The sequence below is a fragment of the Streptomyces sp. NPDC046985 genome, assembly GCF_040644415.1.
GTDB lineage: Bacteria > Actinomycetota > Actinomycetes > Streptomycetales > Streptomycetaceae > Streptomyces.
In genome coordinates, this window is the sequence record NZ_JBEYWK010000002.1 from 114,753 (window position 1) to 172,423 (window position 57,671).

The 57,671-nt window shown below is 75.1% G+C and carries 47 protein-coding genes, 1 pseudogene and 1 riboswitch (2 of these 49 cut by a window edge); of the genes and pseudogenes, 29 read left to right on the plus strand and 19 right to left on the minus strand.

Annotated features, from left to right (window positions below; all coding sequences use genetic code 11):
- Window positions 1-371, plus strand: the 3' end of a protein-coding gene (locus ABZ861_RS03120; protein ID WP_361622753.1) for an NlpC/P60 family protein. 676 nt of this gene lie to the left of the window's left edge; 371 of the gene's 1,047 nt are visible here — the last part of the coding sequence; its start codon lies off the left edge, out of view; the stop codon is at window positions 369-371.
- 32 nt (window positions 372-403) lie between these two features.
- Window positions 404-1,594 (plus strand): hypothetical protein, encoded by a 1,191-nt coding sequence (locus ABZ861_RS03125; protein ID WP_361622756.1) that lies wholly within the window; start codon window positions 404-406, stop codon window positions 1,592-1,594.
- Window positions 1,595-1,602: 8 nt separating this feature from the next.
- On the opposite strand, the gene ABZ861_RS03130 is transcribed toward ABZ861_RS03125, so the two are convergent.
- Window positions 1,603-2,847 (minus strand): glycosyltransferase 87 family protein, encoded by a 1,245-nt coding sequence (locus tag ABZ861_RS03130; RefSeq protein WP_361623589.1) that lies wholly within the window; start codon window positions 2,845-2,847, stop codon window positions 1,603-1,605.
- A gap of 162 nt (window positions 2,848-3,009) precedes the next feature.
- On the opposite strand from ABZ861_RS03130, the gene ABZ861_RS03135 reads away from it, so the two are divergent.
- On the plus strand, window positions 3,010-4,152 hold the full coding sequence (locus ABZ861_RS03135) for a glycosyltransferase family 4 protein (protein ID WP_361622759.1): 1,143 nt from the start codon (window positions 3,010-3,012) through the stop codon (window positions 4,150-4,152).
- Between the two features lie 52 nt (window positions 4,153-4,204).
- Here the strand turns inward: ABZ861_RS03135 and ABZ861_RS03140 are convergent, their stop codons facing one another.
- The gene (locus tag ABZ861_RS03140) at window positions 4,205-6,001 is read right to left on the minus strand and encodes an AMP-dependent synthetase/ligase (RefSeq protein ID WP_361622762.1); all 1,797 of its coding nucleotides are present in this window, start codon (window positions 5,999-6,001) and stop codon (window positions 4,205-4,207) included.
- A 316-nt stretch (window positions 6,002-6,317) separates the two neighbouring features.
- Between ABZ861_RS03140 and ABZ861_RS03145 the strand changes: the two genes are divergently transcribed.
- The 6 genes from ABZ861_RS03145 (at window position 6,318) to ABZ861_RS03170 (ending at window position 12,103) form a co-directional block, all read left to right on the plus strand.
- Window positions 6,318-7,115, plus strand: coding sequence for a metallophosphoesterase (locus ABZ861_RS03145; protein WP_361622765.1), 798 nt, complete (start codon window positions 6,318-6,320; stop codon window positions 7,113-7,115).
- Window positions 7,116-7,248: 133 nt separating this feature from the next.
- On the plus strand, window positions 7,249-7,689 hold the full coding sequence (locus ABZ861_RS03150; RefSeq protein ID WP_361622768.1) for an SRPBCC family protein: 441 nt from the start codon (window positions 7,249-7,251) through the stop codon (window positions 7,687-7,689).
- 521 nt (window positions 7,690-8,210) lie between these two features.
- Entirely contained in the window at window positions 8,211-9,380 is a 1,170-nt protein-coding gene (locus tag ABZ861_RS03155; RefSeq protein WP_361622771.1) for an ArsA-related P-loop ATPase, read from the plus strand.
- 57 nt (window positions 9,381-9,437) lie between these two features.
- The gene (locus ABZ861_RS03160; protein WP_361622774.1) at window positions 9,438-10,001 is read left to right on the plus strand and encodes a DUF5304 family protein; all 564 of its coding nucleotides are present in this window, start codon (window positions 9,438-9,440) and stop codon (window positions 9,999-10,001) included.
- 55 nt (window positions 10,002-10,056) lie between these two features.
- Window positions 10,057-11,010, plus strand: coding sequence for an ROK family glucokinase (locus ABZ861_RS03165; protein WP_361622777.1), 954 nt, complete (start codon window positions 10,057-10,059; stop codon window positions 11,008-11,010).
- Window positions 11,011-11,344: 334 nt separating this feature from the next.
- Window positions 11,345-12,103, plus strand: a complete 759-nt coding sequence (locus ABZ861_RS03170) for an endonuclease/exonuclease/phosphatase family protein (RefSeq protein WP_361623592.1) — start codon at window positions 11,345-11,347, stop codon at window positions 12,101-12,103.
- 458 nt (window positions 12,104-12,561) lie between these two features.
- Here ABZ861_RS03170 and ABZ861_RS03175 read toward each other — a convergent pair whose 3' ends face one another.
- Window positions 12,562-13,161 (minus strand): hypothetical protein, encoded by a 600-nt coding sequence (locus ABZ861_RS03175; protein WP_361623595.1) that lies wholly within the window; start codon window positions 13,159-13,161, stop codon window positions 12,562-12,564.
- A gap of 256 nt (window positions 13,162-13,417) precedes the next feature.
- The gene (locus ABZ861_RS03180; RefSeq protein WP_361622780.1) at window positions 13,418-14,197 is read right to left on the minus strand and encodes an alpha/beta fold hydrolase; all 780 of its coding nucleotides are present in this window, start codon (window positions 14,195-14,197) and stop codon (window positions 13,418-13,420) included.
- A gap of 353 nt (window positions 14,198-14,550) precedes the next feature.
- Here ABZ861_RS03180 and ABZ861_RS03185 point away from each other — a divergent pair, with 353 nt between their 5' ends.
- From ABZ861_RS03185 to ABZ861_RS03200, 4 genes are all read left to right on the plus strand, one after another.
- Complete coding sequence (locus ABZ861_RS03185) at window positions 14,551-15,342, plus strand: lysophospholipid acyltransferase family protein (protein WP_361623598.1); 792 nt, start codon at window positions 14,551-14,553, stop codon at window positions 15,340-15,342.
- A gap of 114 nt (window positions 15,343-15,456) precedes the next feature.
- Window positions 15,457-16,827, plus strand: a complete 1,371-nt coding sequence (locus tag ABZ861_RS03190; RefSeq protein ID WP_361622783.1) for a DUF5931 domain-containing protein — start codon at window positions 15,457-15,459, stop codon at window positions 16,825-16,827.
- 98 nt (window positions 16,828-16,925) lie between these two features.
- Window positions 16,926-17,579, plus strand: a complete 654-nt coding sequence (locus ABZ861_RS03195) for a response regulator transcription factor (protein WP_361623601.1) — start codon at window positions 16,926-16,928, stop codon at window positions 17,577-17,579.
- 180 nt (window positions 17,580-17,759) lie between these two features.
- Window positions 17,760-18,788: a 6-phosphofructokinase gene (locus ABZ861_RS03200; protein ID WP_361622786.1), complete on the plus strand. Its 1,029-nt coding sequence runs from the start codon at window positions 17,760-17,762 to the stop codon at window positions 18,786-18,788.
- Window positions 18,789-19,132: 344 nt separating this feature from the next.
- Here ABZ861_RS03200 and ABZ861_RS03205 read toward each other — a convergent pair whose 3' ends face one another.
- Window positions 19,133-21,013 (minus strand): anthranilate synthase family protein, encoded by a 1,881-nt coding sequence (locus ABZ861_RS03205; RefSeq protein WP_361623604.1) that lies wholly within the window; start codon window positions 21,011-21,013, stop codon window positions 19,133-19,135.
- Window positions 21,014-21,323: 310 nt separating this feature from the next.
- On the opposite strand from ABZ861_RS03205, the gene ABZ861_RS03210 reads away from it, so the two are divergent.
- Together ABZ861_RS03210 and ABZ861_RS03215 are read left to right on the plus strand one after the other, a co-directional pair.
- The gene (locus ABZ861_RS03210; RefSeq protein ID WP_361623607.1) at window positions 21,324-22,679 is read left to right on the plus strand and encodes a class II 3-deoxy-7-phosphoheptulonate synthase; all 1,356 of its coding nucleotides are present in this window, start codon (window positions 21,324-21,326) and stop codon (window positions 22,677-22,679) included.
- Between the two features lie 157 nt (window positions 22,680-22,836).
- Entirely contained in the window at window positions 22,837-23,097 is a 261-nt protein-coding gene (locus tag ABZ861_RS03215; RefSeq protein ID WP_361622789.1) for a (2Fe-2S)-binding protein, read from the plus strand.
- Window positions 23,098-23,232: 135 nt separating this feature from the next.
- Here ABZ861_RS03215 and bfr read toward each other — a convergent pair whose 3' ends face one another.
- Window positions 23,233-23,751 carry a bacterioferritin gene (bfr, locus tag ABZ861_RS03220; protein ID WP_361622792.1) on the minus strand — a complete coding sequence of 173 codons (519 nt, stop codon included), beginning with the start codon at window positions 23,749-23,751 and terminating at the stop codon, window positions 23,233-23,235.
- Between the two features lie 153 nt (window positions 23,752-23,904).
- Here bfr and ABZ861_RS03225 point away from each other — a divergent pair, with 153 nt between their 5' ends.
- Window positions 23,905-24,555, plus strand: coding sequence for a sulfite oxidase-like oxidoreductase (locus ABZ861_RS03225; RefSeq protein ID WP_361622795.1), 651 nt, complete (start codon window positions 23,905-23,907; stop codon window positions 24,553-24,555).
- Window positions 24,556-24,657: 102 nt separating this feature from the next.
- Here the strand turns inward: ABZ861_RS03225 and ABZ861_RS03230 are convergent, their stop codons facing one another.
- The 5 genes and pseudogenes from ABZ861_RS03230 to thiO form a co-directional block, all read right to left on the minus strand.
- Complete coding sequence (locus ABZ861_RS03230) at window positions 24,658-25,500, minus strand: deoxyribonuclease IV (protein ID WP_361623610.1); 843 nt, start codon at window positions 25,498-25,500, stop codon at window positions 24,658-24,660.
- 250 nt (window positions 25,501-25,750) lie between these two features.
- Entirely contained in the window at window positions 25,751-27,679 is a 1,929-nt protein-coding gene (gene pknB / locus ABZ861_RS03235; RefSeq protein WP_361622798.1) for a Stk1 family PASTA domain-containing Ser/Thr kinase, read from the minus strand.
- Window positions 27,680-28,071: 392 nt separating this feature from the next.
- Window positions 28,072-28,863: pseudogene (locus ABZ861_RS03240) on the minus strand (thiazole synthase); the annotation flags it as partial.
- A 3-nt stretch (window positions 28,864-28,866) separates the two neighbouring features.
- Window positions 28,867-29,067: a sulfur carrier protein ThiS gene (thiS, locus tag ABZ861_RS03245; protein ID WP_361622801.1), complete on the minus strand. Its 201-nt coding sequence runs from the start codon at window positions 29,065-29,067 to the stop codon at window positions 28,867-28,869.
- Entirely contained in the window at window positions 29,064-30,227 is a 1,164-nt protein-coding gene (thiO, locus tag ABZ861_RS03250; RefSeq protein WP_361622804.1) for a glycine oxidase ThiO, read from the minus strand. The genes thiS and thiO overlap by 4 nt, the downstream gene beginning before the upstream one ends.
- Window positions 30,225-30,336, minus strand: a riboswitch (TPP riboswitch). (Overlaps the previous gene by 3 nt.)
- A gap of 556 nt (window positions 30,337-30,892) precedes the next feature.
- Here thiO and ABZ861_RS03255 point away from each other — a divergent pair.
- The 5 genes from ABZ861_RS03255 (at window position 30,893) to ABZ861_RS03275 (ending at window position 36,130) form a co-directional block, all read left to right on the plus strand.
- The gene (locus tag ABZ861_RS03255) at window positions 30,893-32,122 is read left to right on the plus strand and encodes an FAD-dependent oxidoreductase (protein WP_361622807.1); all 1,230 of its coding nucleotides are present in this window, start codon (window positions 30,893-30,895) and stop codon (window positions 32,120-32,122) included.
- A gap of 207 nt (window positions 32,123-32,329) precedes the next feature.
- A complete protein-coding gene (locus tag ABZ861_RS03260) occupies window positions 32,330-32,695 on the plus strand; it encodes an Rv2175c family DNA-binding protein (protein WP_361622810.1) in 366 nt (121 codons plus the stop codon).
- A 415-nt stretch (window positions 32,696-33,110) separates the two neighbouring features.
- The gene (thiE, locus tag ABZ861_RS03265) at window positions 33,111-33,809 is read left to right on the plus strand and encodes a thiamine phosphate synthase (protein WP_361622813.1); all 699 of its coding nucleotides are present in this window, start codon (window positions 33,111-33,113) and stop codon (window positions 33,807-33,809) included.
- 348 nt (window positions 33,810-34,157) lie between these two features.
- On the plus strand, window positions 34,158-35,081 hold the full coding sequence (gene metF, locus ABZ861_RS03270; RefSeq protein WP_361622816.1) for a methylenetetrahydrofolate reductase [NAD(P)H]: 924 nt from the start codon (window positions 34,158-34,160) through the stop codon (window positions 35,079-35,081).
- A gap of 56 nt (window positions 35,082-35,137) precedes the next feature.
- Window positions 35,138-36,130, plus strand: a complete 993-nt coding sequence (locus tag ABZ861_RS03275) for a hypothetical protein (protein WP_361622819.1) — start codon at window positions 35,138-35,140, stop codon at window positions 36,128-36,130.
- Between the two features lie 100 nt (window positions 36,131-36,230).
- Here the strand turns inward: ABZ861_RS03275 and ABZ861_RS03280 are convergent, their stop codons facing one another.
- From ABZ861_RS03280 to ABZ861_RS03295, 4 genes are all read right to left on the minus strand, one after another.
- Window positions 36,231-37,739: an NAD(P)/FAD-dependent oxidoreductase gene (locus ABZ861_RS03280; protein WP_361622822.1), complete on the minus strand. Its 1,509-nt coding sequence runs from the start codon at window positions 37,737-37,739 to the stop codon at window positions 36,231-36,233.
- Between the two features lie 307 nt (window positions 37,740-38,046).
- Window positions 38,047-38,676 carry a TetR/AcrR family transcriptional regulator gene (locus ABZ861_RS03285; RefSeq protein ID WP_361622825.1) on the minus strand — a complete coding sequence of 210 codons (630 nt, stop codon included), beginning with the start codon at window positions 38,674-38,676 and terminating at the stop codon, window positions 38,047-38,049.
- 71 nt (window positions 38,677-38,747) lie between these two features.
- Window positions 38,748-40,835 (minus strand): YhgE/Pip domain-containing protein, encoded by a 2,088-nt coding sequence (locus ABZ861_RS03290; protein WP_361622828.1) that lies wholly within the window; start codon window positions 40,833-40,835, stop codon window positions 38,748-38,750.
- The gene (locus ABZ861_RS03295) at window positions 40,807-41,934 is read right to left on the minus strand and encodes an ATP-binding cassette domain-containing protein (protein WP_361622831.1); all 1,128 of its coding nucleotides are present in this window, start codon (window positions 41,932-41,934) and stop codon (window positions 40,807-40,809) included. Before ABZ861_RS03295 ends, ABZ861_RS03290 begins: the two co-directional genes overlap by 29 nt.
- Before the next feature lie 174 nt (window positions 41,935-42,108).
- On the opposite strand from ABZ861_RS03295, the gene ABZ861_RS03300 reads away from it, so the two are divergent.
- The 3 genes from ABZ861_RS03300 (at window position 42,109) to ABZ861_RS03310 (ending at window position 44,377) form a co-directional block, all read left to right on the plus strand.
- A complete protein-coding gene (locus ABZ861_RS03300; protein WP_361622834.1) occupies window positions 42,109-42,684 on the plus strand; it encodes an SAV_6107 family HEPN domain-containing protein in 576 nt (191 codons plus the stop codon).
- 179 nt (window positions 42,685-42,863) lie between these two features.
- Window positions 42,864-43,691, plus strand: a complete 828-nt coding sequence (locus tag ABZ861_RS03305; protein ID WP_361622837.1) for a methyltransferase — start codon at window positions 42,864-42,866, stop codon at window positions 43,689-43,691.
- Between the two features lie 296 nt (window positions 43,692-43,987).
- A complete protein-coding gene (locus ABZ861_RS03310; protein ID WP_361622840.1) occupies window positions 43,988-44,377 on the plus strand; it encodes a DUF3040 domain-containing protein in 390 nt (129 codons plus the stop codon).
- 668 nt (window positions 44,378-45,045) lie between these two features.
- Here ABZ861_RS03310 and ABZ861_RS03315 read toward each other — a convergent pair.
- From ABZ861_RS03315 to ABZ861_RS03330, 4 genes are all read right to left on the minus strand, one after another.
- Window positions 45,046-47,430 (minus strand): DUF3488 and transglutaminase-like domain-containing protein, encoded by a 2,385-nt coding sequence (locus ABZ861_RS03315; RefSeq protein WP_361622843.1) that lies wholly within the window; start codon window positions 47,428-47,430, stop codon window positions 45,046-45,048.
- A 14-nt stretch (window positions 47,431-47,444) separates the two neighbouring features.
- The gene (locus ABZ861_RS03320) at window positions 47,445-49,019 is read right to left on the minus strand and encodes a DUF58 domain-containing protein (RefSeq protein ID WP_361623613.1); all 1,575 of its coding nucleotides are present in this window, start codon (window positions 49,017-49,019) and stop codon (window positions 47,445-47,447) included.
- A 143-nt stretch (window positions 49,020-49,162) separates the two neighbouring features.
- The gene (locus tag ABZ861_RS03325; protein WP_361622846.1) at window positions 49,163-50,197 is read right to left on the minus strand and encodes a MoxR family ATPase; all 1,035 of its coding nucleotides are present in this window, start codon (window positions 50,195-50,197) and stop codon (window positions 49,163-49,165) included.
- A 305-nt stretch (window positions 50,198-50,502) separates the two neighbouring features.
- On the minus strand, window positions 50,503-51,135 hold the full coding sequence (locus ABZ861_RS03330) for a carbonic anhydrase (protein ID WP_361622849.1): 633 nt from the start codon (window positions 51,133-51,135) through the stop codon (window positions 50,503-50,505).
- Window positions 51,136-51,559: 424 nt separating this feature from the next.
- On the opposite strand from ABZ861_RS03330, the gene rsmH reads away from it, so the two are divergent.
- From rsmH to murF, 5 genes are all read left to right on the plus strand, one after another.
- Entirely contained in the window at window positions 51,560-52,516 is a 957-nt protein-coding gene (rsmH, locus tag ABZ861_RS03335) for a 16S rRNA (cytosine(1402)-N(4))-methyltransferase RsmH (RefSeq protein WP_361622852.1), read from the plus strand.
- A 13-nt stretch (window positions 52,517-52,529) separates the two neighbouring features.
- Entirely contained in the window at window positions 52,530-53,213 is a 684-nt protein-coding gene (locus ABZ861_RS03340) for a septum formation initiator family protein (protein WP_361622855.1), read from the plus strand.
- A 5-nt stretch (window positions 53,214-53,218) separates the two neighbouring features.
- The gene (locus tag ABZ861_RS03345; protein WP_361622858.1) at window positions 53,219-55,180 is read left to right on the plus strand and encodes a penicillin-binding transpeptidase domain-containing protein; all 1,962 of its coding nucleotides are present in this window, start codon (window positions 53,219-53,221) and stop codon (window positions 55,178-55,180) included.
- A 72-nt stretch (window positions 55,181-55,252) separates the two neighbouring features.
- Window positions 55,253-56,920 (plus strand): UDP-N-acetylmuramoyl-L-alanyl-D-glutamate--2,6-diaminopimelate ligase, encoded by a 1,668-nt coding sequence (locus tag ABZ861_RS03350; RefSeq protein ID WP_361622861.1) that lies wholly within the window; start codon window positions 55,253-55,255, stop codon window positions 56,918-56,920.
- Between the two features lie 28 nt (window positions 56,921-56,948).
- Window positions 56,949-57,671 carry the 5' portion of a UDP-N-acetylmuramoyl-tripeptide--D-alanyl-D-alanine ligase gene (murF, locus tag ABZ861_RS03355; protein ID WP_361622864.1) on the plus strand. The gene runs 693 nt beyond the window's last position, so the window shows 723 of its 1,416 coding nt (coding positions 1-723); it begins with the start codon at window positions 56,949-56,951; the stop codon falls past the right edge of the window.

The following is a 57,671-nucleotide window of genomic DNA, read 5'->3' on the forward strand; positions in this document are numbered from 1 at the left end:
GGCCCGAGTCCGGTCCGGCCGCCACCGGCCGGGCCGCCGTCGCCGTCGCCGCGGTCCGCTCCGCCCTCGGCCGCCCCTACGTCTGGGGCGCCAGCGGTCCCTCCGGGTTCGACTGCTCGGGCCTGATGCAGTGGGCGTACGGGCGGGCCGGGGTGCACCTGCCGCGCACCTCGCAGGAGCAGCGCTACGCCGGCCGGCGCATCCCGCTCTCCCAGGCCCGCCCCGGCGACCTCGTGGTCTACCGCTCCGACGCCGGCCACGTGGCGATGTACGTCGGGAACGGCCGGGTCATCCACGCGCCGCACCCGGGAGCGCCGGTGCGCTACGACCCGGTGGACATGATGCCGATCTCTTCGGTCACCAGAGTCTGACGGCCGCGTGCGCGCCGCCGTACGATCGTGAAATGGCTGGTCGAAGGCGGGTGCTCGGGTCCTCGGCAACGGCGGTGTGCCTGCTGCTCGCCTCCCTGACGGCGTGCGGCGGCCCGTCGGCGGACGACACGGCCCGGGACCGCGTGCAGCAGGTGCTCGACCAGCGGGCGGCGGCGCTCCTGCACCACGACCCGGCCGCCTACGCCGCCACCGGCGACCGCGCGCCGTACCCGAACCTGGCGGCGGTGCCCTTCGCGGACTGGTCCTACCGGGTGACCGGGCTGCGCCGCACCGGCGCCGGGATCACCGCGGAGGCCGACCTGCGCTACCGCGTCTCCGGGTACGACCGGGCGCCCGTCACCGCTGGCCGCACCCTGACTCTGAGCACTACGGCCGGCGGCGCGTGGTACGTCGCCTCGGAGCGGCCCGCGCGCGGATCGGCGCAGCAGCTCTGGGACCAAGGGCCGGTGTCGGTGGTCCGCGGCCGTAGCGGCATCGTCCTCGGCGTCGGCCAGAGCGGCGCGTCCCTGCGCGCCGTGGCCGATCTTGCCGACCGGGCGGTCCCGGCGGTCTCGGACGCCTGGGGGACGGACTGGAGCCGGCACGTGGTGGTGGAGATCCCCCGGTCCCTGCCGAACATGGCCGCGCTGCTCGGCTCGCCCGTCGGCGACTACCGCGGCATCGCCGCCGTCACCACCGGCGAGGCCGGGGGCGGCCGGCAGGCCCCGGCGGACCGGATCATCGTCAACCCCGACGCGTACGGCACGCTCGGGCCGCTCGGCCGGCAGGTCGTGCTCACCCACGAGACCACCCACGTCGCCACCCGCGCCCACACCGACGCGGCCACCCCGCTGTGGCTCTCCGAGGGCTACGCCGACTGGATCGGCTACCGCGGCACCGGACGCACCCCCGCGCAGGCCGCGCCCGAACTCCAGCAGGCCGTCGCCGCCGGGAAGACGCCCACCGCGCTCCCCTCCGACAAGGACTTCGGCTTCGCCGGCGACGCCGCCCTGCTCGCCCGCTCCTATGAGGGCGGCTGGATGGCCTGCCGGATGATCGCCGCCCACTGGGACGAGAAGAGACTCGACGCCTTCTACCGCACGGTGGGCGCCCACGAGAGGCGGGCGGGCGCGGTCGAGGACGCGCTGCGCACGGTGCTGGGCACGACCCTGGAGCGGTTCACCGCGCAGTGGCGCTCCTACCTCTCCGGCCAGCTCCGCTGACGGACCTCTCAGGAAGAGGCGGAGCTCTGCGGGGACCGCTGCGCCTGGGCCGGCAGGAACGCCGGGGCCGGGGCAGGGACCGTCGAGCGCCACAGGGAGCGCGCGGCGACGGCGCAGGCGGCGACCAGCAGGCCGTCGCGCAGCGCCATCAGCGTCACGCCGAGCGCGTCGCTCGCGACGACGTCCGCGAAGAACAGCGGGAACTCCAGCACCGTCACGCAGGCCGCGGCCAGCACCAGGGCGGCCGGCGGCCGCATCGGGGAAGCCCGGAAGCACAGGCAGACGGCGGCCAGCCCCACCAGCCACACCAGGTACTGCGGGCTGATCACCCGGCTGGTGGCCGTGAACAGCAGCACCGCCGTGAACGCGGCGTCCGCGACCGTGTGCGGCGCGAAGCGCCGGGCGCGCAGCCGCCACAGCACCAGCCAGCCGAAGGCGGCCCCGGTCAGCGCCAGGGCGACCGTGCTCACCGCGCCGACGTAGGGGCCCAGGAACTCCACCGAGCCGTAGTTCAGCAGCACGTTCCCCCGCCAGCCGAAGTGCCGGGCCACGTGGAAGACCAGCCCGCCCAGCGACTCCACCTCCGTGCCCCGCCCGCGCTGGGCGGTCAGGAAGGACAGCGCGCCGGGCAGCGCGAGGGCGGCGAACGCGGCAGGCACGGCGACCGCCGCCCCCGCCGCCGTCCACGCCCGCCGCCGGGCGGCGCCGTGCACGCCCGCCGCCAGCAGCAGCGGCCACACCTTCAGCAGCGCCCCGAGTCCGGCCAGCAACCCCAGCACGCGCGGACGGCGGACCCCGGCCAGCAGCGCGCCGACGGCCACCGCGGTCACCATCACGTCGTAGCGGGCGAACAGGGTCGGGCCGAGCACGGCCGCGCCGGCCGTCCACAGCCAGGCGCCGAGCCGCGACCGCTCCGGGCCCCGGCCGCCGCGCAGCAGCAGGCACAGCACCGCCAGGTCGGCCAGCAGGGCGAGGACGAAGAACGCCGTCGCATAGTCGAGGAAGGGCAGCACGGCGGGGGAGAGGATCGCGAGGGCCGCGCCGGGCGGGTACTGCCAGGCGACGTCGCCGGACGGGAAACCGCCGTGCCGCAGCACCCCGGACCAGCCCCGGTAGATCACCGACACGTCGCTGGTGACGTCCGGCCCCGGGAAGACGAGCACCTTGAGGGCGAACAGCAGCACCACCGCTCTGCTCAGCCCCCACACCGCCCACAGCGCCGCCAGGCGCCGCCCCGTCCCCGCCTCGTCCACCACTGCCGCCGTCCGTCCGCCGTTCCCTGCTCCACCGAGGGTCCCATGCTCTCCCGGCGGTCCGCGCACGGCCACGGAAGTACGGCCGCCCGGGGCCGGGGCGCCCCAACGGAAGTACGGCCGCCGGAGGCCGGGGCGCCCCATTGGATAGGGTCGGCGGCGATGCACAAGACCCTCATCGTCACCAACGACTTCCCGCCCCGCCCCGGCGGCATCCAGGCGTTCCTGCACAACATGGCGCTGCGCCTGGACCCCGAGCGCGTGATCGTCTACGCGTCCACCTGGAAGCGCGGGCGGGAGGGCGCCGAGGCGACCGCCGCCTTCGACGCCGAGCAGCCCTTCACCGTCGTCCGCGACCGTACGACGATGCTGCTGCCCACCCCGGCGGCGACCCGGCGCGCGACCGGGCTGCTGCGCGCACACGGCTGCGCCTCGGTGTGGTTCGGGGCGGCCGCGCCGCTCGGGCTGATGGCGCCGGCGCTGCGCGCGGCGGGCGCCGAGCGGCTGGTGGCCACCACCCACGGGCACGAGGCCGGCTGGGCTCAACTCCCCGCGGCCCGGGGTCTGCTGCGGCGCGTCGGCCAGTCCACGGACACCCTCACCTACCTCGGCGAGTACACCCGCTCCCGGATCGCCGCCGCGCTCACCCCCGAGGCCGCCGGGCGGATGACGCGGTTGCCGCCGGGCGTGGACGAGAAGACCTTCCACCCCGGCTCCGGCGGCGACGAGGTGCGGGCCCGGCTCGGCCTCGCCGACCGGCCGGTGGTCGTGTGCGTCTCGCGTCTGGTCCGCCGCAAGGGGCAGGACACGCTGATCCGGGCGATGCCCCGGATCCTGGCCGCCGAACCGGAGGCGGTGCTGCTGATCGTCGGCGGCGGCCCCTACGAGAAGGACCTGCGGCGGCTGGCCGAGGAGACGGGCGTCGGCGCCTCGGTGCGCTTCACCGGCCCGGTGCCCTGGGCCGAGCTGCCCGCCCACTACGGCGCCGGCGACGTCTTCGCCATGCCCTGCCGCACCCGGCGCGGCGGCCTGGACGTCGAGGGCCTCGGCATCGTCTACCTGGAGGCGTCCGCGACCGGGCTGCCGGTCGTGGCAGGCGACTCCGGCGGCGCGCCCGACGCGGTGCTGGACGGCGAGACCGGCTGGGTGGTGCGCGGCGGCTCGCCCGAACAGGCCGCCGAGCGGATCAGCGCCCTCCTCGGCGACGCCGCGCTGCGCCGCCGCATGGGGGAGCGGGGACGCCGCTGGGTCGAGGAGAAGTGGCGCTGGGACCTGCTGGCGGAACGGCTGAAGACGCTGCTGTAGCGCCCCGGGGAGGGACCGCCCTGCGTGGTCCCTCCCCGGGGCGCCCGGCGGGCTACTTCGCGTAGATCGCCTCGATCTCGGCCGTGAAGTCCTTGGCCACCACGTTCCGCTTGAGCTTCAGGGACGGGGTGAGGTGGCCCGAGTCCTCGGTGAACTGCGCGGGCAGCACGCGGAACTTGCGCACGGACTCCGCCTTGGACACCGCCGCGTTGCCGTCGTCGATCGCCGTCTGGATCTCGGCCAGCAGGTCCGGGTCCTCGCGCAGCGACGCCGCGGTGGAGCCGGCCGGCTTGCCGTGGTCGGCGCACCAGCGGCCCAGGAACTCCTCGTCCAGGGTGACCAGCGCGCCCACGAACGGCCGCCCGTCGCCCACCACCATGCACTCCGCGACCAGCGCGTGGGCGCGGATGCGGTCCTCGATCACGGCCGGGGCGACGTTCTTGCCGCCCGCGGTGACGATGATCTCCTTCTTGCGGCCGGTGATCCGCAGGTAGCCGTCCTCGTCCAGGGTGCCGATGTCGCCGGTGTGGAACCAGCCGTCGGCCAGCGCCTCCTGGGTGGCGCCCGGGTTGTTCCAGTACTCCTTGAACAGGTGCTCGCCGTGCAGCAGCACCTCGCCGTCGTCGGCGATCCGCACCACCGAGCCGGGCAGCGGCTGGCCCACCGAGCCGACCTTCGGCCGGTCCCACGGGTTGAACGTGGTCGCCGCGCAGGACTCCGTCAGGCCGTAGCCCTCCAGGACCGTGAAGCCGATGCCCCGGAAGAAGTGCCCCAGGCGCTCGCCGAGCGGGGCGCCGCCGGAGATGGCGTACTCGCCGCGCCCGCCGAGCACCGCGCGCAGCTTGCCGTAGACCAGCTTGTCGAAGGTCTTGTGCGTGACGCGCAGCCGCAGCGACGGGCCCCCGGGGGCGTCCAGCGCCTTGCTGTAGGCGATGGCCGTGTCCGCGGCCCGGTCGAAGATCTTGCCCTTGCCGTCCGCCTGCGCCTTGGCGCGCGCCGAGTTGTAGACCTTCTCGAAGACGCGCGGGACGCCGAGGATCAGCGTCGGGCGGAACGAGGCCAGCTCGTCGGTGAGGTTCTTGATGTCCGGGACGCAGCCCAGCCGGATCGGCGCCATCATCGGGGCGATCTGCACCAGCCGGCCGAAGACGTGCGCGAGCGGCAGGAACAGCAGCACCGAGCACTCCCCGGTGCGGAACAGCGGGCGCAGCCGCTCCACGACGTTGCCGCACTCGGCGAAGAAGCTGCGGTGCGAGAGCACGCAGCCCTTGGGGCGGCCGGTGGTGCCGCTGGTGTAGACGATGGTCGCCGGGTCGTCGGCCTTCGCCAGCGAGCCGCGCTCCTCGACCGTGGCGTCGCTGATGCCGTGCCCGGCGCGGCCCAGCTCCTCGACGGCGCCGGCGTCGATCTGCCAGAGGTTCTTCAGCGCCGGCAGGCTCTCGCGCACCGACTCCACGGCGGCGGTGTGGGCGTCGGTCTCCACCAGGCAGGCGGTCGCGCCGGAGTCGCCGAGGATCCACCGCACCTGCTCGGGCGAGCTGGTCTCGTACACCGGCACGGTGATCGCGCCCGCGCTCCAGATCGCGAAGTCGAGCAGCGTCCACTCGTAGCGGGTGCGGGACATCAGGCCCACCCGGTCGCCGGGCTGGATGCCGGAGGCGATGAGGCCCCTGGCGGCGGAGTGCACCTCGGCGAGGAAGTCGCGCGCGGTGACGTCCTGCCAGGCGCCGCCCGCCTTCCGGGCTATCACGGCGACGTCGGGATGCTGCGCGGCGTTTCTGCGAATGATGTCGGTCAGATTGCCGTCCGCAGGGACCTCGTACAAAGCCGGAAGGCTGAACTCGCGCAAGACTGCTGCTCCTCTTAGGGCGCCGGCGCCACGACGTGGTGCGATGCGACGGTGCGTCCGCGGCTCGATCTGGTGCCCGGAGCTTCGCCAGGAGCCGTTTCGAGCTCGGTGGTTGAAATCCAGAGCACGACTGGACCGCCCGGACGTTACCCGCCGGTACGGCCTCTTCGACAGGGGCGCCCGGCGAGATGTTCGCTGCGTCACACGCTGGATGTTCCTTCGCGCACAGTAGTCGACCCGCTGATCGACTGGCCAGCGACGACGGCCTCCGCCGCCACTGTTCACAAGGGCGACGCTCCGCCTACCCTCGATCACCATGGCACCCACACCGACCGGCGGCGGCAGCACCCGGATCCACGTGGTCAGCGACGTGCACGGCAACGCACGCGACCTGGCCCGCGCCGGCGAGGGAGCCGACGCCCTGGTCTGCCTCGGCGACCTCATCCTCTTCCTCGACTACGCCGACCACTCGCGGGGCATCTTCCCCGACCTGTTCGGCGAGGAGAACGCCGACCGCATCGTCGCCCTGCGCACCGCCCGCCGCTTCGCGGAGGCCCGCGCCCTCGGCGCCCGGCTGTGGGCGGGCGTCGACGGCGACCGCGCCCAGGTGATCGAGCAGGCGGTGCGCCGGCAGTACGCCGAACTGTTCGCCGCCTTCCCCACCCCGACCTACGCCACCTACGGCAACGTCGACATGCCGCCGCTGTGGAAGGAGTACGCCCGCGAGGGCGTCACCGTCCTGGACGGACAGCGGACGGAGATCGGCGGCCGCGTCTTCGGCTTCGTCGGCGGCGGCCTGCGCTCGCCCATGAACACGCCCTACGAGATCGGCGACGAGGAGTACGCGGCGAAGATCGAGGCGGTCGGCGAGGTCGACGTGCTGTGCACCCACATCCCGCCGGACGTGCCCGAACTCCTCTACGACACCGTCGCCCGCCGCTTCGAGCGCGGCAGCCGCGCCCTGCTCGACGCGATCCGGCGCACGCGCCCCCGCTACGCCCTCTTCGGGCACGTCCACCAGCCGCTGTCCCAGCGGATGCGCGTCGGGGCGACCGAGTGCGTCAACGTCGGGCACTTCGCGTCCACCGGCCGTCCGTGGGTCCTCCAGTGGTGACGGGGCGCCGTCTTCCCGCCAGGCCCGCAGGCAGGGGTGGAGTCCGCCGCCCGGCCGCGCGGTAGCCTTCACGCTGCACACCCGTGCGCACACCACGAGAGACTTCCGGCCCGCATCTACAGGAGCCACGCCGATGGCGGAACACACCAGCTCGAGCATCACCATCGAGGCGGCACCGGCCGAGGTGATGGCGGTGATCGCCGACTTCGCCCGCTACCCCGACTGGACCGGCGAGGTGAAGGAGGCCGAGGTCATCGAGGCCGACGAGCGGGGCCGCGCCCGGCAGGTGCGCCTCGTCATGGACGCGGGCGCCATCAAGGACGACCAGGTGCTGGGCTACACCTGGACCGGCGAGGACGAGGTCTCCTGGACCCTGGTGAAGTCCCAGATGCTGCGCTCCCTGGACGGCTCCTACCTGCTCAAGCCGTCCGGCGCGGGCGCCACCGAGGTCACCTACCGGCTCACCGTCGACGTCAAGATCCCCATGCTCGGCATGATCAAGCGCAAGGCCGAGAAGGTCATCATCGACCGCGCCCTGGCTGGCCTGAAGAAGCGGGTCGAGTCGGGCGCCTGACCGCCCGGGGCGCGGACGGGCCCCGAACCGGGCCGCGCTTCCGCAGCCTTCCGGCAGCCCCGCCCCGGCTGCGCTCGCGGCGGCCGATGCCTTCCGGTGGCTACGGCGCTTGCGGTGCCCCCCGGTGCTCCCGGCGGCTACGGGGCCCGTAGCCGCGCCCGGGGTCACGGCGCTCCCGGGGCCGGACACGGGGCCCGTAGCGCTCCCGCCGTCCGCGGGGCTGCGGGGGCTCCCGGCGGCTACAACGCACGCGGCGGCCACGGGGCTCGCGGTGCCTCCCGGTGGCCACGGCGTCCGTGGTGCCTTCCGGCGGCCACGGCGCTTGCGGTGCCCCCCGGCGCTCCCGGCGGCTACGGGGCCCGTAGCGCTCCCGGGGTCACGGCGCTCCCGGGGCCGGGCACGGCGCCCGTAGCGCTCGCGCCGTCCGCAAGGGTGCGGGCGCTCCCGGCGGCCAAGGGAGGCCCGCGGTCCCGGTGCTCGTGGTGATCTCGCCCCTCGCGCCTCCACTACGGTTCACCCTCATGCGCACCCTCCTGATCACAGGACCCGGCGGCAGCGGTCGTACGACCGTCTCCGCGGGCACCGCACTCGCCGCCGCCCGTGACGGCGCCGACACCCTCGTCCTCAGCGCCGACCGGACGGACGCCCTCGGCGCGGTCCTCGGGACGCCGACGGGCGCGGAGCCGGTGCGCGTCGCGCCCCGCCTCACCGCCTGGCGGCCGGACGCCGCGGCCGGCTTCCGCGCCGACCTCGCCGCCTTCCAGGAGCGCGCGGCGACCGTGCTGGACCTCCTCGGCGCCGCCCGCCTGGACGCCGAGGAGGTCACCCCGCTGCCCGGCGCCGAGGAACTGGCCCTGCTGCGCGCCCTGCGCGACGCCGCGCTCTCCGAGCGCTTCGACCTGCTCGTCGTCGACCTCCCGGCCGTCCCGCAGGCCCTCGCCCTGCTCGCCCTCCCCGCCGAGCTGCGCCGCTACCTGCGCCGCCTGCTCCCGGCCGAACGGCAGGCGGCCCGCGCCCTGCGCCCGGTCCTCGGCCGGCTGGCCGGCGTCCCCCTGCCGTCCGCCCAGCTCTACGAGACCGCCGGCCGCTGGGCGACGGAGCTGGCCGCCGTCGAGGCGGTCCTCGCCGACCCCGGCGCCTCGGTCCGCCTGGTCGCCGAGCCCGGCCCGGCCGGCGCCGACGCCGTGCGCGCCGCCGCCCTCGGTCTCGCGGTGCACGGGCTGCCCGTGCAGGACGTGGTCGCCGCCCGGGTGCTGCCCGAGGCCCCCGCCGACTCCTGGCTGGCCGGGCCCGCCGCCCAGCAGCGCAAGGCGCTGGAGGAGTGGCAGCAGACGTACACCGTCCACCAGGCCGCTCACCTGGGCCGCGACCCGAGGGGCGCGGACGACCTCGCCGACCTCGCGCTGCCCGCGGCCGGTCCCGCGCCCGGCCCGGTGCGGTGGCCGGTCGCCGACCAGACCGCCGAGGACGGCGTGCTGGTGTGGCGGATCCCGCTGCCGGGCGCCGAGCGCGACGAACTGGAACTGGTCCGGCGCGGCGACGAACTCGTGCTCGCCGCCGGGCCGTTCCGCCGCATCGTGCCGCTGCCCTCGGTCCTGCGGCGGTGCGCGGTCGACGGCGCCGCCCTGCGCGAGGACGAACTGCGCATCCGGTTCGCCCCGGACCCCGCCCTGTGGCCCCGCGAGAAGTGAGCGGCCCGGACCCGTTCGGGTAACGTCGGAGGGACGAACCGTAGTCAGGAGTCCCCCATGAGCGAAGAGCGCCCACCGTCCGACGCCGCCCGGGACGACGCCGCTCGGCAGCGGAGCGCAGGCCAGGCGCCGCCGGACGCCGACGCGTGGGCCGCGGCCTGCGCCGAGGATCTGGCCGCCGAGAAGTCGCGGCGCGGCGACCGCTCCGCGCCGCCCCCGGGCTCGGCCGCCGAAGAACTGCGCCGGTTCGTCGACACCGTCGCCGACCGGCTGTCCTCGTGGCAGGGGCCGCTGCTCGGCGCGGTCGGCGGACCGGCGGCCGCGCACGCGGTCCGCCAGGTCGTCGAGCAGGCCAGGGCGGCCGTGGAACCGGTGGTCGAGCGCAACCCGGAGATCTTCGGCCACCTCGCGGCGGCCGGCGGCGAACTGCTCGCCGCCTACCGCTCGGCCGTCGAGGCCCAGGAACGCCGCTGGACGGGCCGCGCCACGGCGCCGGGAGACGACCCCGCGAGTCCGGGGAAGAACCGGGGCGACGGCCCGGCGGACCGGGCGGACCGGCCCGGCGACCGCCGTGACCGGGGCGAGGGCGCCGGCGGAGGCGAGCGCATCGACTTGGACTGAGGGCCTCTCGGGTACGGTTGGGCCGTAGCGGGGCTCGACCGGAACTGAGGGATTCATGGGACTCACCATCGGCGTCGACATCGGCGGCACGAAGATCGCGGCCGGCGTGGTCGACGAGGAGGGCGGCATCCTGTCGACCTTCAAGGTGCCGACCCCCGCCACGCCCGGGGCCATCGTCGACGCCATCGCCTCGGCGGTGGACGGCGCGCGTGCGGGGCACGAGATCGTCGGCGTGGGCATCGGCGCCGCCGGCTACGTCAACCGGCAGCGCTCCACGGTCTACTTCGCGCCCAACATCGACTGGCGGCAGGAGCCGCTGAAGCAGGAGGTCGAGGAGCGCGTCGGCCTCCCGGTCGTCGTGGAGAACGACGCGAACGCCGCGGCCTGGGGCGAGTACCGGTTCGGCGCCGGCAAGGGCCACCGCAACGTCATCTGCATCACCCTCGGCACCGGCCTCGGCGGCGGCATCATCATCGGCAACAAGCTGCGCCGCGGCCACTTCGGCGTGGCCGCCGAGTTCGGCCACATCCGCATGGTCCCGGACGGCCTGCTGTGCGGCTGCGGCTCGCAGGGCTGCTGGGAGCAGTACGCCTCCGGCCGCGCCCTCGTCCGCTACGCCAAGCAGCGCGCCAACGCCACCCCGGAGAACGCCCAGGTGCTGCTGGGCCTCGGCGACGGCACCCCCGACGGCATCGAGGGCAAGCACATCTCGATGGCCGCCCGCCAGGGCTGCCCCGTCGCCGTCGACTCCTACCGCGAGCTGGCCCGCTGGGTGGGCGCGGGCCTGGCCGACCTGGCCTCCCTCTTCGACCCGTCCGCCTTCATCGTCGGCGGCGGCCTCTCCGACGAGGGCGAACTGGTCCTGGACCCGATCCGTAAGTCGTACAAGCGCTGGCTGGTCGGCGGCAACTGGCGGCCGGTGGCCGACGTGCTGGCCGCGCAGCTCGGCAACGAGGCCGGGCTCGTGGGCGCGGCCGACCTCGCCCGGGAGCCCGACCCGATCATGTGAGGCGGCTGCCGTCGCCCGAGCGTCCTCCGCGCGCCCACCGCGCCCGCAGCGCCTTGAGCGTCCTCCGCTCTCCAGCCGGGGCGGGGGGCGCTGGCGCGTTCCGGTCGAGGTGGTGGGCGCTGGCGCTTTCCGGTTGAGGCAGTGGGCGCTTGCGCTTTTCGGCCGGGGCGGTGGGTGCTGGCGCGTTCCGGTCGGGGCGGTGGGTGCTGGCGTTTTCCGGCCGTCGCATCCCCGTCCTGGGGACGGGCGGCTGCCGCCCGGACGCCGCGTGAGCCGACTGGCAGCCGTCGTACGGGCGCGCATGGGGGTCCGTGACCTGGGCCTGCGCGGGCGTATGTTGATCGTCATGCTGCTGCCCAACTCCCGTACCGAGCCGGACGGTTCCGCCGTGGTCCGCGTCCTGTCGTACAACATCCGCTCGATGCGCGACGACACGGACGCCCTCGCCCGGGTGATCCGCGCCTGCGCGCCCGATCTCGTCCTGCTCCAGGAGGCGCCCCGGTTCTTCCGCTGGCGCAAGAAGCTGGCCCGGCTGGCGGCGGCGTCGGACCTGGTGGTGCTCACCGGCGGCGCCACGGCCGCGGGCCCGGCGGTGCTCTGCTCGATGCGGGCCGTGGTCGAGCGGACCGAGGACGTGCTGCTGCCGCTCACCCCGGGCCTGCACCGGCGGGGCTTCGCCACCGCCGTCGTCCGCTTCGGCGGGGCCCGGCTCGGGGTGCTCTCCTGCCATCTCTCGCTCGACGGGGACGAGCGCCGCGCGCAGGGCGGTCTGCTGCTCGACCGGCTGGCCGGGCTGGGCGTGGAGCACGCGCTCGCGGGCGGCGACCTGAACGAGGGGCCGCAGGGACCGACGTTCCAGCGCCTGGCCGGCGCCTTCCAGGACGCCTGGGCCGCCGCACCCCGGGGCGGCGAGCACACCTGGACCTCCGCCGCCCCGCACCGGCGCATCGACGCGATCTTCGCCACCCCGGGCGTCGAGATCCTGGGCTGCGGCGTGCCCGTGGACGCCCCGGGGATCGCCGCCCTGGACCTGACGGCGGCCACAGACCACCTGCCGGTCCTGGCGGCGGTGAGGATTCCGGCGGCTGCCTAGCCAGTGCGGTGGGCGGACGGTCTCACGGGGGCGCGGTGCCTTGGCGCGTGATCGCGCTTCCCGGGCACGTCCGTCCCGTACGGAGGCGGTGCTCCGCCGCGCGAGGCGCCGCACCGGACGTCTCACCGGCGTGCGACGCCTGGCATGGCGCGTCGCCGTGTGGGCGCGCTTCCCGGGTACGTCCCGTGCGCGGGCGGTGCTCCGCCGTGCGACGCGCCGCGCTGGACGTGGAGCGCCGGACGCCGGATGCCGCGAGCTTTCCGGCGGATCCTTCCCGCCGCAGCACCAAGTGCGCCGAGGGTCGCCCCTACGTGGCGGCGTCCGCGTTCCGGGCGCACGCCGGGGACGCTCCGCGGGTCCGCCCGGCCCGGCCGCCCGCGACAGCGGACCGGTGGGTTCCGGTGCGGCGGCGACGGAGTGCGGCGACGCGGCTCAGCCGGCGCCCGCCCCCCCCGCCGCTACACCACGGCACCCCGTCCAGGGTCGTCGTCCTCGTCGTCGCCCGGGTTCATGCGGGCCACCAGGGTCACGACGCCGCCGAGGAAGCCGCCGACGCACAGCGTGGTCAGCCACCAGGTCATCTCCCAGCCGAGCAGGACGGCCAGCAGGAGCAGGACGGGACCGCCGACCACCCCCAGCCAGGCGAACTTCGCGGTGGCGTCCGCCTCGGGCAGCGGCGGCGGCTCGGGCGGGACGAAGTGGTCTGCGTCGTCCTCCTCAGCGCCCGACGACTCGCGCGGCGTATGGTCGCGCGGACCCGTGCCGGGCCGCGCGACGCCGGGCGCGAACGACACCGAGCTGCCCAGCGGCTTGGCCGGAGGCGGCTTCTCCGTCTGCTTCCGCTCCGCGCCGGAGCGTCCGTCGGCGCCGTCCGGCAGGTCCGGCAGCGCCAGATCCTCGATCGGCCGGTACGGCCTCGTGCCTGGCGGGTCCGGCGGCTCATCGCCGTAGCCGGCGACGATCGCCGCCCAGGCGGCCGCCTCGTCGAGCGGGGCGGCGCCCCCGCCCGGACGGCCGTCCCGGCCGCCGGGTCCGCTCCGCTCCGCCGCCGGCCCCACCGGCTCGCCCGGCCGCACCGGCTCGCCCGAAGCGGCCTCAGCGGCGGCGGCCTCGGCGGAGGCGCCGGGCTCGGCGGCACCGGGCTCCGCAGAGGGACCGGGCTCCGCAGAGGCACCGGGCTCCGCGAAGGCGCCGGGCTCGGCGGAGGCGGCGGCCTCGGCGGCACCGGGCGGCTCCGCGGAGGCGGCGGGCTCGGCCGGCCGCACCGGCTCCGTCGGCTCGCGGTTCTCCCGGTCCTCGCGGCCCGCGTCCTGCTCAGCCACCTGCGGCCGTCCCTTCCTTGCCGACACTCGGGGCGAGCCGGGCGACGAAGGCGTAGCTCTCCTCGAAGATCCGGTCCGCATCGTTGTCCAACGTCGCGACGTGGTAGCTGTGTTCCAGCAGCACCTCGGTGACGTCCAGCGAGGAGACGCGGCCGAGGATCCGGGCCGAGTCGACCGGCGGCACCACATGGTCCTGGGGGCTGTGCATCAGCAGCAGCGGCTGCGTGACCTGCGGAAGCTCGCCGTCGACCAGCCGGAGGAAGTTCCGCAGCGAGTGCGCGGCGTGCAGGGGCACCCGGTCGTAGCCCAGCTCGGCGGCCCCCTCGAGAGCGATGTCGCTGGCGATCCCCTTCGTGCTCCGCACCAGGTGCCGGGCCACCGGCAGGGCGCGGCCGGCCAGGCCGTGCACCTTGTTCGCCGGGTTGACCGCCATCACCCCGGCGACCGCGTCCCCGTGCTTCGCGGCCAGCCGCAGGGCCAGCGCGCCGCCCATGGACAGTCCCGCCACGAAGACCCGCGCGCACCGCTCGGTCAGGGCGCGCAGCTCGCGGTCCACCTCCGCGTACCAGTCCTGCCAGCCGGTGACCTGGAGGTCCTCCCAGCGCGTCCCGTGTCCGGGCAGCAGCGGCAGCGAGACCGTCAGGCCGCGCTCGGCCAGACGTCCGGCCCAGGGGCGCAGCGACTGGGGGCATCCGGTGAAGCCGTGGCAGAGGAGGACGCCGACCTCGCCGCCCTCGTGGCGGAACGGTTCGGCTCCGGGGAGGACCGGCACGTCGGTCTCCTGTTCGTGAAGTGGGCCAAGGGACATAGAGAGACGCTGAGAGACGCTCACCCAGCGCGGGACGCTCGGTGGGGGGAGGCGGAGACAGGGCTCGTCGATGAGGGGCGGATCGCTGACGGGGCGGGGCGGGGCGGCTCGGTGTGGTGCGGCGGGGCGGCTCGGTGCGCTGGGGCGGCTCGGTGCGGTGGGGCGCGGCTGCGCCGACGGCACACAGCCGCCGATCGCGGGTACTTCACCGTACGCGACGGCACGGACACCGACCAGGGCCGTCGGCCCCTTCGGCGCCGTCGCGGGTTATGGTCTGACCGACACACACAGGAGGCACTCCGTTGTTCTACGGCACGATGAAGGTCGCCATCGGGGCGCCGCTCAAGCTCGCCTTCCGGCCCTGGGTGGAGGGCCTGGAGAACATCCCGGCCGAGGGCGCCGCCGTCCTGGCGAGCAATCACCTGTCGTTCTCTGACTCGTTCTTTCTCCCCGTGATGCTCGACCGCAAAGTCACCTTCATCGCGAAAGCCGAGTACTTCACCACGCCCGGGGTGAAGGGGCGGATGACCGCCGCGTTCTTCAAGGGCGTCGGCCAACTGCCCGTGGACCGCTCCGGGGCGCGCGGCGCGGGCGAGGCGGCGGTGCAGAGCGGCATACAGGTGCTGGAGCGCGGCGAGCTCTTCGGGATCTATCCCGAGGGCACCCGCTCGCCCGACGGCCGCCTGTACCGGGGCAAGCCGGGCGGTCTGGCGCGCGTGACGCTGGCCACCGGGGCGCCCGTGATCCCGGTCGCCATGATCGACACGGAGAAGATCCAGCCCCCGGGGAAGGTCGTCCCCAAGCTGATGCGTCCGGGCATCCGGATCGGCCGGCCGCTGGACTTCAGCCGCTACCGGGGCATGGAGCACGACCGCTTCGTGCTGCGCGCGCTGACCGACGAGGTCATGTACGAGATCATGAAGCTGTCCGGCCAGGAGTACGTCGACGTCTACGCGACCGCTGCCAAGCGGCAGATGACGGAGGCGGCGAAGGCCGAGAAGGAAGCGGAGAAGGCGGCCAAGGCCGCACTCGCCCAGGCTGGCAGGGAGCCGGTCGGCAAGGGGCCGGTCGTGCAGCAGCAGCCCGGCGGGGACCAGGGCGCGGAGTAGCCGCCCGCGCCGCGGATCCGGGCCGGAGCCGCGCCGGATCCGCGCTGGACACGTGAAGGACGGCGCCGCGGACACCCGGGGCGCCGCCCGGGACAGGCCGGGACAGGGGGAGGCATGGCCAGGCGCGAGCGTGTCATGAGGATGTCGGTCGAGCAGCCGCTGTGGCGCGCGCTGACCGCGTACCGGGTGCTGGCCGTGTGCTACGCGGTCGGCCTGTTCGCCACCGCCTACGACCGCTTCCCCCGCCCCTGGATCGCCGTCGGCTACTACGGCGTGCTGTTCGCGTGGACCATGGCCACCCTGCCCCGGGTCGCGGGCGCCGCGCGCTGCACCCGGCGGTTCCTCGCCGCCGACCTGGCGCTGGCCGCGACGGGCATCCTCCTGACGCCGCTCGCGGACGCCCCGGCGCGGATCGCGGGCGGCGGCCCCACGCTGCCATCGATCTGGACCGCCGGTTCCGTGCTCGCCTTCGCGCTCAAGGGCGGGTGGCGCTGGGCCGCCGCCGCGTCCACCGCGGTCGCCCTCGCCAACCTGGTCGAGCGCGGCTCCCCGGCCCGGGACACCGTGCACAACGTGATCCTGGTCTGGGTCGCTGCCATCGCCATCGGCTACGTCGTCGAGGTCGCCCGCGCCTCCGAGCGCACCCTCGCCCGCGCCCTGGAGATCGAGGCCGCGACCAGGGAGCGGGAGCGGCTGGCCCGCGACATCCACGACGGCGTGCTCCAGGTGCTGGCCATGGTGCAGCGGCGCGGCGCGGTCATCGGCGGGGAGGCGGCCGAGCTGGGGCGGATGGCGGGCGAGCAGGAGGCGGCGCTGCGCACCCTGGTCTCCGGCGGCCTCGTCCCCGTCTCCCGGGTCTCGGAGGACGCGGCCGACGGCGCGGTCGTCCGCCTCGTAGACGAGGGCGCCGAGGGCCCCGTAGGCGGCGACGGTGACGAGCGCGACAAGAGCGACGAGGGCGCGGCCACCGACCTGCGCGCCCTTCTCGCCCCCTATGCCGGGGCCCGGGTCAGCCTCGCCGAACCGGGCGCCCCGGTGCCGCTGCCGTCCGCCGCGGCACGGGAGGTGGCGGCGGCCGTGGGCGCGGCCCTGGACAACGTCCGGCGGCACGCGGGCCCGGACGCGCGGGCCTGGATCCTGGTCGAGGACGAGCCGGACCGCGTCCTGGTGACCGTGCGGGACGACGGGCCCGGCATCCCGGAGGGGCGGCTCGCCGAGGCCGAGGTCGAGGGCCGGCTCGGCGTCGCCCAGTCGATCCGCGGCAGGCTGCGCGACATCGGCGGCAGCGCCGAGCTGATCTCGGTGCCGGGCCAGGGCGCCGAGGTCGAGCTGAAGGCGCCGAAAGGCGCCGCGGGCACGACAGCCGCCGAAAGCACGCAGGGCACGCAGAGCGCGCGGAGCACGAACAAGACGAACCGGCCGGACGGCGCCGACGCGGACGGCGCCGCCGCGGCGCGGGCGCGGGGGAGGACGAGCAGGCGATGAGCACGACGCAGCCCACGCGAGCGGCGCAGGCGCCGCGGACGCCCCGCACGGCGCCCGCGGCGGACGGGCGCCGGGAACCGGACGGCCCCGTGCGGGTCATGGTGGTCGACGATCACCCGATGTGGCGGGACGCCGTCGCCCGGGACCTGGCCGAGGCCGGTTTCGAGGTGGTCGCCACCGCGGGGGACGGCGCGCAGGCGGTGCGCCGCGCCAAGGCGGCGGGCCCCGACGTGCTGGTCCTCGACCTGAACCTGCCGGCCAAGCCCGGCGTCCAGGTCTGCAAGGAACTCGTCGGCGCCGACCCGGCGCTGCGGGTGCTGGTGCTCTCCGCCAGCGGCGAGCACGCCGACGTCCTGGAGGCGGTGAAGTCCGGCGCCACCGGCTACCTGCTGAAGTCGGCCTCCACGGAGGAACTCCTGGACGCGGTGCGGAGGACGGCCGTGGGCGACCCGGTGTTCACCCCGGGCCTGGCCGGGCTGGTCCTGGGCGAGTACCGGCGCCTCGCCGCCGAGCCGGTCACGGGCGTCACGGCCGCCGGGAGCGGGCCCGCGGCCCCCCGGCTCACCGAGCGCGAGACCGAGGTGCTGCGCCTGGTCGCCAAGGGCCTGAGCTACAAGCAGATCGCCGAACGCCTGGTCATCTCCCACCGCACGGTGCAGAACCACGTGCAGAACACCCTCGGCAAGCTGCACCTGCACAACCGCGTCGAGCTGGTCCGCTACGCCATCGAGCGCGGACTCGACGGCGAGTAGCCGCGCCCGGCCACAGCACTGGACCCTCCCCTCGGCGGGCGTCCCGCTCGCGGGCGTGCCGAGCGCTTGCTGATCAACTGTCCGCCATTGCACGGGAATTGACCGTCCCGCCCATGCCGGAACGCCCCGCGCCGCCAGTAGCGTGAGCCGCTTCAGGCAACCGCGGCGAAGGGATCTTCCATGCGGATCGGAGTACTGACCGGAGGCGGCGACTGCCCCGGGCTCAACGCCGTCATCCGAGGCGTCGTCCGCAAGGGCGTGCAGGAGTACGGCTACGACTTCGTAGGCTTCCGGGACGGCTGGCGGGGCCCCCTGGAGAACGACGCCGTCCCCCTCGACATCCCCGCCGTGCGCGGCATCCTGCCCCGCGGCGGCACCATCCTCGGCTCCTCGCGCACCAACCCGCTGAAGCGGCCCGACGGCGTCTGCCGGATCAAGGAGAACCTCGCCAAGCACGAGGTCCAGGCGCTCATCGCGGTGGGCGGCGAGGACACCCTCGGGGTGGCCGCGCGGCTCAGCGAGGAGCACGGCGTGCCCTGCGTCGGCGTGCCCAAGACCATCGACAACGACCTGTCCGCCACCGACTACACCTTCGGCTTCGACACCGCGGTGGGCATCGCCACCGAGGCCATCGACCGCCTGCACACCACCGCCGAGTCCCACATGCGTGTCCTGGTCTGCGAGGTGATGGGCCGGCACGCCGGCTGGATCGCCCTGCACTCCGGGCTGGCCGGCGGCGCGAACGTCATCCTCATCCCCGAGCAGCGCTTCGACGTCGACCAGGTGTGCGCCTGGATCGCCTCCCGCTTCCAGGCGTCGTACGCGCCGATCGTGGTCGTCGCCGAGGGCGCGACGCCCCGGGACGGCGAGATGGTCCTGAAGGACGCCTCGCAGGACTCCTTCGGGCACGTGCGGCTGTCCGGGGTGGGCGAGTGGCTGGCCAAGGAGATAGAGCGGCGCACCGGGAAGGAGGCGCGGACCACCGTCCTCGGGCACATCCAGCGCGGCGGCACGCCCAGCGCCTTCGACCGCTGGCTCGCCACCCGCTTCGGGCTGCACGCCGTCGACTGCGTGCACGACGGCGACTTCGGCAAGATGGTCGCCCTGCGCGGCACCGACATCGTGCGCGTCCCGATCGCGGAGGCCACCGCGACCCTGAAGACGGTCGACCCGAAGCTGTACGAGGAGGCCGGCGTCTTCTTCGGCTGACCCGCGCCCGGCGGGCGGCGCCGGACGAACGGCGCGGTAAGGGTGCGGGAAGGGCTCGGGAAGGGGATGGCGGCAGGCGCACCGCACCGGCGGCGCCGTCCGGCGGATCCCGGGCGGCGCGGCGGCGCGCGACGCCTTCGGAAGTTCCCCGGCGGCGCCGCGGGGCCCGGCGTCTCCAGGATTCCCGGCGCCGCCGCGGCACCCGGCGTCTTCGGGATTCCCGGCGGCGCCGCGGCGTTTTCGGGACCCCCGGCGGCGCCGTGGCACCTGATGTCTCTGGGACCCTCGGCGGCGCCGCAGCGCCCGGCGTCTTATGGATCCCCGGCGGCGTCCGACGGCCTCGGCTACCGCGCCGGCCGGCGCTCGCAGACCGCGCCAGTCCCGCTGAGTAGGCCCATCAGCTCGGTCAGGATCGCGGCGCCGTTCAGCGTCAGCACCGACTCCGGGTGGAACTGCACCCCCGCGAAGCCGGGCCCGCGCAGCGCGTGCACCTCGCCGTCCGCGCCGCGGCTGACCTCGACGCCGTGCGCGGCCAGTTCGGCGGCCGCCTCGTCGTCGCAGCGCGCCGTGAAGCTGTTGTAGAAGCCGACGGTCTCGGTGCGCCCGAACAGGTCGACCTCCGTCTGGGCGCCCTGGTACGGCACCCGCTTGCGGACGATCTCCAAGCCCAGCTCGGCCGCGATCAGCTCGTGTCCCAGGCAGACGCCGAGCACCCCGTGCCGGTGCCCGGCGAGCGTTTCGGCGGCCAGCGCGCGCAGCAGCCGCATCTTCGGGTCGGCGAGGTCCGCCGGGTCGCCGGGGCCCGGCCCGATCACGACCGGTCCGCGGTGCGCGAGCACCGCCTGCCGCAGCCTGGCCTCGTCGTAGCGGCGGACGGTCACGCCGAGGCCGGACGAACGCAGCACATGGGCGAGCATCGCGGTGAAGGCGTCCTCGCCGTCGACGACCAGGGCATGGCCCTGAAGCGTCCGCGCGGGCTGCCGCATGCGCAGCCAGAACGGGGCCAGCGAGGACCGCCGCCCGTCCAGGGCGGCCCGCACCCGCGGGTCGTCGGCGAGCCGGGGCCGGGCCCGCTCGGCCCGCGGCCGTCCGGGCCGCACGCCCAGCGCCGTCAGCACGGCCGCCGCCTTCGCGTGCGTCTCGGCGACCTCGCCCGCCGGATCGGAGCCGCGCACCAGCGTCGCGCCGACGTCGACCCGCAGCCGCCCGGCCGCGTCGACGTCCGCGGTGCGGATCAGGATGGGGGAGTCCAGGGTCTGCGCGCCGCCGGAGTCCCGGCCGAGCAGCGCCAGCGCGCCGCCGTAGTAGCCGCGACCCCCGGCCTCGTGCCGCGCGATCACCCGGCAGGCGTTCTGCACCGGCGACCCGGTGACCGTTGCGGCGAACATCGTCTCCCGCAGCACCTCGCGGACGTCGAGCGAGGACCGGCCGCGCAGCTCGTACTCGGTGTGCGCGAGGTGCGCCATCTCCTTCAGCCGCGGCCCGATCACGACCCCGCCCCGGTCGCCGACCGTGCACATCATCTTCAGTTCCTCGTCGACGACCATCGACAGCTCCTCGATCTCCTTGCCGTCGGCGAGGAAGCCGAGCAGGTGCTCGGGGGAGGGGCCCTCGGCGGGATAGCGGTAGGTACCGCTGATCGGGTTCATCACCACCGTCCCGCCGGACATCCGCACGTGCACCTCGGGGCTCGCGCCGACCAGCGTCCGCTCCCCGGTGTGCACCGCGAACGTCCAGTACGCGCCGCGCTCGCCCTCCAGGAGCCGCCGGAACAGCGCCAGGGCGTCGGCCCGGGAGAAGCCGGGGATCTCCCCCCGGTAGGAGCGCCGGACGACGAAGTTCGCGCCCTCGCCCGCGCCGATCTCCTCGCGCAGCACCCGCCCGACGGTCGCCGCGTACTCCTCGTCGCCGACGTCGAAGCCGCCATTGCGCACGCTCACCTCGTGCGCGGGCAACTGCGCCAGCGCCTCGGCGAGCGGCAGCGTGTGCCGCTCCTCGGGGACCAGGACCGCGAGCGGCGCGCCGTCGTCGCGGGCGTCGAAGCCGCGCTCGCGGATCTGCCGGAAGGGCACCAGCGCGAGGCCCTCGTCGGGCAGGTCGGCCAGCCGGTCGCAGGTGTGCACAGGGCCGAGCAGCACCTCGACCGCGTTGTGGTCGTGTCCGGGGGCGCGGCGCCGCAGCAGGGCGAAGGGGCGGGGATCGGCCGGTAGGCGTGCCAGGTCCACGGGGTCCATGGGGTGTCCTCTTCCGTAGCGTTCCGTCGCGTCTCGTCGAGCGCGATGTGGGTCGAGGAACGCCCCCCGGTGCCGCACACACCGAAGGCCGCCCCTCGGGCGGCCTTCGCGAAGTGTGGGAGTACGCGCAGTCAGCGGGCCGCCGGAGAAGCGGTCCGCCACCAGTTCTGGGAAAGGCGCGCGTGCATGTCCCGCACCCTAGCGCATCGGCCGGACACGGCGCTGTCCGCGATGCGCACCGTCCGTCTCACGTGCTGAGCTGGGGAAGGGACCGGCCGGGGGAACCCGTAATGTGGACGATGTGACCGTGAACGCTGATTCCCGAGCCGTCGCCGCCGAGGCGACCTGGCGAGACCTGCCCGCGGCGCAGCAGCCTGACTACCCGGATGCCGAGGCGCTGCGCGAAGTGACCGCGGAGCTGTCGACGTATCCGCCCCTCGTCTTCGCCGGCGAGTGCGATCAGCTTCGTTCCCGCATGGCCGCCGTCGCCAAGGGAGAGGCGTTCCTGCTCCAGGGCGGCGACTGCGCGGAGTCCTTCGACGCCGTGGGCGCGGATCAGATCCGCGCCAAGCTCAAGACGCTGCTCCAGATGGGCGCCGTGCTGACGTACGCCGCCTCGGTGCCGGTCGTGAAGGTCGGCCGGATCGCCGGCCAGTACTCCAAGCCGCGCTCCAAGCCGACCGAGACCCGCGACGGCGTGACCCTGCCGACCTACCGCGGCGACTCCGTCAACGGCTTCGACTTCACCGAGAAGGCCCGCGTTCCGGACCCCGAGCGGCTGAAGCGGATGTACCACGCCTCCGCCTCGACGCTGAACCTGGTGCGCGCCTTCACCACCGGCGGCTACGCGGACCTGCGCCAGGTGCACGCCTGGAACCAGGACTTCGTGAAGTCCTCCCCGTCCGGCCAGCGCTACGAGCAGCTCGCCCGGGAGATCGACGACGCGCTGAACTTCATGCGGGCCTGCGGCGCCGACCCCGAGGAGTTCAAGACCGTCGAGTTCTTCGCCTCGCACGAGGCGCTGCTGCTGGACTACGAGTCGGCGCTGACCCGGGTCGACTCGCGCACGGGACGGCTGTACGACGTCTCGGCCCACATGGTCTGGATCGGTGAGCGCACCCGGCAGCTCGACCACGCGCACGTCGAGTTCGCCTCGAAGATCCGCAACCCGATCGGCGTCAAGCTCGGCCCGAGCACGACGGCCGAGGAGGCGCTGCGGTACGTGGAGCGCCTGGACCCGGACCGCGAGCCGGGCCGGCTGACTTTCATCGTGCGGATGGGCGCGGACAAGGTCCGCGACAAGCTGCCCGAGCTGGTCGAGAAGGTCACGGCCTCCGACGCCACCGTGGCGTGGGTCGCGGACCCGATGCACGGCAACACCTTCGAGGCGGCCTCCGGCCACAAGACCCGCCGCTTCGACGACGTGCTGGACGAGGTCAAGGGCTTCTTCGAGGTGCACAAGGAGCTGGGCACCCACCCGGGCGGCATCCACGTGGAGCTGACCGGCGACGACGTCACCGAGTGCGTGGGCGGCGGCGACGAGATCTTCGTCGACGACCTGCACCAGCGCTACGAGACGGCCTGCGACCCGCGGCTCAACCGCAGCCAGTCGCTGGACCTCGCCTTCCTGGTCGCGGAGATGTACCGGGACCAGTGACGCGGTCGCCGGGACGCCGGCGCGGGAGTGGGGCGCGGATCACATGCGATCCGCGCCCCCTTCCCTTTCACGGCCCCTGCCCCGTGGGTAAGGTTAGGTTTGCCTCACCGAGCAGGTGGGGCGCCGTGAACCGACCCCGGCGTGAGGTGAACCGAGCGTGTACGTGTGCAGTTGCTTCGGCGTCACCGAGCAGCAGGTCAAGCAGCACGTGGAGAACGGCGCCCGCACGCCCCGCCAGATCGCCTCCGCCTGCAAGGCGGGCACGGACTGCGGGGGCTGCGTGCGCCGCATCCAGGCCGTGCTCGGCCGGGGCGCGTGCCCCCGCCGCGAGCTGATCGACCAGCGGCGCCCGCCGCTCGCGGCGGGAGCGGGCGTGCCCGCGCCCGAGGATCGCGCGCGGTCGCTGGACGCCGCGTAAAGCAGACCGGCGGCCGGCGCTCGGCGTCCGCGTCCGGCGGACGGGGGCTCAGACGATGCCCGGCGGCCCGGCGGACGGTGTTCCGGCGCGCTTAGACGCTGCTCAGCCGGTGCTCGGGCGGTGCTCAGGCGGGGCTCAGGCCGTCGAGAACCCGCCGGTGCCGGGGCCCGAGGCGTCCGGCTGGCTCTGCATCACGACCGTCGAGAGGTACAGCGCCTCGCCCAGCTTGTCGATCAAGTGCAACTGGGTGTCCAGGTAGTCGATGTGGTGCTCCTCGTCGGCGAGGATCGCCTCGAAGATGTTCGCCGAGGTGATGTCGTTCTTCGCGCGCATCAGGTCCACGCCCCGGCGCAGCCGGTCGACCGCCTCCGCCTCGAGCTGGCGGTCGGCCCGGAACATCTCGCTCACCGTCTCCCCGACCTGCACGTGGAAGAGCCGCTGGTAGTTCGGAAGGCCGTCGAGCAGCAGGATGCGGTCGGTCAGAACCTCCGCGTGCCGCATCTCGTCGAACGACTCGCACCGCGTGTACTCGGCGAGCTTCGTCCACCCCTTGTGGTCCTGGAGCTTCGAGTGCAGGAAGTACTGGTTGATCGCGGTCAGCTCGGCGGTGAGCTGTTCGTTGAGCAGTTCGATGACCTCGGGGTCGCCTTGCATCGCGGAGGACTCCGTCCAAGCGGTCTGACCTGACAGCGCGGATGATCTCACCGGCGTTCGCCCGTGTCCAGTAAGTGCACACTTAATGTGATGTGACGGATATGCCGGATTGTCTTGTCGGGTGCACCTCGTCCGGTCTGTCAGGATGGAGACATGGGTCAGCCGGTGGAACGCGCCTCTGGACACGCGTCGGGAGCAGGGACAGGGGGAGCGGCGGACCTGCCGCCGGGGCAGCGGCTCCAGCGCGGCTGGCCGGTCACGCACTACGGGCCGGTGCCCAAGTTCCGGCCCGAGCGCTGGGACTTCCGGGTCTTCGGGGCCACCGCCGACGGCGAGAAGCAGAGCTGGACCCACGAGGAGTTCACCGCCCTGCCCTACGCCACCGTGACGGCCGACCTGCACTGCGTCACGAAGTTCAGCATGCTGGGCGCCGAATGGGGCGGCATTCCGGCCCGCACCATCCTGGACATCGCCCCGCCCGCCCCCGACGTCACCCACGTGATGGTCTGGGCGGAGTATGGCTTCAGCTCCAACCTCCGCCTCGCGGACTTCGTCTCCGAGCGCACCCTGTTCGCCACCCACAAGGACGAGGAACTGCTCACCGCCGAGCACGGCTTCCCGCTCCGCCTGGTCGTCCCGCACCTGTACGCCTGGAAGGGGCCCAAGTGGGTGCGCGGGGTGGAGTACATGACCGCCGACCGGCGCGGCTTCTGGGAGGAGCGCGGCTACCACAACGTCGGCGACCCCTGGAAGGAGCAGCGCTACTCCTACCAGGAGACCCCGGGGGACGGCCCCGAACTGTGACGGCGGGGAGCGGCCCCGAACTGTGACGACGGGGGACGGCTCCGCACTGTGACGGCAGGGGACGGCCCCGAACTGTGACGGGCCGCCCAGCGCCGCGCCCGCTCAGCCGTCCCTGAGCTTCTTCAGCCGCTCCACGTCCGCCGCGTGCCCCTCCCTGCCGCCCGGTGTCTCGATCACCAGCGGCACGCCCTCGGTGGCCGGGTGGGTCATCAGCGCACGGAAGGGCGCCTCGCCGATGCGGCCGGCGCCGATGTTCGCGTGCCGGTCCTTGCGGGCGCCCGCCGCGTCCTGGGAGTCGTTGGCGTGGATCAGCTTCAGCCGGTCCGCGCCCACCGTGTCCGCCAACTGGTCCAGCGTCCGGTGCACGCCGTCCGGTTCGCTCAGGTCGTGCCCGGCGGCGAACACGTGGCAGGTGTCCAGGCACACGCCCAGCTTCGGATGGGCGTCCAGCGCCTCGAAGTACGGCCCGAAGTCCCAGATCCGCGCGCACAGCGAGGCGCCTTGCCCGGCGGTCGACTCCAGCAGCAGGAACGGGTCGTCGTCCTGCGTCAGCTCGTCGAGCAGCGGCAGCAGCAGCTCGCGCACCTGGCGCAGCGCGGCGGACCGCTCCCGGCCGCCGGTGGCGCTGCCCGTGTGCACGACCACGCCCCGCGCGCCGATCTCCCGCCCGCGCCGCAGCGAGTGCCGCAGCGACACGACGGAGCGCTCGGCCGTCGCCTCGGTGTGCGAGCCGAAGTTGATCAGGTAGGGCGCGTGGACGTAGGCCGGGACCGACTCCTCGGCGCAGGCCGCGCGGAACGCCTCGTCCTGCCGCGGGCTGCCCGCCGGCGTGGCCCAGCCGCGCGGGTTGGCGACGAAGACCTGTACGGCCTCCGCCTTCAGCTCACGGGCGTAGGACAGGCCCACCGAGTGCAGGCCGCCCGCGACGGGGATGTGGCCGCCGATCGGATTGCGGGCGCGGCCCGCGACGCCGGAGGCGGGCGCGCCGGGCGTATCGGGTGTGCCGGGCGTGTCGGGTGTGCCGGAGGAGGACGTGCTGCTCACCCGTTCAGGGTGTCACGGGACCGGAACGATCATGACCAGAGGCCCTGGTCCGGGCCATGAACCGGGCCCTGGACCTCGGTCTCATACCCCCGGCAGGGGTTGTCCCGCCCCACGGGGATCGTCCCCCGGCGTCGCTCGCCGGGAACGGCGGTCACCTGATGGTGAGCGTTATCGTCGAGCCCTTCGGCGCCTGGTCGCCGCCGCCGACCGACTGCCGCTTCACGGTGTCGCCGAACAGCCCGAGGATGCCGCGGTCGTCCTCGGCCTGGAAGCCGGCCTTCCGCAGCGTGCGATGCGCGTCGTCGACGCTGTCGCCGGTCACGTCGGGGACCTGGGCCATCTCCGGTCCCTTGGACAGCGTCAGCGTCACCGTGTCGCCCTCGGCGGCCTCGTCGCCGCCGGACGGCGTCTGCTGGGCGACCTGCCCCTTGTCGTAGTCGGAGGTGACCTGCTCGTCGACGACGCGCACCTTCAGGCCCGCGTCCTTCAGGTCGGACGTCGCCTCGTCGGAGCCCTCGCCGGTGACGTCGGGCACCTCCAGCGGGCGGCCCTTGCTGACGACCAGCGCGACCGCCGACCCCGCGTGCCGCTCGGCGCCCGGCGCCGGGTCGGTGCCGACCACGGCGCCGCCCTCCACGTCCTCGTCGAACCTCCGGCTGACCATGCCCGGCTCCAGACCGGCCTTCTTCAGCGCCTGCTGCGCCGCGTCCAGCGAGCGGCCCGCCAGGTCGGGCACCCGCACCTTCTCCGGCCCGTCGGAGAGGGTGAGGGTCACCGCGTCGTTGCTGCGGATCCGGTGGCCGGCCCCCGGGTCCGTGCTGATCACCGTGCCGCGCTTGACCGTGTCGCTGTAGGCGTGCCGTACGCCCTTCACGTCCAGACCGGCCGAGCCCAGCCGCTGCCTGGCCTGCGCCTCGGTCTTCGCCAGCAGCGGCGGGACCTTGGTGAACTGCCCGGAGTTGATGTACCAGACGCCGCTGACCAGGCCCAGGGCGAGCAGCGCGGCGACGACGGCGGTCAGCGGCCCGCGCCGGGTCCGGCGGCGCCGGCGACGCGGCTCCGGCGGAGGGCTCTCCAGGAGGCTGGTGCGGTGGAGGGCGTCCTCGGCCCGCGGCTCGTCCCCGTCGACGGGCAGCGACCGCATCGCCGTGAGGGCGCGCGGCAGCACGCTCGTGCGGTCCTGGGCGTTGTCGTGCCCCGGGGCCAGAGCCTGCGGCGGGAACGCGTCCAGTTGCTCCGGGCGCAGCCCGGCGCGCGCCTCGCGGACCCGCGCCAGCAGCGCCACCGCGTCGTGCGGGCGGGCGTCCGGGACGCGCGCGGCGGCCGCCGCGACCAGCGCGTCCAGCTCGGGCGCCAGTCCCGGCACGGCCGCGGACGGGGCGGCCACGTCCTCGTGCAGATGCTGGTAGAGCACCTGGGCGGGGCTGTCGCCCTGGTGCGGCTTGCCGCCGGTCAGCATCTCGTACAGCACGACCCCGCACGCGTACACGTCGGCCCGGGGGTCGGCGGCGCCGTGCTCGATCTGCTCCGGGGCGAGGTAGGAGACCGTGCCGAGGATCGCGCCGGTGGTGTGGGTGACCGTGTCCACGCCCCGCACCAGGCCGAAGTCCGCGACCTTGACCCGGCCGTCGTCCCCGATCAGGACGTTCTCCGGCTTCATGTCGCGGTGCACGAACCCGGCCCGGTGCGCGGCGCCGAGCGCGGCCAGCACCGGCTCCATGATGTCCAGCGCGGCGCGCGGCTGAAGCGCCCCCCGCTCGCGCAGCACGTCCCGCAGGGTGCAGCCCGCCACGTACTCCATGGCCAGGTAGACGTACGAGCCGTCGGCGCCCTGGTCGAAGACCTGCACCACGTTGGGGTGGTCCAGGCGGGCCACCGACTTCGCCTCCCGGATGAACCGGTCCACGAAGGAGCCGTCGGCCGCGAGCGAGGGGTGCATCACCTTGAGCGCGAGGACGCGGTCCAGACGGGTGTCCAGGGCCCGGTACACCGTGGCCATCCCGCCGACGGCGATCCGCGCGTCGACGCGATACCGGCCGTCGAGCACCTGGCCGACGAGAGGGTCCTGAAGCGTATCCACGCTGGCGAGTGTACGAGCCGGGACCGACACAGAGGCTCGTCGACAGGGCCCAGCGGCGGTACTGGGGCAGACCTGTGACGCTTCTCCCACCTACCGGAGGGGGCCCGGACGCGTCCGGATCACGCACGGAAAACGCCCTCTAAACCCCCCGAACGCGCGCTGGACGTGGACCGGAGGCGAGCGGGGGGCGGATGGGAAGCGGACCGGAAGCGGTTCGGACGCACGAGGGCCTGGGGTCGCCGCCAGGCCGTGAGCGGGAAGCGGACCAGAAGCGTCCGGATGTACGAGCCCGGGGTCGCCGCCAGGCCGCGGGCGGCCCCCGATCAGGTCGTCGCCGGGTCCGTCGCCGGGCCATGAGCCGGTTCCAAGGCCGGGTCCAGGGCGGGGTCCGGGAAGGCGGGCCGCTCCGGGTCCAGCCGGGCCAGCCCCTCGGTCGGCGAGGACGCCTCGGCGAAGCGCCGCCTCGGGATGCGTCCCGCCCCGTAGGCCAGTCGGCCCGCCGTCACCGCGTGCCGCATCGCCTCGGCCATCCGCTCCGGGTGCTGCGCCCGGGTCACCGCCGAGGCCAGCATCACCCCCGCGCAGCCCAGCTCCATGGCGAGCGCCGCGTCGGAGGCCGTCCCGGCGCCCGCGTCCAGGATCACCGGCACGCGCGCGTGCTCGACGATCAGCTCGAAGTTGTGCGGGTTGCGGATGCCGAGGCCGGAGCCGATCGGCGAGCCCAGCGGCATGATCGCCGCGCAGCCCGCGTCCTGGAGGCGGCGCGCGAGCACGGGATCGTCGTTGGTGTACGGCAGCACCGTGAAACCGTCGTCGACCAGCGTCTCCGCCGCGTCCAGCGTCTCGATCGGGTCCGGCAGCAGGGTCCGCTCGTCGGCGATGACCTCCAGTTTGACCAGGTCGGTGCCCAGCGCCTCGCGCGCCAGGCGGGCGGTGAGCACCGCCTCGCCCGCGGTGAAGCAGCCCGCCGTGTTGGGCAGCACGCGGATGCCCAGCCGGTCCAGCACCGAGAGCACCGAGCCGTGCACCGAGGGGTCGACCCGGCGCATCGCGACCGTGGTCAGCTCCGTGCCGGAGGCTGCCAGCGACCGTTCCAGCACGTCCAGGCTGGGGGCGCCGCCGGTGCCCATGATCAGTCGGGAGCCGAAGGACGCGGCGCCCAGGAGCAGCGGATCGTCGGCCATGGGTCAGCCTCCCTGTACGGCGGTCAGGACTTCGACGCGGTCGCCGTCGGCCACGGGCGTGGACGGCCACTGCGCGCGCGGGACGACGGTCTCGTTGAGGGCGGCGGCCACTCCGGAGGGCGCCGCGGTCAGGCTCCGCACGACCGCGTCCAGAGCCGTGCCGGGCGGGATCTCACGGGGCTCGCCGTTGACGGAGACGTTCATGCCGGCTGCTCCGAGAGGTCGGCGGCGAAGCGCCGCGGGGTGAACGGACGGGCCTCTTCCGGCAGGTCGCCGGAGGTCAGGACGTGCGCCATGACGTCGCCGGTGACCGGGGTGAGCAGCACGCCGTTGCGGTGGTGCCCGGTGGCCAGCAGCAGCCCGTCGAGACCGGTCGGTCCGAGCAGCGGCGCGTTGTCCGGCGATCCGGGGCGCAGCCCGGCCCGGGTCTCGGCCAGCGGCAGCTCGGTGATGCCGGGCACCAGCTCGTGCGCGTCGCGCAGCAGCCCGTACACGCCGCCCGCCGTCACCGTGGTGTCCCAGCCCAGCTCCTCGCTGGTGGCCCCGACGACCAGTTCGCCGCTCAGCCGCGGCACCAGGTAGACGTGGCTGCCGCGCACCACGGCCCGCACGGTCCGGCTAAGGAACGGCGCGTATCGCGGGGGCACGGTCAGCCGCAGCACCTGCCCCTTCACCGGCCGCACCGGCGGCAGCACCTCCCGCGGCACCCCGGCGAGCCGCCCGCTGAGGCTCCCTCCGGCCAGCACCACCTGCCCCGCCTCCAGCACGGCGCCGTCCCGCAGCACACAGCCCGCGGCCCGGTCCCGTACCACCGTGAGCCGGTCGGCCCAGGAGCGGTGGAAGACCGCCCCGGCCCGCTCGCAGGCGGTCACCAGGGCGGCCGCGAGCCGCCGCGGATCGATCTGGTGGTCGCCGTCGGCCCGGAGCCCGCCGCGCACGCCCGGCGCCAGCATCGGCTCCAGGCGCCGGCACTCCCGCCCCGTCAGCCACTGCGACGCGAGACCCGAGGCCCGCTGGAGGTCGTGCACCTCCCGCAGATGGGCCCGGTCGTCGGCGTCCAGGGCGACGGCGAGCGTGCCGCAGCGGCGGTAGCCGAGATCGTGCCCGGTCAGCTCGCTCAGCTCGGCCGCGAAGTCGGGGTAGCGGCGGGCCGAGGCCAGGTTCAGGCCGAGCAGCGTCTGCTCGCCGTGGTGCAGCTCCGTGACGGCGGCCAGCATCCCGGCGGCCGCCAGCGCCGCCCCGCCGCCCGGCTCGGGGTCCACCACGGCCGTGACCAGGCCGCGCTGCGCCGCGCGCCAGGCCGTCACCAGCCCGATGATCCCGCCCCCGATGACGAGGACGTCTGACGTACGTGGCAAGGACATGGGCGTCCAGCCCCTCCCTTCGCCGGCATGACCCGGATCAGGTTCGTACGGTCGGAGGCCGCCAGCCTCCCTCTCAGCCCGGTGCGTCCGGGCTCCCGCGAGTGCTTGTACGGCAGCCACCCTAGTGCCGCGTCCGCGAAAGTTCACCGGCGCGCACGCCTTCCCGGCCACAGCACGGGCTCGCCGGGCAGCACCCGTAGCGCTCGCCGGGCAGCGCGCCCGTAGCGGCGGCGCACGCGCGCGAGGGCGCCGCGCGCGCCGATGGGAGCCGCGCTGGCCGCGTGAAGCCGCCCGTGCCGCGTGGCGCCGCCCGCGTGCCGTGCGGATCCGGGCCGCCCGTGCGGGCGGCGACGTCGTACGCGGTCGCCCGCGCGGGCGGCGACGACGTACGCGGTCGCCCGCGGGGTAGGAGGCAGGGAGACCGCCGCTCGGCTTCCGCCGCCTCCGGTCCGGGCGCGGCGGCACGTCGTCCCCGGGACGCCGCGTGCCGACGGCGGCGGAACCGCCCGGCGGGCGGCTGCGGCAGGGGGAGGGCAGGGCGTGGGAGTCGCGGGCGGGGAGCGGTACGAGCGCGTGCGGAGCAGGTGCGGCGTCAGGTCCGGTGTGCAGCGAGTCACCCTGCCGGGCCGCAGACTGACCGTACGTCAGGTGGCTATGGTGATCGGGTGAGCGAGCAGACGCAGGAACACGGCACGTCACAGCCGCGGCGCGTGGTCGTCGCGGGCGCGGGCATGGCCGGCGTGCAGACCGCGGTCGCCCTGCGCGAGCAGGGCTTCACCGGCGACGTCACCGTCATCGGCGCCGAACCCCACCAGCCCTACGACCGGCCTCCGCTGTCCAAGGCGGTCCTGCTGGGCAAGGCGGACGGCTCCGCGTTCGAGATCGACTTCGCCTCGCTCGGCCTCGACCTGCGGCTCGGCTGCGAGGCGCTCGCCGTCCGCGCCGAAGCCCATGTGCTCGACACCTCCGACGGACCGGTCCCCTACGACGCGCTCGTCCTCGCCACCGGCGCGGAACCGATCCGCCTCCCGGGCGCCGAGGACACCCCCGGGGTGCACCTGCTGCGCACCCTGGACGACGCCGAGCGGCTGCGGCCGGTGCTCACCGAGCAGCACGACGTCGTGGTCGTCGGCGCCGGCTGGATCGGCGCCGAGTTCGCCACCGCCGCACGCGAGGCGGGCTGCGCCGTCACGGTGGTCGAGGCCGCCGACCGGCCGCTCGTCGGGGCGCTGCCCGCTGAGGCGGCCGCCCCGATGGCCGGCTGGTACGCCGACAGCGGCGCCGTGTTGCGCACGAACGCGCGCGTGGAGCACGTGGAGCCCGGCGCCGTGGTGCTCGACGACGGCTCGCGGCTGCCCGCGGGCGCCGTGGTCGTCGGCATCGGCGCCCGCCCGGCCACCGGCTGGCTCGTCGGCTCCGGCATCGAGCTGGGCGAGCACGGGGAGGTGCTCGCCGACGACGGCCTGCGCACGTCCGCGCCGGACGTGTACGCGGTCGGCGACTGCGCCTCCTTCCCCTCCGCGCGGTACGGCGAGCGCCTGCTGGTCCACCACTGGGACAACGCCCTGCAAGGACCGCGCACGGTCGCCGCCAACGTGATCGGCCTCACCCCCTCGGTCTACGACCCGGTGCCGTATTTCTGGTCCGAGCAGTTCGGCCGCTTCGTGCAGTACGCCGGTCACCACACCGGCGCCGACGCCGCGGTCTGGCGCGGCGAGCCGTCCGGACCGGCCTGGACGGTCTGCTGGCTGCGCGAGGGTCGCCTCGTCGCCCTGCTGGCGGTCGGCCGGCCACGGGACCTGGCGCAGGGCAGACGGCTCATCGAGGCGGGCGCGCTGATGGACCCCGCCTTGCTGGCGGACCCGGCCCGGCCGCTGAAGGCGGCGACGGCTTAGGCGCCTCCGCCGGGCGCCTCCGCCTGGAAGCGATCTGACGACCCTGCCTGGACGTGGCTTGGACATGGCCCAGAGGTGAGCCGGCGCCCCCGCCGCCGCTCCGCATACCGCGTACGGGCCTCCTGTCGGGAGGCGGGAGGGGCCGCGGCGCCACCGGGTGGCCGGACCCGACTTCCTCCTGTCGGTGGCAGATGGCAGGCTTGTCCCGTGACCGAGAATGACGCGAAGATCGATGCGCTCGTCCCCGCCTGGCTCACCCTTCCCGACATCGCCGACCATCTCGGCGTTGAGGTGACGCGTGTGCGGCAGCTAGTCAAGGAAGGCCAGCTCGTCGCCGTGCGCCGGGGGGAGAACCGCGCGCTGTACGTCCCCGCCGCCTTCATCGACGGGGACAAGGTCGTCAAGGGCCTGTCCGGGACCCTGACACTGCTGAGGGACGACGGCTTCACGGTCGAAGAGATGATCGAGTGGCTGTTCACCCCGGACCCGTCCCTGCCCGGCACCCCCGCGCAGGCCCTGAGCGAGAACCGCGGCACGGAGGTGAAGCGCCGCGCCCAGGCGCTGGCTGTCTGAGGATCCGCCGCCGGACGGCCCGAAGTGGGGGGCGCGGGGGTTGCCAGGGGCCGAGCCGCGAGCCCGGCAGGCTCACAGGGGAAAGCCCTGGCCGACCGCCCGTCCGGCGTAGGGGTCGGCCCTGGTTCCTTCCCGTACGGGCGGGCGCCCGATCCGTCCCCTACGGGCCCTACGGGCTGGCTCCCGCTCCTTCGGCGTACGGGTCGGCCCCGTTCCTCGGGGCGTGCGGGGTTCCCTGGGGCGTGCGGGTCGGCCCCGGATTCTTCCGCCGCGCCCGTACGCCCCGGCTCACCGGCTCCCGCACCGCCTCTCCAGCCGGTGCGGCGCCGCACCGCGTCGGCGCCGCACCGGCAACGCACCCGACGCGGCGCCGACGCCGCACCGATGACGCACTGACTCCGGGGGGAGCCCACCCATGCCCGATACCGCCGATACCGCCGACACCGACACCGCTGGCGCCCGCGCCGCCCGTACCGCTCGCGACCGGCTCGCCGACGCCCGCCTGTACCTGTGCACGGACGCCCGCACCCGCCAGGGCGACCTGCCCGAGTTCCTCGACGCGGTGCTGGCGGCCGGGGTCGACATCGTGCAGCTCCGCGACAAGGGCATGGAGGCGGCCGAGGAGCTGGAGCACCTGGAGGTGTTCGCCGACGCCTGCGCCCGGCACGGCAGGCTGCTCGCGGTCAACGACCGCGCGGACGTCGCCCACGCCGCCCGCGCCGACGTGCTGCACCTCGGCCAGGGCGATCTGCCCGTCTCCGCGGCGCGGGCGATCCTCGGCGACGACGTCCTGATCGGCCGCTCCACGCACGCCGAGCCGGAAGCCGCCGCGGCGGCGGTCCAGGAGGGCGCCGACTACTTCTGCACGGGCCCCTGCTGGCCCACTCCCACCAAGCCCGGCCGCCCCGCGCCCGGTCTGGAGCTGGTCCGGTACACCGCCTCCCTCGGCACCGACCGGCCCTGGTTCGCCATCGGGGGCGTCGACCTCGGCACCCTGGACGAGGTCCTGGACGCCGGCGCCCGGCGCGTCGTCGTGGTCCGGGCGATCACCGCGGCCGAGGACCCCGGGGCGGCCGCGGCGGAGTTCGCCGAGCGGCTGCGGCAGGCGGGATAGCCAGTGCGGCCAGTGCTGTGGCCGGTCGGGCGGCGAGCCCGGCATGTCCCTGACGAGACCGCAGCCCCCGTCCGTCCCCCAGTCCGTCCGCCGAGCCCGGCCGCCCGCCGAGCGGAGGACCCGCCGAACGAAAGACAGGGCCGAGCGGAGGGCCCGCCGAGCGGAGTACCCGCCGAACGGCGGCCGGGGCTGAACGGCATGCACGACGTCTCGCGGTGCGGACGCCCCCGGTGCCCGGACCCGGACTTTTCGCCCGCGCCCGTCCGAGGGGTGGACGAGAAGGCGGCAATTCAGGCGAATTCCCCGCGTTCGGTTGGGACACCGAGGGCCCCTGGATAACCTGCGAGTATGGCCCTCGGAACCGCATCCACCAGGACTGATCGCGCACGCACCGTGCGCGACATCCTCGCCGCAGGCAAGACGACGTACTCGTTCGAGTTCTCGGCGCCGAAGACCCCCAAGGGCGAGCGGAACCTGTGGAGCGCGCTGCGCAGGGTCGAGGCGGTGGCGCCGGACTTCGTCTCGGTGACCTACGGGGCGGGCGGTTCCACCCGCGCGGGCACGGTCAAGGAGACCGAGCAGATCGTCGCCGACACCACGCTCACCCCGGTCGCCCACCTCACCGCGGTCAATCACTCCGTCGCCGAACTGCGCAACATCATCGGGCAGTACGCCGACGCGGGCATCCGCAACATGCTCGCGGTGCGCGGCGACCCGCCCAGCGACCCGATGGGGGACTGGGTGGCGCACCCGCGCGGGCTGACCTACGCGGCGGAACTGGTCCGGCTCATCAAGGAGTCCGGCGACTTCTGCGTCGGCGTCGCGGCCTTCCCGGAGATGCACCCGCGCTCCACCGAGTGGGACACCGACGTGGCGCACTTCGTCGCCAAGTGCCGCGCGGGCGCCGACTACGCCGTCACGCAGATGTTCTTCCAGCCGGAGTCCTACCTGCGCCTGCGCGACCGGGTCGCCGCCGCGGGCTGCGAGACCCCGGTCATCCCCGAGGTCATGCCGGTCACCAGCGTCCGCATGCTGGAACGGCTGCCCCAGCTCAGCAACGCCGTGATCCCCGCCGCCCTGAAAGAGCGGATCCTCACAGCGAAGGACGATCCGGCGGCGGTACGCTCCCTGGGAATCGAGTTCGCCACGGAGTTCTGCGCGCGGCTGCTGGCCGAGGGGGTGCCCGGACTGCACTTCATCACGCTGAACAACTCCACGGCGACCCTGGAGATCTACGAGAACCTGGGTCTGCACCGAACACCGCGGGCCTAGACCGGCCGCACCCGTGTGCGACACACTGCGAAGCGTTCACTGGGAGAGGGGCGTACATGGGCTGGACGGTCCTCTACATCGCGTTCGGCGGCGTCGCACTGTGGCTGCTCGGCGAGGTGCTGCTCCAGTACAAGGCGCGGCTGCGCTGGCGGCTGCTCGCCTTCGGCGGCTTCCTGTGCGTGGTGCTCGGCGTGCTGATGCCGTCGGTGCTGGTCATCGGTCTGGGCGCGGCGGCGTTCGCCGTCGGGCAGACCTACGTCACGCTGTCCTTCCGCCGCGGCTTCGCGTCCGGCTGGGCCGTCCGGCACCCGGGCCCCGAGGAGGCCAAGAGCCGCCGCGGCCGGGCCGGGCGCAAGGACCGGGCCCCGGACCCCTCCGGCCGCGACGCGGCGGACGGCGCCCTCGACGCGGGCGACCACGGCGAGACGGCGGCCATGTCCGCCCTGCCGGCCCCGGACGGCACGGACTCCGCGGATGCCGCGAACGGCCTGCTGAGCGGCGACGGACTGCCGTACGGGCACGAGGACTACGACCACGACGACGTCTTCTCCCCGGCCCGGCCCCTGGCCTCCCCGAACGCCGTATACGAACCGCAGCCCCTGCCCGACGACACCGGTTCCTACGGCGTCTACGGCGACGGCGCCCACCGCGACCCGTACGCCGCCGCCCAGACGGCCGATCAAGGCTACGGCTACGACTACGCGGGCTACGGGCAGCAGAACTACGGCTACGACGCCACCGGCCAGCAGCACTACGCGGGTTACTCCGACCCGTACGCGAGCGTCCCCTCCTACGACGCCGCCGCCTCCTACGACCCCGCCGCCTACGGCGGGCAGCAGGGCTACGGCCAGCAGTACGCCGCCCCGGACCCGTACGCCGCGAGCGGCTACGGCGAGGGCGCGTGGGTCCCGCAGCAGCGCTCCGACGAGGGGCACGACGGGGCAGGCGGGCACGGCGGCGAACTCCCGCCCGAGCAGCCCCACCACCCCTACCAGGGCCACGGTCAGTCGCAGCACGGCGCGGACTACGACGAGCAGTACCGCTTCTGATCCGCGCGCCGGGCGCCCGGCACGCCGTCCGGCCGCCCGCTGTCCGCCGCCGGGCGACCGGGTCAAGCGACCGGGCCTGGCGGTCCGCCCACGGGCGGTCTCACTGCGAGCCGCGGAACTCCGGTCCCTCCACGATCAGTCCGGCCGCCAGGGCGCCCGACATCCCGGCGTGCGGCAGTCCGCCGCCCGGGTGCGACCATCCGCCGACCGTGAACAGCCCCGCCAGGGCCGTGGAGTTCGCCGGGTGCAGCAGCCGGCCTCCGGCCGCGGCCAGCGCCGGCGGCGGCACGGCACCGCCGGGCGCGCCCGTGGCGTCCGCGACGTCGGCCGGGGTGCGGACCTCGCGCCACAGCAGCCGGTCGCGCAGTCCGGGGACGGCCCGCCCGGCGGCCGCGATCATCCGGTCCGCCTGCGCGTCCAGCGCCGCCCGGTCCGCACCGCCCGCAGCGGCGGGCGCCGTGGCGGTCAGCACGACGGCCTCGTGATCGGGGTCCGGGACCAGCGCGGGGTCGTCGGGGCGCGACACCGCGACGGTGGGCCGCTCGGGCAGCCGGGGCGCCGCGCCGAACAGCGCGGCGAGTTCGCCCTCACGGTCCTCGGTGTGCACCACGGTCCGGTGGGCCGTGCCCTCCGGGCGTCCTCCGCGCAGCGCCAGCAGCACGGTCAGCCGGCTCGGCAGGCCCCGCTGCGGCGCCGCGTCCCCGTCCCCGCGCGGCGCCGTCCCCCCGGCCAGGCCGCTGAGCGCTTCCGGCGCCACCCCCGCGACCACGAAGTCCGCCTCGGCCACCGCGCCGTCCGCGAACTCCACACCGGTCGCCCGGCCGTCCCGCGCGACGATCCGGACGGCCTCGGCGCCGAAGACGAACCGCACCCGGCGGGCCGCGCATCGCTCGTACACGGCGCGCGCCAGCTCGCGCAGACCGCCGCGGACGTACCAGATCCCGAACGCGTGCTCCATGTACGGCAGCACCGCAGCGCTCGCCGGGGCGCCGCGGGGATCGAGGCCGTAGGCGAGCGCGTGACTCTCCAAGAGCGCGGCCAGGCGGGGGTCGCGCAGCTCCCAGGCGCCGACCTCGGCGAGCGTGCCCGCCCGCCGGGTGCGCAGCAGGCGCTTGTGCGGGACGGCCGGATAGGGCTCCCGCTCGCCCAGCACCCGCCAGTCGGGCCACAGCGGCTCCTCCAGGAGCGGCCGCCGGGTGCGGTCCCACGCTTCGCGCGCCCGGACCAGGAAGTCGCCCCAGCGCTGCCCGGCGCCCGCGCCGAGCGCTTCGTCCAGCGCCGCGACCGCTCCCGCGCGGGAGGCGTTCGGCAGCGCGACCTCGGCGCCGTCGGCGAACACGTGCCGGGCCGCCGGGTCGACCTGGACCAGGTCGACCACGTCCTCCAGCGGCTCCTTGCCGGTCTTCACGAACAGGTCGCGGTAGACGGCGGGCAGCGGCAGCACTCCGGGGCCGGTGTCGAAGGCGAAGCCGTCCCGCTCGAAGCGGCGCACCGCCCCGCCGTACGTCTCCGTCCGCTCGTACACCGTCACCCGGTGGCCCGCGACGGCCAGCCGGGCAGCCGCCGCCATCGCGCCCGTCCCGGCGCCGATCACCGCAATCCGTGCCATGCCGCGACTTTACCGAGCACCGCCGACAGAGCCCGCCGCGGGGCGGTGACCAGCGACTTCCCCGCCCGAGGGGGAGGCGCCGGGCAGCGCCGGGCGGGGCTGAGCACGGGTACCTAGGCGGACAGATGAGTACCTGAGCGGATGGGGTCCGGCCGGCGTCCGGGGGAGAGTGGAGCCGCGGGACGGGGCAGGGCGCCGGCACCGCCGACACGGGGCGGCGGAACGGCGCCGCCCTGGACCGCCCCGGCCGCTTCCCGCGCCGCCCGCTTTCCGCCCGTGCCGCTTCCCGCGCCGCCCGCGGCGCGCCTCAGCGGGTCCCGCTGACCCGGCCCTGAAGGAGCCGCGACAGCGCGGCGTGCACGTCGTCCAGGGAGCGCTCCGGCTGGAAGGACTTCCAGTCCAGAGCGGCCACCAGCACCATGCCCACCAGTGCGGCGGCGGTCAGCGGCACGTCGATCTCCTCGCTGAACTCCCCGGCCGCCACGCCCTCCCGCAGCACGCCCTCCACGACGGCGACCGCCTGCTGCCGGACCACCATCAGGGTGGACTGCCAGGCGCGGTTGGTGCGCCACAGCTCGGCCACGTAGAGCTGGGTGAAGGCCGGATAGCGGTCGATGAAGGCGAGACCGGCGCGGATCATCGCGTCCAAGGCGTCCACCCGGTCTCCGCCCGCCCGTTCGGTCTCCTCGGCCGCCTCCCGCAGGGACGCGGTGAGCAGGCCCACGCCGTGCCGCAGCAGCTCCTCGAAGAGGACTGACTTGCTCGCGAAGTTGTAGTACACGGTGCCCTTGGCGACTCCGGCCCGCTCGGCGATCTCGTCCACCGTGGTGGCGGAGAAGCCCTGTTCGGCGATGAGCGTGACGGCGGCCTCGTAGAGCTTCTGCCGGGTGGCCTCGCGACGGCTGCCGCCGCCCGGCGTGACGCTGCTGCTTTCCATGGCCCCGATTGTCACAGCAACGGGCGCCCCGCCGGGGACGCCGGGTCCGCCGGGAGACGCCGGCCGCCGGGTCACAGGGTCAGCTCCGGGTGCAGCCGGTCCAGCGTCCACACCTGCCGGCGCCGCGCCGACAGCGCGGTCAGCGCGAGCGCCGCCGCGGTGAAGCCGGCGAGCACCGCGCAGGCCAGCCAGACCGGGCCCAGACCGCCGCCCGTGATCAGCCTCCTGAGCGCGGCCACGACGTAGCTCATCGGCAGCAGGGGGTGCAGCGCGTTGAAGAAGCGGGGGCTGGTCTGCACCGGGTACGTGCCGCCCGCCGACGTCAACTGGAGCATGAGCAGCGCGAGGACGAGAATCCGTCCGGCCGGGCCGAACCGGGCGTTCAGCCACTGCACGATCGCCGCGAAGCACGCGGCCACCAGGAACAGGAAGGCGATCGTGCCGTCCGCGCGGGTCATCTCCAGGCCGATCGCCCAGTGCAGCACCGCCATCAGGGCCGCGGTCTGCGCTGCCCCGACCGCGACCACCGGCAGCCAGCCCGCCAGCGCGATCCGCCACGAAGGAGCGCCCATCGCGAGCGCGCGCCGGTTCATCGGCGCGATCAGCATGTACGCCACCATGGCGCCCACCCACAGCGACAGCGGGATGAAGTACGGGGCGAAGCCGGTGCCGTAGTTGGGCGCGTGATGCAGGTCCTGGGAGGCCAGCCGGACCGGGTCGGCCATGACGCCGGTGCGCTGGTCGCGGGCCTTCTCGTCGTAGTCCGGGATCTGCCCGGCGCCGCGGTGCAGCCCCCCGGCGAGCTTCCCGGAGCCGTCGACCAGCTTGTACAGGCCGCTGTGCAGGGCGTCGGCGCCCGTCGTGAGCTTGCCCAGGCCCTTGTCGAGGCCGGCCGCACCGGTCCTGGCCGTGCCGAGCCCGGTGTGCAGCTTCTTCGCGCCCGCGGCGACCTTCCCGGCGCCCTCGTTGAGCTTGTCGATCTTCCCGACGGCGTCGGCCAGATCCTCCGACAGGCGCGGCGCGCGCTCAGCGAGCCGCTCGGCCTGGTGCTGGAGAGCGGCGAGCTGAGCGTCGAGCTTCTTCAGGTCGCCGTGGCTGTCGGCGACGAGCGTGCTGACGTCGTCAGCGACCGCCGCCACGTCCGCGGCGGCTTCCTTGGCCTTCTTCAGATCGGGGCACGCGGGGTCGGGCAGCGGCGCCTGCTCGCCGCAGCGGCGGGCGTAGACGCCGTCCAGCAGACCGGAGGCCGTGCGGGCCCGCTCGGCGGCCTGCGGGGCCTGCCGGGCCAGCGTCGCGAGGTTGCGGCGGATCGCCTCGGCCGCGTCGGCGACCAGCCTGGCGGAGTCGCCGATCGCCTTCTCGTTGTGCTTGAGGAACGGGCCTGCCGTGGCGTCGACCGCGTCGGCCTTGTCAGCGAGGGTCTGCGTGCCGGCGGCGACCTGCCGCGAACCGGTCTCCAGCTCGCCCGCTCCCGCATCGAGCCGTTGGAGGCCCTTGGACAGCTTGCCGCTGCCCTTCTCGGCCTCCGCCAGTCCGTCGGCCAGCTCCTTGGAGCCCTTCTCCGCCTTGTCGATGCCGCCGTGCAGCCGGTCGGCGCCCTTCGCGGCCTCGACCGTCTGCCCGTGGATGTCGGAGAACGAGACGAAGATCCGGTCCAGGAAGGACCGCGACGTCTTGGCCGACGCGGCCGCGCGCACCTCGTTGAACACGGTCTTGGAGATCTGGCCGACGATGTAGTTGTCCGCGTCGTTCGTCCGGACCTGGAGCGCGCCGGTCTCGGGGGAGTCGCCCGAACTGGAGGCGATGCGCCTGCTGAAGTCCGCGGGCACGGTCAGGGACAGGTAGTAGGAGCCGTCCTCCACGCCCCGGCGGGCCTCCTCGGCGCTCACCCGGCGCCAGTCGAACACCTTGCTCTTCACCAGCTCCTCGGTGAGGTCGTCGCCCGCCGTGATCCGCCGGCCGCCGGCCGTCGCCCCGAGGTCGTCGTCCACCAGCGCCACGGGGACGCGGTCCAAGCGGCCGTACGGGTCCCAGAACGACCACAGGTACAGCGCGCCGTAGAGCAGCGGCAGCACCAGCAGCGCGACGAGCGCGGCCCGCGGCAGCGCGCCGCGGCCGAAGCGCCTCAACTCAAGAGCGGCCAGTCTCGGCGCGCGCATCGGCCGCCTCCTTCGGGGGGTTGCGTCGGGTCGCGGGGGCGGGGGTCGGGTCGGTGGCGGGGGCGGGGGCGGTCCACGGGGTGGGGTTCGGGTCGGTGGCGGCGGACGGCGGCGGGGCGGCGGTCGGTTCGGTGCCGGGGGTGCCAGGGGTGGTGCCAGCGCTGCTGGGAGTGCCGGGGGTGCTGGGGGTGGTGCCAGCGGTGCTGGGGGTGCGACTGCCGGGGGCGCGGGGTGCGTCGTCGGGGGTCTCCTGGGGCCGCCGAGCGCCGGTCGCCTCGTTTGTGGGCTCACCGGCCTCGTCGGACTCACCTGCCGCGCCGACCGCACCGGCGCCGTCGGCCGCCGTCGTGTCCGTCGCGGCGGGGCGGGTGCGCGTCCGCCGGGGCGCGGTGGAGACGGTCACGGCGTCCCCGGGCGCCTCGCCGCACACCGCGAGCACGGTCGTCCCCGCCTGGGCGAGGGATCTCAACAGCGCCCAGATCTCGTCCCGTTCGGAGGCCGAAAGCTTGAAGTCGGCGTCGTCGACGGCGAGCAGCCGCGGCCCGGACATCAACGCCAGGGCGACGGAGAGGCGCAGCGCCTCGACGCGCTCCAGATCGCGCACCGCGGTACGGGCGCCTTTGGGCAGCGCGCCGCGGTCCAGTCCGGCCGCGTCCAGGGCGGTGCCGAGCAGCCGCTCCCGCTCCGCCCGCCGCCGCGCGGGCGAGCGCGGCAGAAGGCCGGGACCAGAGCCGAACCGGTGTGTCAGCAGGGCCCGTTCGCGCAGGTGCTCGCCGACCGTGAGGGCCGGTTCGAGGTCGGTGACCCCGGCGACGTTGGCGAGCGCGCACACCCGGCGCAGGGCGGACATGCGGCGCGGAGGCTTGAGGCCGCCCATGTCGGCCACCCCCTCGGTGGGCCGCATCCGCCCGGTGAGCGCCAGCAACAGGCACGTGCGGCCGGACCCGGACGGGCCCGTGACCGCGATCAGCGCCCCGGGTTCCGCTTCGAGGTCCACGTCGCGGAACGCCCACCCCCGGGGCCCGCGCAGTCCTAAGCCGCGAACCGTGAGGGGGAGGCCGTGCGCCTGGTCCCCCGAGCTGTCCTGCGGGTCGTCCACGGATCCCCTTCCGCCGGACCATGAGGCGAACTTTTGAACTGACTGGTCAGTCCAAAAGTACCTCTTTCCTTGCAGGCGCGGCAAAACCGCAGGTCAGAGTGGATTGTCAGTGGCCTGCCCCACCATGGACACAGACGGCACCTGTGCCGTCACCCAGACGACAGGAGGTTCGTCATGGCCCACTCGTCCGCAGCCGCCGCCCGTCGGCGCCGCGCAGCCGGCCCTGCCCCCTCACTGACCGGCCCAGCGGGCGACGTGCATCCCGTGCTCCGCCGGGCCACGGCGCCGCCCGCCGCCCTCGACCTGCTCGCCCAGGCCCGCGCGGGACTCGACGAGGCCACCGTCCTCCAGACGCCGAACGAGCGCTACGCCACGGCTCACCTCGCCGCCCTGCGCACCGCCGCGGCCGTGCTCGCCGCGCGGGGGCGCCCCGAGACCACGCCCCGGCGCCGGGCCCGGATCCGCAGCGCCTGGGAGGTGCTTCCCGAGATCGCGCCCGAACTGACCGAGTGGAGCGCGCTGTTCGCCTCCGGCGCCCGCCGCCGCGCTCGGGCCGAGGCCGGGATACAGGGCGCGGCCAGCCGCCGGGACGCCGACGACCTGATACGGGACGTGGGGATGTTCCTGCGCATCGTCGAGCGGACCCTGGTCCTCGAACCGGTGCTGCCCCAGCCCCGCGAGGACGCGGACGAGGCCGGCTCCGCCCGCCCGGGACGCGCCGCCCGGGGAGGGATGCCCGACGCGGGCTGAGCGCGCCCTGAGCCGGCGCCGACGGCCGGGCGCGCCCGCGTCGGGCTGCGGGCGGACGCGCCCGGGGAGGCAATAGGGTGGAGGCGCCTGAAGCCCTCCCACCTCCGCTGTTCGGTGCGGGGAGGCAGCCCGATCGCCCCGCCGCGCCAGAGGCGGCGCCGCCTCGAGGAGTCAAAGCCGTGTCGGACCCGATGCGCCCGCCCGTCTCCCCCCGCCCCGCTCCACCGGCCTCGCTGCGCTCCGACCCCTCCCGGTCGCGGGCCTCCGTCCGCACTGCCGTGGTCTGGGAGGTGCTGCGGGGCGCCCTGGACCAGCGGGTCGAGGCCACGGGCAGGGAGTCGCTGGACGTCCTCGACACCGGTGGCGGCAGCGGCAACTTCGCCGTGCCCGTCGCCCGTCTCGGCCACCGGGTCACCGTCGTCGACCCCAGCCCCGACGCGCTGTTCGCGCTGGAGCGCCGGGCCGCCGAGGCCGGGGCCGCCGACCAGGTCCGGGGCGTGCAGGGCGATGTGCACGGGCTGTTCGACGTGGTCGAGCGCGACGCCTACGACGCCGTGCTCTGCCACGGGGTCCTGGAGTACGTCGACGACCCGGCCGAGGGCGTGCGCAACGCGGTGGCCGCCCTGCGCCCCGGGGGAGTGCTCAGCCTGCTCGCCGCCGGTCTCGGGGGCGCCGTGCTCGCCCGTGCCCTGGCCGGGCACTTCACGGAGGCCCGGCGCGCGCTCGGCGACCCCGACGGCCGCTGGGGCGAGGGCGACCCGATGCCGCGCCGCTTCACCGTCGAGCAGCTCGCCGCGCTCGTCGAGGACGCCGGGCTGAGGGTCGGCGCGGTGCACGGCGTCCGGGTCTTCGCGGACTTGGTGCCCGGCGTGCTGGTGGACACCGAGCCGGCGGCGCTGGACGCCCTGCGGAAGCTGGAGGCGACGGCCGCCGAGCTGCCCGCGTTCCACTCCGTGGCCACCCAGCTCCACGTGCTCGGCGAGACCCGACCGGCCGACGCGGGCTGAGCCGCGCCGCCGGGGGCCGAACCGGGCCGCGGCGAGCGCGGTCACGCCCTGGCGCCGGACGGTCATGGAGTGCGCCACAGGCCCCCCGTTCCCGGGCCGTGCGCCGTATGATCGGGAGAGACCGACCGGCATGACGGGTCGGCCGCCGGGGAATGGAAGCCTGAGCGAGCCGGGCCGCCGTGGCGGAAACGGTTGGCCAATTGGCGCAGAGGGGCGGGTTTCACGGGGGCGATTCCCTGCCTATCCTGAAGGGACCCCCCGGGTCGCCCCGGCGACTGCACGATGAGGAGGACTCCGTGCCGCTCTCGGAGCACGAGCAGCGCATGCTCGAGCAGATGGAGCGAGCGCTGTACGCCGAAGATCCCAAGTTCGCGTCAGCGCTCGAGGGAAGCGGGCTGCGTACGTACACCCGGCGGCGGGTCTACCAGGCGGTCGCGGGCTTCCTCGTCGGTATCGCGCTCCTCATGGCGGGCGTCATCGTCCCTTACTACTGGGTGAGCGTCGTGGGCTTCCTGGTCATGCTGGGATGCGCCCTGCTGGCCGTGACCGGCTGGCGCAAGGCCCCCAAGCCGGGCGAGCGCCCCGTGGGCGGCCCGCACGGCCGCGGTCAGGCCCGCCCGAAGCGCTCCATGATGGACCGCATCGAGCAGCGCTGGCAGCGCCGCCGCGACGAGCAGGGACGCTGACTCCGAGCGGCACTCCAAACCTTGCCGAGGGGCCGACCACCAAGGGTGGTCGGCCCCTTCGGCCGTCTCCGCTCGCCTGGCCCTCGGCCGTCTCCGCTCGCCGGTTCCCGGCTGTCGCCGCCCGCCGGTTCCCGGCTGTCGCCGCCCGCCGGGCCCTTGGCCGTCGCCGCCCGCCGGGCCCTTGGCCGTCTCCGCCCGCCGGGCTCCTTCGGCTCTCGCCGCTCGCCAGGACCAGTTCGGTTTTCGCCGGGTGCCGGCCCTCCAGCCGTCTTCGCGCGCCGGGCCCTTCGGCCGTCGCCGCGCGCCGGGCCCGCGCCCTTCTCTGCCGACCGGCACCGCGCCGCTTCCCTTGCCTCCGGCCCCCTGCCTGGTCCTCTCTCTCGGACCCCGCGCCTGGTCCCTTGTTTCGGGCCGCGTGCTGCGCCGCATGTCCCTGGTCGGGCGTTTGGTCCCTTGCTTCGAGCCGCGTGCTGCGCCGCATGTCCCTGGTCCGGCGCATGGTCCCCTGCCTCGGGCCGCGTGCTGCGCCTCGTGCCTCCGGCCTTGCGCCAGGTGCCTCGCCTTCGGCCCCCCGCCGCGCCCCTGCCTTCGGCCCCGCGCCGCCCACCGTGCCTCCGGGTCGCGTGCGGGGGCGGCGGTGGTCGCCGCGCGGTGCCGTGGAACGTTCCTCAGCCGCGCTGACCCGGGGCCCCGCGCGGCGCCGGGCGTAGGGCGGAGGCTTGGGACCTCACCTGGGCCCAGCGGTCCGCGGCCGTCCAGGCCAGCCGCGCCGCCGAGCGCGGAGCGAGGGCGGCCCGCAGTCTCGTGCGGCGGGAGGCCGTGCCGCGCAGGCCGGTGAGGACGCGGCGCACGTCCTCGGCCAGCCCGGCCGCCGGACGCGGTCGCGGCGCGTACAGCACCTGCTCCACCGCGCCGGCCAGCCGGTGCGCCGCGGCGGCCGCCTCCGCGTCGAGCCGCCCGAGCCGGACGACCCGCTCGGCCGCCCGGCGCGGCGTCCGCGACTCGTCCGGCGCGATCCCGAAGTCCCAGGCGGTGTCGGTCAACTCCCGCCATAACGCCAGGACGTGGGCGGCCGTGTCGGCCTCCCCGCGCTCCCCGCGCTCCCCGCGCCCGCGCGCGCCGAGCCGGATCGCACGCGTCCGCCTACGCCACAGGAACGGGGCGAGGAGGAGGGCGACGGCCGCCGGTGCGGCCAGCGCCCAGAGCGCGACCGCGTGCCAGCGCGGGCCCCCGCCGCCGTGCGGCAGGACCGTCGGCGCCGACGGGGTCGGGCACTCCCGGAGCCGCTTCATCTGCGGCGGGCAGTCCGTGCTCGCCGAGGGGGCGGCGGACGGCGCCGCGCTCGCCGCGGAGGAGGGGAGCGCGGGATTAGGCAGGGTCGCGCCCGGTGAGTCCGAGCGGGTGTACGAGGGCGCGGCGCCCCGCGTCGGCGTCGGCTCGAAGCGGGTCCAGCCGATGCCCTCGAAGTACAGTTCCGGCCACGCGTGCGCGTCCTTCAGGCCCACCGCGATCGTGCCGTCCCCCTGCGGCGCGCCGGGCGCGAAGCCGACCGCGACCCGGGCGGGGATGCCGAGCGTGCGCGCCATCGCGGCCATCGCGAAGGAGAAGTGCACGCAGAAGCCCCGCTTGTCCCGCAGGAACCGGGTGATCGCGTCCTTGTCGGTGCCCACCTCCACCTGGGTGTCGTAGCGGAAACCGCCGTCGAGGGCGAACCAGTCCTGGAGCCTGACCGCCTGCTCGTAGTGGTTCGCCGCCCCCTGGGTGACCTTCTGCGCGGTGGCCGCCACGGTCTTGGGCAGCGAGCCGGGCACCTCGGTGTACTCCCGCTTCAGAGCCGCCGGCGGCTCTGGCGCGGCGGCGAGCTGCTCCGCGGACGGCTGCACCTCCAGGCTCCTGACCAGGTACGTCAGCCCGTGCGTGTTCTGGCCGCGGTCGCCGGCCACGGTCATGCCCACGGGTTCGTAGCGCCAGTCGCCCTTGACCTGGACGCGGCTCGGGGGATACGGCATGGGCAGCCAGTCCTGGGCGTACCAGTCGGCCGCCGAGATCAACGTCGTGATCTCCGAGCGCCGTACGTCGCCGCTCAGTCCGGCCGGGGTGGGGAAGTCGTCGGGCAGGGCCGTCCTGGCACGCTGGGAGGGCCGCCAGGACGTGCCGTCGAAGCGGTCCAGAGACGCTATCCGCACGTACAGGTCCGAGGAGTCGGCCGCGTTGGTGCGCATGCTCAGGACCGTGCGGTCCTCGGCGACGTTCAGACTGTCGCGCAGCGCGACCAGCGGGTTCACCGCCGAGACGCCGCTGCCGTCCCCGACGCCCGGACCGACGCCGCTCCCCGCGGCGTCCAGCAGTCCGCCCCGCATGCTCGGCAGCAGGAGCGGGACGACGAGGGCGACGCCCAGCGCCAGCGCGCCGATCCGCCGTCCGGCGCGCACCGGCGCCGTCGCGCCGCCGGACCCCCCGCCGCCCGGACGGGACGCCCCGCTGAACACACGGCCCCACTGCGACAGCCGGTCCCGCCCCTCGGCCAGCAGCAGCATCAGATAGCCGGCCGCCGCGATCAGGAAGTACAGCCAGTCCGCGCCGCCGGCGGACAGCCCCGCGGCCACGGAGTACAGGGCGAGCAGGGGCAGACCGGCGGGGGCGGCGCTGCGCAGGGTCACCGCCAGCGTCTCCACGACCAGCCCGATCACCAGGACGCCGCCGACGAGCATCAGCCGGATGCCGTCCGTCAGCGGCGCCGGTATCGCGTACCGCGAGACGTCGTCCGCTCCCTGCTGGAGCAGCGCGGTCAACTGCCCGAAGGCGTCCGGGCCGGGAAGCAGCCCGCCCAGGGCCTGACCGCGGGCGAAGACCAGCGTCAGCAGGACCAGCCCGACCAGGGCCTGCACGGCCACGACGAGCGGCCGGGCCAACGGCGCCCGGCGGACCGCCGCCCCCGCTCCCGACTGCACCGCCAGCAGCAGCGCCGCCTGCACGATCCAGCCCGAGGAGGAGACCAGCGGCAGCAGCGCGCACGCCGTCATCAGCGTGGCCGACGCGGCGCACAGCGTCATCCTGCTCCGCCCGCTCACGTTCGCCCCTCTCCCAGCGCGGCCCCGCCGACCGCCCCACCGAGCCCGGCCCCGCCCAGCCCCGTATCGCCGAGCCCAGCCCCGCCGCGACCCGCCTGACCGAGCCCAGCCCCGCCTAGCCCATGCCCGCCGAGCCCGGCCCCGCCGCGCGTCGCCCCGCCGACTCCCGCCGCGCTCGCGACGCCGTCACCGGCCCCCCACGCGCCGAACGCCCCCGCGGCCGGAGCGCTTCCGCCGACGCCGCCGCTGCCGCCCTCGCGCTCCGCCTGGCGCCACACCTCGCCCAGCGCGGCGCCCCGGGGGACGCGCACGACCGTCCAGCCCGCCTCGCGCAGCAGCCGGAGCCGCTCCCGCGCGTCCTGCGCGGCGGAGGCGCCGGCCGGCTCCCGCAGCCATTCGCCGCTGTCCAGCACGAACGCCACCGCCGCGCCGCCGCGCCGCCGCATCCTGGCGACTACCGCAGTCTGCGCCTCGTCGAGATCGCCGAGGAAGGCCACCAGCAGCCCGTCGCCGTCGCGCAGCGCGTCACCGGCGCGGGACAGCCCCGCCCCGTCCGAGTGGTCGATCACGGCGAGGGCGTCCATCAGCAGCCCGGCGGTGTCCGCCGCATCCTGCCCCGCCCCGGTGAACCCGCCGGACTCCTCGCCCGGCGCCGAGCTGCCGGTGTCCGTCAGCAGCCGCACCGAGAACCCCCGCTCCAGCAGGTGTGCGAGCACCGACGCGGCGCCGGACACGGCCCACTCGAAGGCCGAGTCCGGGCCCGCGCCCTGGAAAGCGACGGCCCGGGTGTCCAGCAGCACCGTGCAGCGCGGGCGCTGCGGCTGCTCCTCGCGGCGCACCATCAACTCGCCGTAGCGCGCGGTGGAGCGCCAGTGCACGCGGCGCAGGTCGTCGCCATGGCGGTACTCGCGCGGGATCACGTCGTCGTCGCCCGCCAGCGCCAGCGAGCGCTGGCGCCCCTCGCCGTACCCCCCGGCCGCGCCGCTCAGCCGGACCGGCGGCAGCGGCTCCACGCGCGGGACGACGGTCAGAGTGTCGTGCGCCGAGAACGAGCGGGTCAGCTCGCACATCCCGAACGGGTCGGTCAGGCGCAGTCGCAGGGGGCCCAGCGGATAGCGGCCCCGCAGGTCGGAGCGGACCCGGTAGGACACCTCGCGGCGGCCGCCGGGCTCCACCCGGTCGAGCACGAAGCGGGGCCGCGGACCGAGCACGTAGGGCACCTGGTCCTCCAGCATCAGCAGGCCCGTGGGCAGCCGGGAGACGTTGTCCATCCGCAGCCGCACCCGGGCCTCGCCGCCGGCGGGCACGCGGGCGGGGGAGAGGAGGCGGTCGCCGGCGACCCGGTGGCGGGTGCGGGAGAGCACGGTCGCGCAGGCCGACGGCAGGAAGGCGAGCAGCAGCCCGACCCGCAGCAGGTCGGGCTGGCCGAGGACGTACGCGCAGACGGCGGCGGCGACCCCGGCGGCCAGGAAGGAGCGCCCGCGGGTGGTGAGACCGGCCAGCGCGGCGCGCACGCCGTCCCGCGCGTCGCCGGCGTCCTCCACACCCCTTAAGCCACTCGCGGCCCGCAGGCCACTCGCGTCCCCCAAGCCGCCACCCGCGCCTCGCGAGCCACCCACACTCCCCAAGCCACCCGCGCCGCGCGAGCCACCCACACCCCCCAAGCCACTCGCGCCCCGCGAACCCCGTGGGCCCGCCGCCCCCGCCTCGCCCATCACAGCCTCCGCGGCAGCGGCCGGCCGAACTCGGGCGCGCTGCGGCCGAGGCCCCCGCCGCCCTGCGCGGACTCCCCGGGCACCGGCGTGAGCCGCAGGATCTCCTGGACGACCTGCTCCGCCGTACGCCGGTTGAGCTGGGCCTGCGCGGTAGGCAGCAGCCGGTGCGCGAGGACGGCCACGGCCAGCGCCTGCACGTCGTCCGGCAGCGCGTAGTCCCGGCCGTCGAGGGCGGCGGACGCCTTCGCCGCGCGCAGCAGATGCAGCGTCGCACGCGGCGACGCGCCGAGTCTGAGGTCCGGGTGGACGCGGGTGGCGGCGACCAGGTCCACCGCGTAGCGCCGCACGCCCTTGGCGGCGTGCACACCGCGCACGGCCTCGATCAGCTTGAGCACCTCATGCGCGTGGGCCACCGGCTGCATGAAGTCCAGGGGGCTCGGCCCGCTGTGCACGTCCAGCATCTGGAGTTCGGCCTCCGGGCTCGGGTAGCCGATGGAGACCCGGGCCATGAAGCGGTCGCGCTGCGCCTCGGGCAGCGGGTAGGTGCCCTCCATCTCGACCGGGTTCTGCGTGGCCACCACCATGAAGGGGCTGGGCAGTTCGTAGGTCTGCCCGTCGACGGTGACCTGGCGCTCCTCCAGGGACTCCAGGAGCGCCGACTGCGTCTTGGGCGACGCCCGGTTGATCTCGTCGCCGATCACGATCTGCGCGAAGACGGCGCCCGGCTTGAACTCGAAGTCCCGGCGCTGCTGGTCCCAGATGGACACGCCGGTGATGTCCGACGGCAGCAGGTCGGGCGTGAACTGGATGCGCCGCACCGAGCAGTCGATGGACCGCGCCAGCGCCTTGGCGAGCATCGTCTTGCCCACTCCGGGGACGTCCTCGATGAGGAGATGCCCCTCGGCGAGCAGCACGGTCAGCGAGAGCCGTACGACCTCGGGCTTGCCCTCGATCACTCCCTCCACCGAACCGCGGATCCGCTCCACGGTGGCGGTCAGATCAGTGAGGCTCGCTCGATCCTCATAGGTCGTCACCCGGCCCTCCTCGGCCCTTCCCCGCGCTCCCGCGGGAGCGGGGGATTCCCCTGGCTTTCCGGACCGGCGCCCCTGCTGAGCGGACCGGCCCACCGCGAACGCGGACCACGCGGGGCAGGCCCCGCGTGGATCCACACCCCGTATTCTTGCCGCCCCCGCCGATCCGTGTCACCGCCTGTGGACAACTGGTCGCGATCTCGCCCCCGCCGCAGGTGACGGCGGCGGGCGACGGGGCGGCCCGACCGCGGGGCGTCCGCGCCGGCGGCCCGGGATCGGGCGGGGCCGATCTCGCCGGACGCCCGGGATCAGGCGGGGTCGATCTCGCGCAGTCGGCCGGTGTGGACGTCGAAGACGAAACCGCGCACGTCATCGGTGGCCAACAGGAACGGCGAGGTCCGCACCCGTTGCAGGGACTGCCGCACGTCCTGGTCGACGTCTGCGAACGACTCCACGGCCCAGGAGGGGCGCTGACCGACCTCCCTCTCCAGCTCGTTGCGGAAGTCCTCGGTGAGGGTCTCCAGGCCGCACTGCGTGTGGTGCACGAGCACGACGCTGCGGGTGCCGAGCGCCCGCTGGCTGATGGCGAGGGAGCGGATCACGTCGTCGGTGACCACGCCGCCCGCGTTGCGCAGGGTGTGGCAGTCGCCGAGCCGCAGGCCGAGCGCGGCGGGCAGGTCGATGCGGGCGTCCATGCAGGCCACGACGGCCACCTGGCGTGCGGGCCGGGCGTCCATCGCCAGGTCGGTGAACGCGTCGGCGTACGCCGCGTTCGCCTGCACGACGGCGTCTGTGACACCGACGCCACCGACGGCGCCAACGGTGCGGTCGGCGCTGACCGTGCGGTCGGCGCCGGGGCCGCCGCCGGCCGGGGCGCCCGGCACTGCGTCTATGGCGTCTTCGGAGCCGGCGGGAACTGATGCGAAAGTCGTCATACTCATGACGTTAATGGTCGGCCGCGTTCCGGTCCTGCCCTGGGATGAGGACAAAGGAGCCCACCCCGGCGTGTTGTGACCGACTCCACACGTACGGCGGATCGCCCGCCCGCTGGGTCCTTCGGGTGAAACCGCCCGGCGCGACGTGTCGTCGTCACTGAGCCGAACGACGCGCAGGCCGGTTGATTGACCGGGCGACACGGTGGACTAAAGTGACGCGAAGCGGGAGGCGCGGCCGTCCCCGCTGGACAGCACTTCCCCAGGCCCCGGCACACCCGATCGGCCTCCCCGCGTGCGCGCCGCGTACGTACGGCCCGGCCTCCACCCGCTCCCGGTCGGCCGGCGCCTCCGGCGCCGGCAGGTCCTCTCGCCCGCGAGCGGTCGGGGACCCGGCGGTGCGGACGAGGCGCGCCGGATCTGAGAGGGCCCCTTGCGCAACAGCCGACACGTCCCCGTGATGCTCCAGCGGTGCCTGGATCTGCTGGCGCCCGCCCTGGAGCGGCCCGGAGCGGTGGTCGTCGACTGCACCCTCGGCCTGGGCGGCCACAGCGAAGCGCTGCTCACCCGGTTCCCCGAGGCCCGGCTCGTCGCCCTCGACCGCGACAAGGAGGCGCTGCGCCTGTCCGGCGAGCGCCTCGCGCCGTTCGGCGACCGGGCCGTCCTGGTGCACGCCGTCTACGACGAACTGCCCGACGTGCTGCGCCGACTGGGCGTCCCGCGGGTGCGGGGCGTGCTGTTCGACCTCGGCGTCTCCTCCATGCAGCTCGACGAGGCCGACCGCGGCTTCGCCTACGCCCAGGACGCGCCCCTGGACATGCGCATGGACCAGTCCACCGGCGTCAGCGCCGCCGAGGTCCTCAACACCTATGCGCCCGGCGAACTGGTGCGCGTCCTGCGGGCCTACGGCGAGGAGAAGCAGGCCAAGCGGATCGTGTCCGCGATCGTGCGCGAGCGCGAGAAGGCGCCGTTCACCGGCAGCGCCCGGCTGGTGGAGCTGATCCGCGACGCCCTGCCGCAGGCCGTCAAGCGCACCGGCGGCAACCCGGCCAAGCGCACCTTCCAGGCGCTGCGCATCGAGGTCAACGGCGAACTCGCGGTGCTGGAGCGGGCGGTCCCGGCCGCCGTGAAGGCGCTCGACGTCGGCGGGCGGATCGCCGTACTGTCGTACCAGTCTCTCGAAGACCGCCTGGTCAAGCAGGTGTTCGCGGCCGGTGCGACCTCCACCGCGCCTCCCGGGCTCCCGGTGGTCCCCGAGCGCTACCAGCCCCGGCTCAAGCTGCTGACGCGCGGCGCCGAACTTCCCACCGAGGAAGAGATCGCCGAGAACCGGCGCGCGGCGCCCGCCCGGCTGCGCGGGGCCGAGCGCATCAGGGAGGACGCCGAGTGAGCCAGGGGGCCCCGTGAGCAGGAAACCCGAACCGCCCGCACTGAGGGGGCGGGCGGCGCGGCTGGCGCGGCTCCTGCCGTCCAAGGGGCCGCAGGCCGCCCGCACCCCGTTCGTCCTGCTCGTCGTGCTGCTCCTGGGCGGCGGCCTCATCGGGCTCCTGGTGCTGAACTCCGCGCTCAGCGAAGGCGCGTTCCAGCGGGACGACCTCCAGAAGGACACCAAGAACCTCACCGACGAGGAGCAGGCCCTCCAGCGGGACATCGACTCCTACTCCGCGCCCGACGCGCTCGAACGCCGCGCCCGGCGCCTGGGCATGGTCCCGGGCGGCGACCCGGTCTTCCTCGGCCCGGACGGCGCCGTGCGGGGCGTGCCGTCGCCCGCCGCCGCCGACCAGTCCGCCGCCGACCAGTCCCCGGTCCACGGCGACCCGGCGGCGGTCCTGCCGCCCGAGGCGCTCACCGCCGCCCAGGCCCCCGGCGGCGCTCAAGCCCCTGGCGGCGCTCAGGCCCCCGCCGCCCCCGCGGCCGGTCACACCGCCCCGGCCGCCGCCCGCACACCGGCGGCGACGGCCCCCCGCGCCGCGGCCACGGCGCCGACCGCTGCCCCCACCGGCGCGGCCCGTACCGCCGCGCCCCCCGGCCCGGCCGCCGCCGCGAAGACCCCCCAGCCCGCCACACCCCCGACCCCCGGCAGGTGACGGAAGTGACCGACAGGGAACCGCCGCGCCGCCGCGTGCCCGGACCCGCCCGGCCGGACCGCCCCGGCGGCGCCCGGCAGCGCCCCGGGCCCGCCCCGAGGCCGTCCCGCGGCCCGCACGCCTCCCGGCGGCCGCAGCCGCCCGCGCGCGTGCTGCACCTGGGCAGCCCCCGCCCCCGGCTGCGCCTGGTCGGCCTCGCCCTCACCCTGGTGATGCTCGCCTTCGTGGTCCGGCTGCTCCAGGTGCAGGCCGTGGACGCCAGCGCCTACGCGGCCAAGGCCGACGAGAACCGTTACGTCGTCCACACCCTCACCGCCGCCCGCGGCGGCATCACCGACCGCAACGGCGTCGCCCTCGCCGCCAGCGTGGACGCCGAGGACATCACCGCCGACCCGACCATGTTCACCCGCCGGCAGCTCAAGGTCGGCGACGGCCCCCAGCAGGCCGCCGCGCTGCTCGCCCCCATCCTCGGTCTGGACCAGGACGGCCTCGCCGCGAAGCTCGCCGCCCGCGACACCCGGTACGTGCTGCTCGCCCGCCGGCAGACCCCGCAGGTCTGGAAGCAGATCAAGGATCTGAAGGCCGCGCTCACCCAGAAGAGCCAGACCGACAAGACCGCGGTCAACGTGCTCGCGGGCGTCTTCTCCGAGCCCAGCAGCAAGCGGGTGTACCCGGGCGGCGACCTGGCCGCCGGGATACTGGGCTGGGTCAACTCCGAGGGCCGGGGCGGCGGCGGCATCGAGCAGCAGCTCGACAAGCAGCTCTCCGGCACGCCCGGCAAGATCCGCTACGCCCAGTCCGGCGGCCGCGAGGTGCCGACGGCGGGCTCGGCCGAGACGCCCGCGGTGCCCGGCTCCGACGTAGAGCTGACCATCGACCGCGACATCCAGTGGGCCGCCCAGAACGCCATCGCCGAGCAGGTGCGCAAGTCGGCCGCCGACCGCGGCTACGTCGTCGTCCAGGACACCCGGACCGGCCAGATCCTGGCCATGGCGAACTCGCCGGGCTTCGACCCCAACGACCTCTCCCACGCCGACCCGGCCGCGCTGGGCAACGCCGCGGTCCAGGACGCCTACGAGCCCGGCTCCACCGCCAAGCTCATGTCCATGGCGGCCGTCCTCGAACGGCACGCGGCCACCCCGCTCACCCACGTCGTCGTCCCCAACCGGCTGCACCGCGGCGACCGGCTCTTCCAGGACGACGTCGACCACGGCACCTGGTACCTCACCCTCAACGGCGTGCTCGCCAAGTCCAGCAACATCGGCACCATCCTGGCCACCGGCCAGCTCGGCAAGACGCAGCCGGAGGCCAACCAGGTCCTCTACTCCTACCTGCGCAAGTTCGGGATCGGCGCCTACACCGGCATCGGCTTCCCCGGCGAGACCCGGGGCATCCTCGCGCCCGCCGCCGCCTGGTCGACCTCCCAGCAGTACACGATCCCGTTCGGCCAGGGCTTCTCCATCAACGCCCTCCAGGCGGCCTCCATCTACTCCACGATCGCCAACGACGGGGTGCGGATCCAGCCGACCCTGGTGCGCGGCGCCAAGGGCGCCGACGGCCGCTTCAGGGCCGCCCCGAAGCCCGAGACGACCCGCGTGGTGAGCGCCCAGACGGCCCGGGAACTCGCCCAGATGCTGGAATCCGTCGTGGACGACGAGCAGGGCACCGGCCTGATGGCGCGCATCCCCGGCTACCGCGTCGCGGGCAAGACGGGCACCGCCAACCGGGTCGATCCGGCCACCGGCAGATACCACGGCTACACGTCCTCCTTCGCCGGCTTCGCACCGGCCGACAGCCCCCGCGTCACCGTCTACTGCGCCATCCAGAACGCCACCAAGGGCAGTTACTTCGGCGGCCAGATCTGCGGCCCCGTCTACAAGCAGGTCATGGAGTTCGCGCTGAAGACGCTCCAGGCGCCGCCCACCGGGAGAGCGGCCGCCAAGCTCCCCGTCGACTTCAAGCCCTGAACCCCGCCCGCCGCCGGGACGCACGCCCCGTGCCACCGGACGCCACCGGATCAGAACATCAGGAAACAGCCCGTGACGACGATCACCCCCGACCCCGGGAACCGCCCCCCGCCGCGTCGCCCGCAGCCGCCCTCGCTTCGCCCGCGGCCCGCCGCGCCCGGTACGCTCACCGCCGTGCCACACGCTGATCAGTCCCCCACCACTCAGAAGGGCGCTTCCGTGACATACCCGGGGCCGCCGAGACCGGACCAGGTCTGCGCCACATCCCTCGCGGAGCTGGCCGATCAGCTCGGCGCCGAGCGGCCCGGCGGCGCCGCCGAGGTCACGGGCATCACCCACGACTCGCGCGCCGTGCGCCCCGGCGACCTGTACGCCGCCCTGCCCGGCGCCCGCGCGCACGGCGCCGACTTCGTCCCCCAGGCGGCGAGCCTCGGCGCGGCCGCCGTGCTGACCGACCCGGCCGGCGCCGAGCGCGCCGCCGCCAGCGGCCTGCCGGTCCTGGTGACCGAGGACCCGCGCGGCTCGATGGGCGAGCTGGCGGCGACCGTCTACGGCCACCCGGGCCCCGACCTGCTCCAGATCGGCATCACCGGCACGTCCGGCAAGACCACCACCGCCTACCTCGTCGAGGGCGGCCTGAAGACCGCGCGGTCCACCGGGCTGATCGGCACGGTGGAGACGCGCATCGGCGAGGAGCGCGTCAAGTCCGAGCGCACCACGCCCGAAGCCACCGACCTCCAGGCCCTCTTCGCGGTGATGCGCGAACGCGGCGTCGAGGCGGTCGCCATGGAGGTCTCCAGCCACGCGCTGGTCCTCGGCCGGGTCGACGGCTGCGTCTTCGACGTCGCCGTCTTCACCAACCTCAGCCCGGAGCACATGGAGTTCCACTCCGGGATGGAGGACTACTTCCAGGCCAAGGCGCGGCTCTTCACGCCCGAGCGCAGCCGGCTGGGCGTGGTCAACTACGACGACGAGTACGGCCGCAGGCTCGCCCGCGAGGCCGCCGTCCCGGTGGTCACCTACTCCGCCGAGGGGCGCCCCGACGCCGACTGGCGCGCCGAGAACGTCGAAGTCGGCACGCTGGACTCGACGTTCACCGTGACAGGCCCCGACGGGCAGCGGATCGCCGCCAGGTCGCCGCTGCCGGGCCCGTTCAACGTCGCCAACACCCTCGCCGCCGTCGTGGCGCTGGCCGCCGCCGGGCTCGACCCGCAGACCGCCGCCGACGGCGTCGCCGCGGTGCCGGGCGTGCCGGGCCGCCTGGAGCGCGTCGACGCCGGGCAGCCCTACCTCGCCGTCGTCGACTACGCGCACAAGACGGACGCCGTCGAGTCCGTGCTCAAGGCCCTGCGCAAGGTCACCAAGGGCCGGCTGCACATCGTGCTCGGCTGCGGCGGCGACCGCGACCGCACCAAGCGCGAGCCGATGGGCGCCGCCGCGGCGCGGTTCGCCGACACCGCCGTGCTGACCTCCGACAACCCCCGCTCCGAGGACCCGCTCGCGATCCTCGCCGCCATGCTCCAGGGCGCGGCCTCGGTGCCGGCGCACGAGCGCGCGGAGGTGCTCCTGTTCGAGGAGCGCGCCGCCGCCGTCGCCGCCGCCGTGGAGCGCGCGCGGCCCGGCGACACCGTGCTCGTCGCGGGCAAGGGCCACGAGCAGGGCCAGGACATCGCCGGCGTGATCCGTCCGTTCGACGACCGCCAGATCCTTCGCGAAGCCATCCGGAACACCCAGGGATGAAAATCCAGAAGACCCACGGGATGAACTTGTGATCGCCCTCTCCCTCGCCGAGATCGCAGAAGTCGTCGGCGGGCAGACGCACGACATACCGGATCCGTCCGTCCAGGTCACCGGACCCGTCGTCCGGGACTCCCGGGAGGCGGGGCCCGGCAGCCTCTTCGCCGCCTTCGTCGGGGAGCGGGCCGACGGCCACGACTACGCCGCGGCCGTCGTCGAGGCGGGCGCCGTCGCCGTGCTGGCGTCCCGGCCCGTCGGCGTGCCCGCGATCGTCGTCGAGGACGTCCCGAGCGCCCTCGGCGCCCTCGCCCGGCACGTCGTGCGCCGGCTCGGCGCGACCCTCGTCGGCCTCACCGGCTCCGCCGGCAAGACCAGCACCAAGGACCTGATCGCCCAGGTGCTGCGGCGCGCGGCGCCCACCGTCTTCACGCCGGGCTCCCTCAACAACGAGATCGGGCTGCCGCTGACCGCGCTCAGCGCCACCGAGGAGACCCGTTTCCTGGTGCTGGAGATGGGCGCGCGCGGCATCGGCCACATCCGCTACCTCACCGAGCTGACCCCGCCGAAGGTCGGCCTGGTGCTCAACGTGGGCACCGCGCACATCGGCGAGTTCGGCGGCCGGGAGCAGATCGCCCAGGCGAAGGGCGAGTTGGTGGAGAGCCTGCCCCCCGCCGAGGAGGGCGGCGTCGCGGTCCTCAACGCCGACGACCCCTTGGTACGGGCCATGGCCTCCCGTACGAAGGCGAAGGTGACC

Coding starts and splice junctions, on each gene's coding strand:
- ABZ861_RS03275 (WP_361622819.1), top strand. CDS start 35,138: ATGGGCTGGACGGTCCTCTACATCGCGTTCGGCGGCGTCGCACTGTGG.
- ABZ861_RS03125 (WP_361622756.1), top strand. CDS start 404: ATGGCTGGTCGAAGGCGGGTGCTCGGGTCCTCGGCAACGGCGGTGTGC.
- ABZ861_RS03290 (WP_361622828.1), bottom strand. CDS start 40,835: ATGCGCGCGCCGAGACTGGCCGCTCTTGAGTTGAGGCGCTTCGGCCGC.
- ABZ861_RS03195 (WP_361623601.1), top strand. CDS start 16,926: ATGGTGGTCGACGATCACCCGATGTGGCGGGACGCCGTCGCCCGGGAC.
- ABZ861_RS03315 (WP_361622843.1), bottom strand. CDS start 47,430: ATGACGCTGTGCGCCGCGTCGGCCACGCTGATGACGGCGTGCGCGCTG.
- metF (WP_361622816.1), top strand. CDS start 34,158: ATGGCCCTCGGAACCGCATCCACCAGGACTGATCGCGCACGCACCGTG.
- ABZ861_RS03170 (WP_361623592.1), top strand. CDS start 11,345: ATGTTGATCGTCATGCTGCTGCCCAACTCCCGTACCGAGCCGGACGGT.
- thiO (WP_361622804.1), bottom strand. CDS start 30,227: ATGTCCTTGCCACGTACGTCAGACGTCCTCGTCATCGGGGGCGGGATC.
- thiE (WP_361622813.1), top strand. CDS start 33,111: ATGCCCGATACCGCCGATACCGCCGACACCGACACCGCTGGCGCCCGC.
- ABZ861_RS03165 (WP_361622777.1), top strand. CDS start 10,057: ATGGGACTCACCATCGGCGTCGACATCGGCGGCACGAAGATCGCGGCC.
- ABZ861_RS03200 (WP_361622786.1), top strand. CDS start 17,760: ATGCGGATCGGAGTACTGACCGGAGGCGGCGACTGCCCCGGGCTCAAC.
- ABZ861_RS03280 (WP_361622822.1), bottom strand. CDS start 37,739: ATGGCACGGATTGCGGTGATCGGCGCCGGGACGGGCGCGATGGCGGCG.
- ABZ861_RS03150 (WP_361622768.1), top strand. CDS start 7,249: ATGGCGGAACACACCAGCTCGAGCATCACCATCGAGGCGGCACCGGCC.
- ABZ861_RS03285 (WP_361622825.1), bottom strand. CDS start 38,676: ATGGAAAGCAGCAGCGTCACGCCGGGCGGCGGCAGCCGTCGCGAGGCC.
- ABZ861_RS03155 (WP_361622771.1), top strand. CDS start 8,211: ATGCGCACCCTCCTGATCACAGGACCCGGCGGCAGCGGTCGTACGACC.
- thiS (WP_361622801.1), bottom strand. CDS start 29,067: ATGAACGTCTCCGTCAACGGCGAGCCCCGTGAGATCCCGCCCGGCACG.
- ABZ861_RS03330 (WP_361622849.1), bottom strand. CDS start 51,135: ATGAGTATGACGACTTTCGCATCAGTTCCCGCCGGCTCCGAAGACGCC.
- ABZ861_RS03190 (WP_361622783.1), top strand. CDS start 15,457: ATGGCCAGGCGCGAGCGTGTCATGAGGATGTCGGTCGAGCAGCCGCTG.
- ABZ861_RS03225 (WP_361622795.1), top strand. CDS start 23,905: ATGGGTCAGCCGGTGGAACGCGCCTCTGGACACGCGTCGGGAGCAGGG.
- ABZ861_RS03145 (WP_361622765.1), top strand. CDS start 6,318: ATGGCACCCACACCGACCGGCGGCGGCAGCACCCGGATCCACGTGGTC.
- ABZ861_RS03300 (WP_361622834.1), top strand. CDS start 42,109: ATGGCCCACTCGTCCGCAGCCGCCGCCCGTCGGCGCCGCGCAGCCGGC.
- ABZ861_RS03135 (WP_361622759.1), top strand. CDS start 3,010: ATGCACAAGACCCTCATCGTCACCAACGACTTCCCGCCCCGCCCCGGC.
- ABZ861_RS03160 (WP_361622774.1), top strand. CDS start 9,438: ATGAGCGAAGAGCGCCCACCGTCCGACGCCGCCCGGGACGACGCCGCT.
- ABZ861_RS03185 (WP_361623598.1), top strand. CDS start 14,551: ATGAAGGTCGCCATCGGGGCGCCGCTCAAGCTCGCCTTCCGGCCCTGG.
- bfr (WP_361622792.1), bottom strand. CDS start 23,751: ATGCAAGGCGACCCCGAGGTCATCGAACTGCTCAACGAACAGCTCACC.